The sequence below is a fragment of the Pseudolysinimonas sp. genome (genome assembly GCF_051954455.1).
Taxonomy (GTDB): domain Bacteria; phylum Actinomycetota; class Actinomycetes; order Actinomycetales; family Microbacteriaceae; genus Pseudolysinimonas.
Window position 1 is genome coordinate 1 of sequence record NZ_JBQCHS010000030.1, and the last position, 57,482, is coordinate 57,482.

47 protein-coding genes, 1 tRNA gene and 2 pseudogenes (1 of these 50 running past the window's edge) are annotated in these 57,482 nt (G+C 72.1%); 29 read left to right on the forward strand and 21 right to left on the reverse strand.

Annotated elements, in window-relative coordinates:
• Positions 1-148 precede the first annotated feature (148 nt).
• Positions 149-1,258: a tRNA 2-thiouridine(34) synthase MnmA gene (gene mnmA, locus ACTHM3_RS12715; protein WP_440406479.1), complete on the forward strand. Its 1,110-nt coding sequence runs from the start codon at positions 149-151 to the stop codon at positions 1,256-1,258.
• Between the two features lie 68 nt (positions 1,259-1,326).
• Here mnmA and ACTHM3_RS12720 read toward each other — a convergent pair whose 3' ends face one another.
• A complete protein-coding gene (locus ACTHM3_RS12720) occupies positions 1,327-2,166 on the reverse strand; it encodes a LysR substrate-binding domain-containing protein (RefSeq protein ID WP_440406636.1) in 840 nt (279 codons plus the stop codon).
• Positions 2,167-2,251: 85 nt separating this feature from the next.
• Here ACTHM3_RS12720 and ACTHM3_RS12725 point away from each other — a divergent pair, with 85 nt between their 5' ends.
• The gene (locus ACTHM3_RS12725) at positions 2,252-3,598 is read left to right on the forward strand and encodes an MFS transporter (RefSeq protein WP_440406480.1); all 1,347 of its coding nucleotides are present in this window, start codon (positions 2,252-2,254) and stop codon (positions 3,596-3,598) included.
• A 49-nt stretch (positions 3,599-3,647) separates the two neighbouring features.
• Complete coding sequence (locus ACTHM3_RS12730; protein ID WP_440406481.1) at positions 3,648-4,082, forward strand: hypothetical protein; 435 nt, start codon at positions 3,648-3,650, stop codon at positions 4,080-4,082.
• Positions 4,083-4,188: 106 nt separating this feature from the next.
• On the opposite strand, the gene ACTHM3_RS12735 is transcribed toward ACTHM3_RS12730, so the two are convergent.
• Entirely contained in the window at positions 4,189-5,187 is a 999-nt protein-coding gene (locus ACTHM3_RS12735; protein WP_440406482.1) for a phosphotransferase, read from the reverse strand.
• An 82-nt stretch (positions 5,188-5,269) separates the two neighbouring features.
• On the opposite strand from ACTHM3_RS12735, the gene nudC reads away from it, so the two are divergent.
• Together nudC and ACTHM3_RS12745 are read left to right on the forward strand one after the other, a co-directional pair.
• Positions 5,270-6,205, forward strand: a complete 936-nt coding sequence (gene nudC, locus ACTHM3_RS12740) for an NAD(+) diphosphatase (RefSeq protein WP_440406483.1) — start codon at positions 5,270-5,272, stop codon at positions 6,203-6,205.
• The gene (locus tag ACTHM3_RS12745; RefSeq protein ID WP_440406484.1) at positions 6,199-7,914 is read left to right on the forward strand and encodes an ATP-dependent helicase; all 1,716 of its coding nucleotides are present in this window, start codon (positions 6,199-6,201) and stop codon (positions 7,912-7,914) included. Before nudC ends, ACTHM3_RS12745 begins: the two co-directional genes overlap by 7 nt.
• Positions 7,915-8,649: 735 nt before the next feature.
• On the opposite strand, the gene ACTHM3_RS12750 is transcribed toward ACTHM3_RS12745, so the two are convergent.
• Positions 8,650-10,005 carry a zinc-dependent metalloprotease gene (locus ACTHM3_RS12750; protein ID WP_440406485.1) on the reverse strand — a complete coding sequence of 452 codons (1,356 nt, stop codon included), beginning with the start codon at positions 10,003-10,005 and terminating at the stop codon, positions 8,650-8,652.
• A 124-nt stretch (positions 10,006-10,129) separates the two neighbouring features.
• Here ACTHM3_RS12750 and ACTHM3_RS12755 point away from each other — a divergent pair, with 124 nt between their 5' ends.
• The 3 genes from ACTHM3_RS12755 (at position 10,130) to ACTHM3_RS12765 (ending at position 14,336) form a co-directional block, all read left to right on the forward strand.
• Positions 10,130-11,248 carry a YlbL family protein gene (locus ACTHM3_RS12755; protein WP_440406486.1) on the forward strand — a complete coding sequence of 373 codons (1,119 nt, stop codon included), beginning with the start codon at positions 10,130-10,132 and terminating at the stop codon, positions 11,246-11,248.
• A 46-nt stretch (positions 11,249-11,294) separates the two neighbouring features.
• Positions 11,295-14,213: a UPF0182 family membrane protein gene (locus ACTHM3_RS12760; RefSeq protein WP_440406487.1), complete on the forward strand. Its 2,919-nt coding sequence runs from the start codon at positions 11,295-11,297 to the stop codon at positions 14,211-14,213.
• Between the two features lie 49 nt (positions 14,214-14,262).
• A tRNA-Met gene (locus ACTHM3_RS12765) sits at positions 14,263-14,336 on the forward strand.
• 87 nt (positions 14,337-14,423) lie between these two features.
• Here ACTHM3_RS12765 and ACTHM3_RS12770 read toward each other — a convergent pair.
• A complete protein-coding gene (locus ACTHM3_RS12770) occupies positions 14,424-15,662 on the reverse strand; it encodes a hypothetical protein (RefSeq protein ID WP_440406488.1) in 1,239 nt (412 codons plus the stop codon).
• A gap of 84 nt (positions 15,663-15,746) precedes the next feature.
• A complete protein-coding gene (locus tag ACTHM3_RS12775; protein WP_440406489.1) occupies positions 15,747-17,435 on the reverse strand; it encodes an FAD-dependent oxidoreductase in 1,689 nt (562 codons plus the stop codon).
• 65 nt (positions 17,436-17,500) lie between these two features.
• On the opposite strand from ACTHM3_RS12775, the gene ACTHM3_RS12780 reads away from it, so the two are divergent.
• Positions 17,501-18,442, forward strand: a complete 942-nt coding sequence (locus ACTHM3_RS12780) for a sugar-binding transcriptional regulator (protein ID WP_440406490.1) — start codon at positions 17,501-17,503, stop codon at positions 18,440-18,442.
• 64 nt (positions 18,443-18,506) lie between these two features.
• Here the strand turns inward: ACTHM3_RS12780 and ACTHM3_RS12785 are convergent, their stop codons facing one another.
• The 4 genes from ACTHM3_RS12785 to ACTHM3_RS12800 all read right to left on the reverse strand — a co-directional run bounded on the left by ACTHM3_RS12785 (position 18,507) and on the right by ACTHM3_RS12800 (position 23,739).
• The gene (locus tag ACTHM3_RS12785) at positions 18,507-20,435 is read right to left on the reverse strand and encodes an alpha/beta fold hydrolase (protein WP_440406491.1); all 1,929 of its coding nucleotides are present in this window, start codon (positions 20,433-20,435) and stop codon (positions 18,507-18,509) included.
• Between the two features lie 108 nt (positions 20,436-20,543).
• Positions 20,544-22,064, reverse strand: a complete 1,521-nt coding sequence (gene glpK / locus ACTHM3_RS12790) for a glycerol kinase GlpK (RefSeq protein ID WP_440406492.1) — start codon at positions 22,062-22,064, stop codon at positions 20,544-20,546.
• Between the two features lie 97 nt (positions 22,065-22,161).
• A complete protein-coding gene (locus tag ACTHM3_RS12795) occupies positions 22,162-22,926 on the reverse strand; it encodes an IclR family transcriptional regulator (protein WP_440406493.1) in 765 nt (254 codons plus the stop codon).
• A gap of 51 nt (positions 22,927-22,977) precedes the next feature.
• On the reverse strand, positions 22,978-23,739 hold the full coding sequence (locus ACTHM3_RS12800; RefSeq protein ID WP_440406494.1) for an alkaline phosphatase family protein: 762 nt from the start codon (positions 23,737-23,739) through the stop codon (positions 22,978-22,980).
• A gap of 44 nt (positions 23,740-23,783) precedes the next feature.
• Here ACTHM3_RS12800 and ACTHM3_RS12805 point away from each other — a divergent pair, with 44 nt between their 5' ends.
• Positions 23,784-24,626 carry a carbon-nitrogen hydrolase family protein gene (locus ACTHM3_RS12805; RefSeq protein WP_440406495.1) on the forward strand — a complete coding sequence of 281 codons (843 nt, stop codon included), beginning with the start codon at positions 23,784-23,786 and terminating at the stop codon, positions 24,624-24,626.
• Here ACTHM3_RS12805 and ACTHM3_RS12810 read toward each other — a convergent pair.
• The 3 genes from ACTHM3_RS12810 to ACTHM3_RS12820 form a co-directional block, all read right to left on the reverse strand.
• Complete coding sequence (locus ACTHM3_RS12810) at positions 24,565-25,203, reverse strand: DUF308 domain-containing protein (protein WP_440406496.1); 639 nt, start codon at positions 25,201-25,203, stop codon at positions 24,565-24,567. The two genes, ACTHM3_RS12805 and ACTHM3_RS12810, sit on opposite strands and share 62 nt — an antisense overlap.
• A gap of 76 nt (positions 25,204-25,279) precedes the next feature.
• Positions 25,280-25,906, reverse strand: a complete 627-nt coding sequence (locus ACTHM3_RS12815; protein ID WP_440406497.1) for a TetR/AcrR family transcriptional regulator — start codon at positions 25,904-25,906, stop codon at positions 25,280-25,282.
• 94 nt (positions 25,907-26,000) lie between these two features.
• Positions 26,001-27,215, reverse strand: a complete 1,215-nt coding sequence (locus tag ACTHM3_RS12820; RefSeq protein WP_440406498.1) for a pyridoxal phosphate-dependent aminotransferase — start codon at positions 27,213-27,215, stop codon at positions 26,001-26,003.
• Positions 27,216-27,433: 218 nt separating this feature from the next.
• Here ACTHM3_RS12820 and ACTHM3_RS12825 point away from each other — a divergent pair, with 218 nt between their 5' ends.
• The 4 genes from ACTHM3_RS12825 to ACTHM3_RS12840 all read left to right on the forward strand — a co-directional run bounded on the left by ACTHM3_RS12825 (position 27,434) and on the right by ACTHM3_RS12840 (position 31,709).
• Positions 27,434-27,976: a hypothetical protein gene (locus ACTHM3_RS12825; protein ID WP_440406499.1), complete on the forward strand. Its 543-nt coding sequence runs from the start codon at positions 27,434-27,436 to the stop codon at positions 27,974-27,976.
• 359 nt (positions 27,977-28,335) lie between these two features.
• Complete coding sequence (locus ACTHM3_RS12830; protein ID WP_440406500.1) at positions 28,336-28,764, forward strand: PKD domain-containing protein; 429 nt, start codon at positions 28,336-28,338, stop codon at positions 28,762-28,764.
• Between the two features lie 103 nt (positions 28,765-28,867).
• Entirely contained in the window at positions 28,868-30,556 is a 1,689-nt protein-coding gene (locus tag ACTHM3_RS12835; RefSeq protein ID WP_440406501.1) for a trypsin-like peptidase domain-containing protein, read from the forward strand.
• A gap of 106 nt (positions 30,557-30,662) precedes the next feature.
• Positions 30,663-31,709 (forward strand): glycosyltransferase family 2 protein, encoded by a 1,047-nt coding sequence (locus ACTHM3_RS12840; RefSeq protein ID WP_440406502.1) that lies wholly within the window; start codon positions 30,663-30,665, stop codon positions 31,707-31,709.
• A 55-nt stretch (positions 31,710-31,764) separates the two neighbouring features.
• On the opposite strand, the gene ACTHM3_RS12845 is transcribed toward ACTHM3_RS12840, so the two are convergent.
• A complete protein-coding gene (locus ACTHM3_RS12845) occupies positions 31,765-34,512 on the reverse strand; it encodes a CDP-glycerol glycerophosphotransferase family protein (protein WP_440406503.1) in 2,748 nt (915 codons plus the stop codon).
• A 66-nt stretch (positions 34,513-34,578) separates the two neighbouring features.
• Here ACTHM3_RS12845 and ACTHM3_RS12850 point away from each other — a divergent pair, with 66 nt between their 5' ends.
• The 5 genes and pseudogenes from ACTHM3_RS12850 to ACTHM3_RS12870 form a co-directional block, all read left to right on the forward strand.
• Positions 34,579-35,874, forward strand: coding sequence for a CDP-glycerol glycerophosphotransferase family protein (locus ACTHM3_RS12850; protein WP_440406504.1), 1,296 nt, complete (start codon positions 34,579-34,581; stop codon positions 35,872-35,874).
• Positions 35,875-36,038: 164 nt separating this feature from the next.
• A complete protein-coding gene (locus tag ACTHM3_RS12855) occupies positions 36,039-36,959 on the forward strand; it encodes a hypothetical protein (RefSeq protein WP_440406505.1) in 921 nt (306 codons plus the stop codon).
• The gene (locus ACTHM3_RS12860) at positions 36,956-38,128 is read left to right on the forward strand and encodes a cytidylyltransferase domain-containing protein (RefSeq protein ID WP_440406506.1); all 1,173 of its coding nucleotides are present in this window, start codon (positions 36,956-36,958) and stop codon (positions 38,126-38,128) included. The genes ACTHM3_RS12855 and ACTHM3_RS12860 overlap by 4 nt, the downstream gene beginning before the upstream one ends.
• Positions 38,125-38,997, forward strand: a complete 873-nt coding sequence (locus ACTHM3_RS12865; RefSeq protein ID WP_440406507.1) for an N-acetylneuraminate synthase family protein — start codon at positions 38,125-38,127, stop codon at positions 38,995-38,997. Before ACTHM3_RS12860 ends, ACTHM3_RS12865 begins: the two co-directional genes overlap by 4 nt.
• A 6-nt stretch (positions 38,998-39,003) precedes the next feature.
• Positions 39,004-40,002 (forward strand): annotated as a pseudogene (locus tag ACTHM3_RS12870) (DUF6716 putative glycosyltransferase); the annotation flags it as partial.
• 202 nt (positions 40,003-40,204) lie between these two features.
• Here ACTHM3_RS12870 and ACTHM3_RS12875 read toward each other — a convergent pair.
• The 4 genes from ACTHM3_RS12875 to ACTHM3_RS12890 are packed head-to-tail and all read right to left on the reverse strand — an operon-like array spanning position 40,205 to position 43,370.
• Positions 40,205-41,062 carry a hypothetical protein gene (locus ACTHM3_RS12875; RefSeq protein WP_440406508.1) on the reverse strand — a complete coding sequence of 286 codons (858 nt, stop codon included), beginning with the start codon at positions 41,060-41,062 and terminating at the stop codon, positions 40,205-40,207.
• A complete protein-coding gene (locus ACTHM3_RS12880) occupies positions 41,055-41,813 on the reverse strand; it encodes an ABC transporter ATP-binding protein (RefSeq protein ID WP_440406509.1) in 759 nt (252 codons plus the stop codon). Before ACTHM3_RS12880 ends, ACTHM3_RS12875 begins: the two co-directional genes overlap by 8 nt.
• Entirely contained in the window at positions 41,813-42,622 is an 810-nt protein-coding gene (locus ACTHM3_RS12885) for an ABC transporter permease (protein WP_440406510.1), read from the reverse strand. The genes ACTHM3_RS12880 and ACTHM3_RS12885 overlap by 1 nt, the downstream gene beginning before the upstream one ends.
• Positions 42,623-42,677: 55 nt before the next feature.
• Positions 42,678-43,370, reverse strand: coding sequence for an NTP transferase domain-containing protein (locus tag ACTHM3_RS12890; protein WP_440406511.1), 693 nt, complete (start codon positions 43,368-43,370; stop codon positions 42,678-42,680).
• A gap of 202 nt (positions 43,371-43,572) precedes the next feature.
• Here ACTHM3_RS12890 and ACTHM3_RS12895 point away from each other — a divergent pair, with 202 nt between their 5' ends.
• From ACTHM3_RS12895 to ACTHM3_RS12910, 4 genes are all read left to right on the forward strand, one after another.
• Positions 43,573-44,841: an ATP-binding cassette domain-containing protein gene (locus ACTHM3_RS12895; protein WP_440406512.1), complete on the forward strand. Its 1,269-nt coding sequence runs from the start codon at positions 43,573-43,575 to the stop codon at positions 44,839-44,841.
• Positions 44,817-46,439 (forward strand): hypothetical protein, encoded by a 1,623-nt coding sequence (locus tag ACTHM3_RS12900; protein ID WP_440406513.1) that lies wholly within the window; start codon positions 44,817-44,819, stop codon positions 46,437-46,439. The genes ACTHM3_RS12895 and ACTHM3_RS12900 overlap by 25 nt, the downstream gene beginning before the upstream one ends.
• Before the next feature lie 5 nt (positions 46,440-46,444).
• The gene (locus ACTHM3_RS12905; RefSeq protein ID WP_440406514.1) at positions 46,445-46,711 is read left to right on the forward strand and encodes a DUF3039 domain-containing protein; all 267 of its coding nucleotides are present in this window, start codon (positions 46,445-46,447) and stop codon (positions 46,709-46,711) included.
• A gap of 495 nt (positions 46,712-47,206) precedes the next feature.
• Positions 47,207-47,800 (forward strand): hypothetical protein, encoded by a 594-nt coding sequence (locus ACTHM3_RS12910; RefSeq protein WP_440406515.1) that lies wholly within the window; start codon positions 47,207-47,209, stop codon positions 47,798-47,800.
• A gap of 105 nt (positions 47,801-47,905) precedes the next feature.
• Here the strand turns inward: ACTHM3_RS12910 and ACTHM3_RS12915 are convergent, their stop codons facing one another.
• Positions 47,906-49,198, reverse strand: coding sequence for a nicotinate phosphoribosyltransferase (locus ACTHM3_RS12915; protein WP_440406516.1), 1,293 nt, complete (start codon positions 49,196-49,198; stop codon positions 47,906-47,908).
• 67 nt (positions 49,199-49,265) lie between these two features.
• Here ACTHM3_RS12915 and murI point away from each other — a divergent pair, with 67 nt between their 5' ends.
• Genes murI through ACTHM3_RS12940 form a run of 5 tightly spaced genes read left to right on the forward strand, consistent with a single transcriptional unit; the run spans position 49,266 to position 53,554 of the window.
• On the forward strand, positions 49,266-50,099 hold the full coding sequence (gene murI, locus ACTHM3_RS12920; protein ID WP_440406517.1) for a glutamate racemase: 834 nt from the start codon (positions 49,266-49,268) through the stop codon (positions 50,097-50,099).
• A 10-nt stretch (positions 50,100-50,109) separates the two neighbouring features.
• Positions 50,110-50,835, forward strand: a complete 726-nt coding sequence (gene rph / locus ACTHM3_RS12925) for a ribonuclease PH (protein ID WP_440406518.1) — start codon at positions 50,110-50,112, stop codon at positions 50,833-50,835.
• Entirely contained in the window at positions 50,832-51,410 is a 579-nt protein-coding gene (rdgB, locus tag ACTHM3_RS12930; protein WP_440406519.1) for an RdgB/HAM1 family non-canonical purine NTP pyrophosphatase, read from the forward strand. Before rph ends, rdgB begins: the two co-directional genes overlap by 4 nt.
• Positions 51,411-51,429: 19 nt before the next feature.
• On the forward strand, positions 51,430-52,341 hold the full coding sequence (locus ACTHM3_RS12935) for a cation diffusion facilitator family transporter (protein WP_440406520.1): 912 nt from the start codon (positions 51,430-51,432) through the stop codon (positions 52,339-52,341).
• On the forward strand, positions 52,310-53,554 hold the full coding sequence (locus ACTHM3_RS12940) for an Nramp family divalent metal transporter (RefSeq protein WP_440406521.1): 1,245 nt from the start codon (positions 52,310-52,312) through the stop codon (positions 53,552-53,554). The genes ACTHM3_RS12935 and ACTHM3_RS12940 overlap by 32 nt, the downstream gene beginning before the upstream one ends.
• Positions 53,555-53,765: 211 nt before the next feature.
• Here ACTHM3_RS12940 and ACTHM3_RS12945 read toward each other — a convergent pair whose 3' ends face one another.
• The 3 genes and pseudogenes from ACTHM3_RS12945 to ACTHM3_RS12955 form a co-directional block, all read right to left on the reverse strand.
• Complete coding sequence (locus ACTHM3_RS12945) at positions 53,766-54,530, reverse strand: DedA family protein (protein WP_440406522.1); 765 nt, start codon at positions 54,528-54,530, stop codon at positions 53,766-53,768.
• 30 nt (positions 54,531-54,560) lie between these two features.
• Positions 54,561-56,381: pseudogene (locus tag ACTHM3_RS12950) on the reverse strand (glycoside hydrolase family 15 protein); the annotation flags it as partial.
• A gap of 15 nt (positions 56,382-56,396) precedes the next feature.
• Positions 56,397-57,056 carry a DedA family protein gene (locus tag ACTHM3_RS12955; RefSeq protein ID WP_440406523.1) on the reverse strand — a complete coding sequence of 220 codons (660 nt, stop codon included), beginning with the start codon at positions 57,054-57,056 and terminating at the stop codon, positions 56,397-56,399.
• A gap of 114 nt (positions 57,057-57,170) precedes the next feature.
• Here ACTHM3_RS12955 and ACTHM3_RS12960 point away from each other — a divergent pair, with 114 nt between their 5' ends.
• Positions 57,171-57,482, forward strand: the 5' portion of a protein-coding gene (locus tag ACTHM3_RS12960; RefSeq protein ID WP_440406524.1) for a hypothetical protein. It continues 222 nt past the right edge of the window; the window shows 312 of its 534 coding nt (coding positions 1-312); the start codon lies at positions 57,171-57,173; its stop codon lies off the right edge, out of view.

A 57,482-nucleotide genomic window follows, 5' to 3' on the forward strand; every position in this document is an offset into this window, starting at 1 on the left:
CGCTCGCCCCCCCCCCCCGGGGCCGCGTGGGGCTAACGCGCCGTTTCGCGCCGCGCGGGGGCGGGGTTGCCCACGCCTCGACGGGGTCGGTCGGCGACGACGCCGACGGACGCGGGGGTCGGCGCGCGGGGCCGCGTAGCCTGGGGGGATGCGGGTTCTCGCGGCGATGAGCGGCGGCGTCGACAGTGCGGTCGCCGCGGCGCGCGCGGTGGAGGCCGGGCACGACGTCGTGGGCGTGCACCTGGCGCTGAGCCGGCAGCCGGGGACGGTGCGGACCGGCGCCCGCGGCTGCTGCACGATCGAGGATGCGATGGACGCCCGACGCGCGGCGACGATGCTCGGCATCCCGTTCTACGTGTGGGACTTCAGCGAGCGGTTCCAGCTCGACGTCGTCGACGACGTCGTCGCCGAGTACGCCGCGGGTCGCACCCCGAACCCGTGCCTGCGCTGCAACGAGCGGATCAAGTTCGCCGCACTCCTCGAGCGCGCCCTCGCGCTCGGCTTCGACGCCGTCGCGACCGGCCACTACGCCTCGATCGTCACGGATGCGGCGGGCAATCGCGAGCTCCATCGTGCCGCTGCCTGGGCCAAGGACCAGTCGTACGTGCTGGGCGTGCTCACGGCCGAGCAGCTCGCGCACGCGATGTTCCCGCTCGGCGCGACCCCGTCGAAGGACGAGGTGCGCGCGGAGGCGGCGCGCCGCGGCCTGACCGTCGCGGCGAAGCCCGACTCGCACGACATCTGCTTCATCCCGGACGGCGACACGCGCGGCTGGCTCGCCGAGCGCGTCGGCGCGGAGGAGGGCGCGATCCTCGACCAGTCGGGCGCGCGGATCGGCACCCACCGCGGAGCGCACGCGTTCACGGTGGGGCAGCGCCGCGGCCTCGACGTGAGGGTGCCCGCGCCCGACGGCCGTCCGCGCTTCGTGCTCGAGGTCCGGCCGCGCACCAACGAGGTCGTCGTCGGCCCGAAGGCGGCGCTCGCCGTCGCCGAGCTGGCGGGATCGCGGATCAGCTGGGCGGGGCTCCCGCTGGTCGATGCCGCCGAGGGCTTCGACTGCGACGTGCAGGTACGCGCGCACGGCGATCCGGTTCCGGCGACCGCGGCGGTGCGCGACGGGGAGCTCGTGATCCGGCCCGACGCACCGCTCGACGGCGTCGCGCCGGGGCAGAGCGCGGTGCTCTACCGGGGCACACGCGTGCTCGGGCAGTGCACGATCGACCGCACAATCTCCGCCGTCCCCGCGCGGGTCGAGTAGCCGCGGAGTGGCGTATCGAGGCCTCGCCGAGGGGGTCTCGGGCAGGCCTTCGGCGCTCCTCGACCCGCTCAGGCACGCAGCCCGCGACCGACGATCGCCGACACGAGCGCCTCGACCGGCTCGCGGGGCGCGCGGGGGTTGTCGAGCAGCGCGAAGTCGACCTCGCCGAGCATCGGCAGCCCGGGCACCGCGACCAGGTCGCCCGGCATCATGTTCTGCGGCAGCACGGCGATCCCGATGCCGGCCCGCACGGCCGCGAGCGCGCCGTTCACCTCGCGCACGTTGCAGGTGATCCGCCAGCTGCGGCCGGATCCCTCGAGCGCGTCGATCGCCGCGGCGCGGGTGATCGACGGCGCGGGATACGTGACGAGCGGCACCGGCGCGGCCGCGTCGATCGCGAAGGTCTTGTGCCCCGCCCAGACGAGCCGCTCGCGCCGCACGAGGCGCCCGTCGGGCAGGTCCGGCTCCTGCTTGATGAAGACCAGGTCGAGCTGCCCGGCGCGCAGCCGCCGGGCGAGCACCCCCGACTGCCCGACGGTCAGCTCGAGGTTGATCTGCGGATAGAGCTGCCGGAAGTCGCGGAGGATCTGCGGCAGCTGGGTGAGCGCGAGGTCGTCGGCCGAGCCGAAGCGGAGCCGGCCCCGCATCGCCGACCCCGTGAAGTAGGCGGCCGCCTCGTCGTGGGCGGCCAGGATGCTGCGCGCGAATCCCAGCATCGCCTCCCCGTTGTCGGTCAGCGCGACGGCCCGGGTGTCGCGGGCGATGAGCTGCCGCCCCGCCGCCGCCTCGAGCTTGCGCACCTGCTGGCTGACGGTCGGCGGGCTGAGCTGCAGCAGCTCGCCGGCCCTCGTGAAGCTCGACGTCTCGGCGACCGCGACGAAGGTGCGGAGCAGGGCGGGATCGAACACGGCGTCGCCTCTCATTCGAGAATCCAATGCTACTTATAGCCTCGATTCGCGCGCGCAATGACCGGGATGCTTCTAGCCTGAAACGGTGACGACGGCGGCCGAACTCGATCCCGCGACCGTCACCGCCCCCATCCCCGTCGTCACGTCGCGGCCGCGCTTCCGCGACTCCTTCGCCGCGCTCCGCGAGCACAACTACCGGCTCTACCTCGTCGGCCAGTTCTTCGCCAACACCGGCGGCTGGATGAACCGCGTCGCGATGGACTGGCTGGTGCTCCAGCTCACCCACAACGTCGCCCTGGTCGGGCTCACGGTGACGCTGCAGTTCGCGCCGGCGCTGATCCTCGGACCCTGGGCCGGCGTCATCGCCGACCGCGTCACGCGGCGCCACCTCCTGAAGATCACGCAGGGCGTGTCGGTGCTCGTCAACGGGATCCTCGCGGCGCTCGTGCTGACCGACGTCGTGCAGGTGTGGGAGGTGTACGTGGCCGCCGTCATCGTCGGCTGCGCGATCACGATCGACGGGCCGTCGCGGTCGGCGTTCGTGAGCGAGATGGTGGGCACCCACCGGCTGCCGCAGGCGATCAGCATGAATGCGTCGATGTTCCACCTCGGCGGGTTCCTCGGGCCCGCGATCTCCGGGGTGCTGATCGCGGCGTTCGGATCCGGCTGGTCGATCGGGATCTGCGCGATCACCGCGCTCATCCCGATCGTCGCGCTCTTCCTCATGCACCCCGAGCGGCTGACCCCACCGCCTCGCCGCCCGGTACAGAAGGGCCAGATCGTCGAGGCGCTGCGATACATCCGCTCGAAGCCGACCATCGTCTGGCCGATGGTGCTCGTCGCGTTCGTCGCGGTCTTCGGCATGAACCTCCCGGTTCTATTCACCGCCTCCGCCGACCACACCTGGCGGACCGGCTCCGCCGGGTACGGCCTCTACACGTCGCTCGCCGCGGCCGGTGCGTTCGCGGGGGCACTCCTCTCGACCCGACGGCGGTCGCTCCGGCTGCGCATCATCGTCCCGCTGATCGGGGTGTACGGCGTCGTGACCGCGTTCGCCGGGTCCGCCCCGGTCTACGCGCTCTTCCTGCCCGCGCTCGTCGGCATCGGCATCACCCGCATCAGCTTCATGACCGCGGGGGAGTCGCTGACCCAGCTCTCGACGAACCTCTCGATCCGCGGGCGCGTCATGTCGTTCTGGATCATGATCATCACCGGCGGGCAGGCCCTCGGCGGCATCGTCATGGGCTGGATCGCGGAGTCGCTCGGCGCGCAGGTCGCCTTCGCGGTCGCCGGGCTCGTGCCCGCGGCGGCGGGGATCGTGGTGGCGCTCATCCTCGCCCGGCGCCACCAGCTCGCGATCAAGGTCAACGTGCGGACCCCGCGGCGACTGGTGCGGATCGTGTCGCGCGGTCAGGTCATCATCGAGCACTGACTCCGAGCGGAGTACCCCGGGTCGCGCCGCTCGCGCTACCGTCGGGCGCATGAGCACCACGACCTCCTCCGCTCCGGCCGGCATCCGCGTCTTCAACGCGCTCGCCGGCGTCACGACCCTGGCGATCTTCCTGCAGGCGATCAGCGCCGGCGTCTTCATGTCCTTCCACGGCAGCGACGCGGGCGAGCCGTGGGTGACGACGCACCAGATCGTCGGCTACGTCGCGATCCTGCTCGCGGTCGTCACCGCGATCGTCGCGATCGTCGCGCTCCGGAAGTCGGCGACCGGGCTCATGGGCGCCGCGATCGCGCTCGCGGTCCTCCTGGTGGCCCAGGTCGGGATCGGGCAGGCGATCGAGAACGCCCGCGGTCTCGTCGCGGTGCACGTGCCGCTCGCGTTCATCGTCTTCGGTCTGACCATCTGGCTCTCGGTGCGCGGCGCCGTGGTGCGCCGTCGCCTCGCGGGAGCCCCCGCCGCCGCCTGAGCGCCGCGCCGCATCACAACGCATCGCATCACAATGCGAAGAAGCCCTGTCGCCGGATCGGCGCACAGGGCTTCTTCGCAAAAAGGGAGCGAGCGGATGCCGCGGGTCAGCCCGCGGCTCGGCGCTGCTCGGTGCGCTCCAGCAGGTCCTTCACCTCGTCGAGGCCGAGGATCGGCGCCGTGTGCGGGGTGATCGGGTGCATGACGTCGGCGTGCACGTCGTCGACGAGCCGTGACATCATCTCGACCGCGTCGTCCACGATGTCGGTCGAGCGGACCTCGGCCCCGTGCAGCAGCCAGCGCGCGACCTCGAGCTCCGCGACGAGGGCGGCGCGCTGCCGCAGCCGGAGGTCGAGCGGGCCACGTGCGGCGGCATAGGCCGAGAACGCGGCGTCGACGGTGTCCTCCGATGCGCCGAGCAGCCACTGCAGATCGATGGCCGGATCGCCGACGCGCAGCCCGTGCCAGTCGAGCACGCCCGTCACCTCGTCGCCCGACGAGAGGATCGCGTCCGAGCCGAGCGAGCCGTTGATGACGCACGGGGTGTACTGCCACAACCCCGTGTCGGTGCCGGCCTCGCGCCAGCGCTGCAGGAGCGCGGCGGGGACGAGACCCGTCGCCGCGGCGCGGTCGATGAGCGCGAGCGCGGCGCGGTGTCCATCGCCGGCCGAGTGCTGCGGAAGCCCGGCATCGGCGACGACGCTCGTCGGAAGGGCGTGGATCGCGGCGATCGCCCGGCCGCTCGCCGCGCCGAGGGCGGGCCCGATCGCGCCGAGCGGCACCTTGGTGCCGTAGACGAACTCCGAGACCACCGCGCGGGTGCCGGCGACCGGCGCCTGACCCGCGAAGCTCGACACGGAGAAGGGGAGCCGGGCCCGGACGCCCGGGCTCAGCGCCCGCAGCGCGACGAGGTCGGCCGACTGCTCCGCCTCGGCGCGCTCGCTGCGCGGCACCCGCACGATCCAGTGCCGGCCGTCGCGGCCCGTGAGCAGGGCGGCGTCGTAGTCGCCCCCGCTCGCGGAGCCGAAGCCCTGCACGCCGACGAGGTCGAGGCCGGCCACGGCCGAGGTCGCCAGCGCGGCTAGAGTGAGAGCGGATCTGGCCATGCCGACAGGGTAGGTCGGGCACCGCCGATTGCCGCCCAGCGCCACGCCTCTCCGCCGTTCCCGCCAACCCTCGTGAGGTGTCGTGTCCGAGTCCTTCCGCGACCGTCTTCCGCTGTCCCGCGCCACGGTCGACCGCGACCACGTCTCGCGCTCGCTCGGCATCGACGCGCTGCTCGCCGAGCCCGGCGCCCGCGCGCTCGTGCTGCGCAAGGGGGAGGCGCTCCTGGCCGGACCGGAGCGGCTCGCGCTGGTGCCCGCGGGCGAGCTCCCGCCGCATGCGCTCGCGCTCTACCTCGGCCGCGCGGTGGAGGCCGACGACGACCTCGCGATCGGCACCCCCGTCCTCGCGGTCGTGCTCGACGACGAGTCGGTCGACGACCCGGGCGATCAGCGCCACTGGGGCAATCTCCGCGACCTGGGCGCGAAGCTCGGCGATCGCGACGCGGGCCTCTTCACCGAGGCGCTCGCGCTCGCCAACTGGCACCGCACCTACGGATTCTCCCCGCGCACCGGTCACCCGAGCGTGCCGGCTGCCGGCGGCTGGACCCGTCGCGACGCCGAGACCGAGCAGGAGCTCTTCCCGCGCACCGACGCGGCCGTCATCATGGGCATCACCGACCACGACGACCGGATGCTGCTCGGCTCGAACGCCATGTGGGCTTCCAACCGCTTCTCGGTGCTCGCCGGATTCGTGGAGCCGGGGGAGTCGCTCGAGGCCGCCGTCATCCGCGAGGTGTTCGAGGAGTCGGGCCTGCGTGTCGTCGACCCCGTCTACCTCGGCAGCCAGCCGTGGCCGTTCCCCGCGTCGCTCATGGTCGGCTTCCGCGCGCGGCTGGCGCCCGGCGAGAGCCCCGAGCCGAAGGCCGACGGCGAGGAGATCCTCGAGCTCCGCTGGTTCAGCCGCGAGGAGCTGACGGCCTCGCTCGGCGAGATCGGCCTGCCCGGTCGCGCGTCGATCGCCCGCGCGATCCTCGAGGACTGGTACGGCGGCCCCATCGACGACGGCATCGCGTGGTAGATCTCCTCGCGGATCTCGACGCCGAGCAGCGCACGGCCGCCGAGACGCTGCTCGGGCCGGTCTGCATCCTCGCGGGCGCCGGCACCGGCAAGACCCGCGCGCTCACGCACCGCATCGCCCACGGCGTGCAGACCGGCGCTTACGACCCGGCCCGCGTCATGGCGCTCACTTTCACGACCCGTGCCGCGGGCGAGCTGCGCACGCGGCTCCGCCAGCTCGGCGCGGCGGGCGTGAACGCGCGCACGTTCCACGCCGCCGCGCTCGCGCAGCTCTCGCACTTCTGGCCGCAGGCGGTCGGCGGGCAGCTGCCGCGCATCCTCGAGTCCAAGGGACGCCTGCTCGGGCAGGCGGCGGAGCAGCTGCGGTTCAGCGTCGACACCGCCGCGCTGCGCGACGCCGCCGCCGAGATCGAGTGGCGCAAGGTCTCGCGGATGCCGCTCGCGCAGTACGCGCGCGCGGCGGAGTCGCGCTCGCTGCCGCAGACCCTCCCGGCCGGGAGGATGACGGCGCTGCAGGAGCGGTACGAGCGGCTGAAGGACGAGGCCCGGCGCATCGACTTCGAGGACGTGCTCCTCGCGACCGCGGGAATGCTCGACTCGGAGCCCTGGATCGCCGAGCAGGTGCGCGCCCAGTACCGCTTCTTCGTCGTCGACGAGTACCAGGACGTCTCCCCCCTGCAGCAGCAGCTGCTCGAGCTGTGGCTCGGGAGCCGGCGCGAGCTCTGCGTCGTCGGCGACGCCAACCAGACCATCTACTCGTTCACGGGCGCGACGAGCGACTACCTGCTGAACTTCGCGACGCGGTGGGAGGGGGCGCAGGTCGTGCGCCTCGAGCGCAACTACCGCTCCGCCCCGCCCGTGCTCGCCCTCGCCAACCGCCTCATGCGCGGGCGCCCGGGTGCGCTCGAGCTCACTCCCGCGGGCGAGCCGGCGCGCAGGTCGGCCGAGATCGACCCCCCGGTCGCCTACGACACCGACCTCGAGGAGGCCCGCGCGGTCGCCTCGGCGGTCGCGGCGGAGATCGCCGCCGGCACTCGGCCCGAGCGCATCGCGGTGCTCTACCGCGTCAACGCGCAGGCGGCACTCCTCGAGCAGGCGCTCGCGGCCGTGGGCGTCGGCGCCCGCCAGCAGGGGGCGACCAAGTTCTTCGACCTCCCCGACGTGAAGCTCGCCATCGTCGCGCTCGCCCAGCTCGCCCGCGACGCGAAGGCGGCCGAGGCGCCGCTCTTCCAGTCCGTGAGCGATGTCGTCCGCGACCTCGGCTGGACGACGCGGCGGCCGGAGGGCGGCGGCGCGACCCAGGAGAAGTGGGAGGCGCTCAACGCCATCGTCGAGCTCGCCGACAGTGCTCCCGAGGGCACGACGCTCGCGCGATTCGCGGAGGAGCTGCAGCACCGCCAGGCGGCGCAGCACGAGCCGACGATCGCCGCCGTCGTGCTCTCGACACTGCACGGCTCCAAGGGTCTGGAGTGGGACTCGGTGCACCTCGTCGGCCTGAGCGAGGGCCTCCTGCCGATCAGCCACGCGAGCGGCCTCGCCGCGATCGACGAGGAGCGCCGGCTGCTCTACGTCGGCATCACGCGGGCACGGCGGCGGCTCGCGCTGAGCTGGGCACGGGAGGGGATGCGCGGTCGGCCCCGGGAGCCCAGTCGCTTCCTGGCGGAGCTGCGCACGAGCACTCGGGATGCGGCTCCCACCCGGCGACGCTGACCGTCCCGTCGTGCGGGTCGAGCTCCCAGCTCGTGCCGGGTGCGGCCTCCAGGTGCCGGGCGACGAACGCCGCCGCCTCCGCGACCGCGGTGCGCGAAAGCGTCGGCGCCGGCCGCTCGTGCAGCTGGGTCGCGAGCGCCGGCCATGCCGGGTCGAGGTCGCGGCGCGCGAGGTGGACGCAGTGCAAGCACGCGCTCGCGCCCGGCACGACGAGCGGGCCGACCGTCACCGTCTCGCCGACCGTCACCGGCAGGTGCGGGACGTCCCGGCGCAGCCAGGGCCCGTGCTCGGCCGGAGCGAGGACCCACGGCGCGACGAGCACGACCAGCTCCGGCTCGTCGTTGCGGCCGAGCTGGCGCACGAGCTCCTCGGCGAGCTCGCCCGCACCGTAGACCGCCACCCGCGGGGGCGCCGGCGGCGGCCCGACGAGAGCGGGGGCGAGACGGCGGCGCAGCGCCTCCGGATCCTCGCCGGCGGCGCGCGACATCATCGCGAACCCGGTCTCCGAGATCCCGGTCGTGAGCGCGGCGAGCAGATGCTCGTGCGCGGCCGTCACGGCCTCGAGCACGACCAGCGGACGTCGACCGCCGAGCTGGACGGCGGTCGGCGACCGCCAGAGCATCGGCACCCCGTCGGCGAGCTTCAGCACCATGCCGGAAGGATGCCCGAGGCGGCATCGGCGACGGGCGGTTCGTCCACACCCTCAGCCGCGCGACTCCTCGACCCGCGAGGAGGTCACTCCTCGTGCGGGCGGTCGCCGGTGGTGTCGTCGAGGAGGTCCTCGATCGCCTTGTCGATCGCATCCGGCTCCGGCTCCGGCGAGGTCAGCCGCGCGACGAGCGCGGCCGGGTCGTCGATGTCGGCGTCCGTCGGCGTGAGGTCGGGGTGCGCCCAGAGCGCGTCGCGCCCGTCGGCGCCCACGGCCTCCGACACCGCCAGCCACATCGCGGCCGCCTCGCGCAGTCGCCGCGGCCGCAGCTCGAGCCCGACGAGGGTCGCGAACGCCGACTCCGCCGGGCCGCCCGAGGCGCGGCGTCGACGCACCATCTCCGCGATGGAGTCGGCGTGCGGCAGGCGCGCGGTGGCCGCCGCCGTCACGACATCCACCCAGCCCTCGATGAGCGCGAGGGTCGTCTCGAGGCGCCCGAGCGCGACGCGCTGCTCCTCGGTCTTCTCCGGGATGAAGGCGCCGTTCTGCACCGCGGCGCGCAGCTCCTCGGGATTCTGCGGGTCGAAGTCGGCGGCGAGCTCCGCGATGCGGTCGGTGTCGATCCGGATGCCGCGCGCGAAGTCGGTGATCTGGCTGAGGAGCGCCAGCCGCAGCCAGCGCGCGTGCCGGAAGAGGCGGGCGTGGGCGAGCTCCCGCACGGCGAGGTAGAGGCGCACCTCCGAGATGTCGATGTCGAGGCCGGCGCCGAAGGCGTCGACGTTCTGCGGCACGAGCGCGGCCTGACGTTGCTCGCCGTCGAGGAGCGGGATGCCGACGTCGCCGCCCGAGACGACCTCGCCCGCCAGCTGCCCGACGACCTGCCCGAGCTGCATCGCGAACAACGTGCCCCCGATGTTGCGCATCACGCGCCCCGCGTCGCCGAGCATCCCGGAGAGCTCCTCCGGCGCCTGCTCGCGCAGCACCCCGGTCAGCGCGTCGGCGATGGAGAGCGCGACCGGCTCGGCCAGCTGCGTCCAGACCGGCATCGTGGCCTCCGCCCACCCGGAGCGGGTCAGGAGCGCCGGGGTCGTCGTGAGCTCCGCGATCGAGGTGATCTCGTCGAGCCACAGCGCCGCGACGTGGAGCGCCTGCTCGAAGGCCGACACCTCGCCGGGCGTGGAGGTCACCGCGGAGCGCTGCGCGAGGCCCTTCGCCTGTTCGAGGGCGAGACCCCAGTCGATGCCGTCGCCGCTGTTCTGCAGCGCGGACTGCAGCTGCCCGATCAGGCGCTGCACCATCTCCGGGTCGTTCGGCAGACCGGCCGCACTCGCCAGTCGGGCCGGATCGAGCTCCCCGTTGCCGGAGAGGAACTCGCGCAGCATGTCGCGGAACTCGTCCTCGGAGGGACCCTCCTGGTCGCCGCGCGACACGTCGTCAGCCATGCATCCACGCTAGACCGCACCCAGCGAGCGGCACCGGTCGTTCGCCTATGCTGAGGCCCCGCAGCCCTGCGCCCACAGCGAACACACCTCCTCGCCGGTGCCGGCCGCCGACCCGAGGAGCCCCGTGACCCAGCCCGTCCCACCCGGCATCCCGCACGCGCGTCGCGCGCGTCGCCGACCGGCACCCGGGACCGTCGGCTGGGTCCTGCTCCTCCTCGCCATCGCGGGCACCGTCGCGATCGGCCTGTCGCCGTCGCCGTACGTGGTCGAGCGCCCGGGTCCGGTGTACGACGTCCTCGGGTCATCGGGGTCGGGCGCGAAGGCGAAGCCGCTCATCGGCATCCCGTCCGCCGAGCGCACCTACCCGACCACGGGCTCCCTCGACATGCTCACCGTCTACGTCGACGGCACCCCGCAGAGCCCCGTCGACTGGATCGGCGTCGCCACCTCCTGGTTCGACCCGACGCGCTCGGTGGTTCCCCTCGACGAGGTCTACCCGCCCGGCATCACCGACGACCAGGCCAACCAGCAGGACAAGGTCGAGATGTCGACGTCCCAGCAGGATGCGACGGCCGCCGCGCTCACCGCGCTCGGCCGCGACTACACCACCACGGTCGTCGTCGCGGCGGTGCAGAAGGGGAGCGCCGCCGCGGGGGTGCTGAAGCCCGGCGACGAGCTCGTGTCGGTGGGCGGCGCGCCGGTGACCGACCTGGCGCAGCTGCAGTCCGCGATCCGCGACCACGGCACCACGGCGCCGCTCGCGCTGGTCGTGAAGCGCGACGGTGCGGACGTGCCGGTCGAGGTGACCCCGCGGGTCAGCGCCGACTCCGGCAAGCCCGCGATCGGCATCTACACCGGCGCGCGCTACACGTTCCCCTTCGACGTGACGTTCCAGCTGGCCGACGTCGGCGGACCGAGCGCCGGGATGATGCTGGCGCTCGGCATCTACGACAAGCTCACCCCCGGCAGCCTGACCGGCGGCGCGCACATCGCCGGCACCGGCGAGATCTCGGCCGCCGGCGAGGTCGGCGCGATCGGCGGCATCCGGCAGAAGATGTACGGCGCGCGGAACGCGGGAGCGGACTGGTTCCTCGCGCCGGCGTCGAACTGCGACGAGGTCGTCGGTCACGTTCCCGCCGGCCTGCGCGTCGTCAAGGTGACGACCCTCCGTGAGGCGCTGAGGGACGTCACGGCGATCGCGGCGAAGGACGCCGCCGATCTGCCCACCTGCACCTCCCGCTGACCGAGGGACCGGGGGTTCCTCAGGGTCGCGACCCTAAACTCGCAGGGTGAGCACCCCGACCGCGTCGGCGACGGCGCCCCGACCACGGAGCCGCACGCGCGCGGTCGTGGCGATCTCGGCCATCATCCTCGCCGTCCTCGTGATCGCGTTCTTCGCGTTCGCCGGGCTCTACTCGGACGTGCTCTGGTACCAGCAGCTCGGGTTCCTCAACGTCCTGACGACGCAGTGGGCCGCGACGGTCGTGATGTTCCTCGTCGGGTTCGCCGCGATGGCGCTCGGCGTCGGCGCGAGCATCGTGCTGGCCTTCCGGCTCCGGCCGATGTACACGAAGCTGAGCTCACAGCTGGACCGCTACCAGCAGGTGATCGAGCCGCTGCGGCGCGTCACCATGTACGGCATCCCGCTCGTCCTCGGCGTCTTCATGGGCGTCTCGACGGCGACGCGCTGGCAGACGGTGCTGCAGTACCTGAACCGCACCTCGTTCGGCACCAAGGACCCGCAGTTCGGCCTCGACGCCTCGTTCTACGTCTACGAGCTGCCGTTCTGGCACGGCGTGCTCGGCTACGCCTCCGCGGTGATCCTCATCTCGGGCCTCGCGGCGCTCGCGACCACCTACCTCTACGGCGGCATCCGGATCAGCGGGCGCGAGGTGCGCATCTCGCGCGCCGCCCGCATGCAGCTCGCGATCACGGCGTTCGTCTACCTCGCCGTGCAGGCGGTCAGCATCTGGCTCGACCAGTTCTCGACGGTCACGTCGCAGAACTCGATCATCACGGGCGCCGACTACGTCGACGTCAACGCGACCATCCCGGGGCGGCTCATCCTCGCCGGCATCGCCGCGGTCGTCGCGATCCTCTGCCTCATCACCGCGGCGATCGGGCGCTGGCGGCTGCCGCTCATCGGCACGGGACTGCTCATCGTCTCGGCGCTCGTCATCGGCGCGATCTACCCGGCGATCATCCAGAACCTCCAGGTGAACCCGAGCCCGCCGAAGTACGAGGCGAGCTACATCTCGCGCAACATCACCGCGACCCGTGACGCCTACGGCGTCAACGACGTGCGGACGAAGACATACGACGCGACCACCGACGTCGCGCCGGGCCAGCTGCGTTCCGACGCCGACACGACCGCGAGCATCCGCATCCTCGACCCCGCGCTCGTGACACGCACCTTCTCCCAGCTGCAGCAGATCCGGCAGTACTACCAGTTCCCGAAGACGCTCGACGTCGACCGCTACACGATCAACGGTCAGACGCAGGACACGGTGCTCGGCGTGCGGGAGCTCGACATCAAGAGCCAGAGTTCGCCCACCTGGTACAACAACACGCTCGTCTACACGCACGGCTACGGCATCGTCGCGGCGGCCGGCAACCAGCGCACCGACAACGGGCAGCCGGTGTTCCTCGAATCGGGCATCCCGACCACCGGCGACCTCGGCATCACCCAGCCGCGGGTGTACTTCGGCGAGAACTCGCCGCCGTACTCGATCGTGGGAGCGAAGGACAACGGCAAGTCGATCGAGTTCGACTACCCGTCCGGGTCCGGCGGCGACAGCTCGGCCGACGGCAAGACCACGACGTACTCGGCGAACGGCGGGCCGAAGCTCGACGACTTCGTGAAGCGGCTGGTCTACGCGACCAAGTTCCAGTCGAGCGACATCCTGTTCTCGAGCTCGGTGAAGGACCAGTCGCAGATCCTCTACGACCGCTCCCCGAAGCAGCGCGTCAAGAAGGTCGCGCCGTACCTGACCGTCGACTCCGACCCCTATCCGGCGGTCGTGAACGGACGGATCGTGTGGATCGTCGACGCGTACACGACGACGGCCGACTATCCGTACTCCTCGATCAATCAGCTGTCGAACATGATCGCCGACAGCAACACCGCGACCAATGCGCTCGCGGTCGACGACATCAACTACATCCGCAACTCGGTGAAGGCGACCGTCGACGCCTATTCGGGCAAGGTGACCCTTTACGCCTGGGATGCGAAGGATCCGCTGCTGAAGACCTGGCAGAAGATCTTCCCGGCCACGGTGAAGCCGAAGAGCGCCATGTCGACCCAGCTGCTCGCCCACGTGCGGTACCCGCAGGACCTGTTCAAGGCGCAGCGCTCGATCCTCGAGAAGTACCACGTCACCAATCCGACGGCGTTCTACAACAGCGTCGACGCGTGGAGCGTGCCGGATGACCCGGTGAGCACCGAGAACCCGCCGACGCTCCAGCCGCCGTATTACCTGACGATGCAGGTGCCGGGTCAGAGCAAGCCGGGGTTCACGCTGTACTCGACGTACATTCCGAACACCTCGCAGGCGGAGACGCGGAGCACGCTCACCGGCTACCTCGCCGTCGATTCCGACGCAGGGTCGGACTACGGCAAGCTGACTCTCCTGACCCTGCCCAAGGGGAGCAGTGTGCCCGGGCCGGGGCGTGTGCAGAACACCTTCGACACCGACACGACCGTGTCGACGGAGCTCAACCTGCTGCGCCAGGGGCAGACCAAGGTCGTGAGCGGCAACCTGCTCACCCTCCCGGTCGGCGGCGGCCTGCTGTACGTGCAGCCCGTGTACGTCGAGTCGAACACCGGATCGAGCTATCCCGTGCTGCGGAAGGTGCTGGTCGCGTTCGGCGACAAGATCGCCTTCGAGGACACGCTCGACGGGGCCCTCAACACCCTGTTCGGCGGCAACTCCGGAGCCAGCGCGGGCGACCAGGGCAGCGGTGAGGGCGGCACGTCGACCCCGCCGAGTCAGACCGGCGGCGGCACGAGCGGCTCGACCGGGGGAGGCTCCGCGGGCGGCGCGTCGAGCAACGCGGCGCTGCAGAAGGCGCTGCAGGCCTACCAGACGGACCTGCAGGCCCGGCAGGACGCCTACGCGAAGGGCGACCTCGTGGCGGCTGCGGAGGCCGATTCCCGCATGCAGAAGGACGTGCAGGACGCGATCGCCGCGAGCGGCGCCGGCGGCTGACCCCGATTCGGCGAACCCCGCGGCGAGATGCTAAAGTCGGTCTTCGTGCCGCGGGGTGGAGCAGTTCGGTAGCTCGCTGGGCTCATAACCCAGAGGTCGCAGGTTCAAATCCTGTCCCCGCAACAGATGAAGGCCCCGGTCCACTCGGACCGGGGCCTTCTGCATGTCGGGCGGTCGGCTCACCAAGGCCGGGCTGTCGGCCGGCAAGCGTCAGGCGTTGGGAGTGTTCGCGTCGTCGCCCTTGTACTCGCTCGTGAAGACCAGGTGGCCCGAATCGTCGAACGACACGTACCCCTGTACGTCGTAGTCGTCGATGATGCCGTAGATGGCACCGTGGGCCGAGCCCAGGTGGCCTTCGGCATTCATCTCGAAGGAGCCGGCCGTGTCGGTCGTGACCTGCCAGGCACCGTCCTGCCAGGTGCCGAATTCCACGACCGGTCGCTGCTTCATGCTCCACGAGATCCCGTCGATCGAGACGTTGGGCTCGTCGTTGATGATCTCGAACCCGCAGTCGCCGACCGGCGCGAGCACCGTCTGGGCGACGCAGCCGTCGAGGAAGGCGTCGACCGCGGCATGCGCCGCCGTGACGCCGTCGCTCGTCAGATGCGGTTGGAGGGTCACCGACTTTCGCCCCGCGAAGGAGGTGATCGTGACCGAGCGCGCGTCGGCAGTCACGAGCGAGGTGTCGCCGTCGACCGCGAACGCGTAGGTGCCGGGCAGTGCGACGAACTCGTCGAGTTGCGAGCCGTCCTTCTGGATGCCGATGCCGTCCACGGTCGCGTCGAGCCCCTGGGGTCGGGCGTCGGACAGGTGGATGACCGGGAAGGCGGTGCCGTCGACGGTCCAGGTGTCCCAGATCAGCGACTTCCGATGCGTCACGAGATGGAAGGACTGGGTGAACGAACCGCTCGCGGTCGTGAGGCGCGCCGTCACGATGGAGCGGGAGCCGTGCGTCACGGCCGAGATGATCTGGTGCCGGACGATCCGGTTCGTCACGCGCTCATAGACGGCGTCGTCCACGAGCGACTTGTTGGCCGTGGGAGCCGGCGCGAGCTGGGCGATGGCGGCCGTCGCGTGCCCCTTCTCCACGGCGGTGAGGAACCGGTCGACGCTCGCGCTCGGCGCGTGCTGGGCCATGAGGACGGCGGCGACGATGGCGACCGCCGCGATCACGAGCACCCCCGCGCCGCCGAGCGCGAGGCCGAGGATCAACCCCAGCCTGCGGCGCGGGCGCTGCGGTTCGGGCGTCGCGAGAGAGGCCACGGCGTCGGGCGCGGTGGGCGGTGCGGGGGGAACGACGTCGCGGGGCGCACCGGACGGCGGGGGAGGAGCCGTGGTGAACCTCGCCGTCGCCGAGTCCGCGGCGACGGGCACCTCCGACTCCGGAGCGAGAGGGGCGGCGATCTCCTCGGTCGAGGCGGTGTCGTCGGTGGGGCTGTCGGGAGTCATGGGTTCCCCGTTCGTGAGTGAGCGCTCCTCACGCTAGTGGTCGCGCGGGCTCACGTGGTCGAAAAGACGCCCGGGAGCCGTCGCTCAGCCGGCGGTGGCCGGCGCCGGGATCCCGTGGGACGTTGCGAGCTCGCGCTGCGTCCGGGTCAGCTCGGCATCGCGTCGTGCCGCATCCCATCCCGCTGCGTCGGCCAGCGCCGCGGCCACCTGCTCGATCACGTGGCCGCCGATCGCGCCGGTGAAGGCGAGATCGGTGCGGCGGAGCAGCACATCGCTCAGGTGCACGACGCGCTCGCGCTCGACCATCCAGGCGACTTCCCGGCTCGAGAGCCGGTCCCCGACGACCGGGGCGTCGTCGCCGGCCGCGAGGAACTCGGCGACCTCGCGGGCGACCGTGCCGTAGCGCTCGAAGAGCACCGCGGCGCGGGCCGGGGCGATGCCCGGCAGCTCGTGCGAGATCCAGCCGTCGAGATCGGCCGGGAAGTCGCGCCCGCCGCCGATCGCCAGGGTCTCGGTCGAGACGGCGTGCTCGCGGCCGAGCACCTCGAGGGCGCGTGTCGCCAGGTGCTCCCCGAGCGCGCGGAACGTCGTCCACTTGCCGCCGACCAGATCGAGCCGCGTCGAGCCGCCGGGGCCGGGCGCGTCGACGATGCGGTAGTCGCGCGAGACGAAGCCGGGCGCCAGGTCGTCGTGGCGGGGGAGGGGGCGGATGCCGGAGTACCGGAACACGATCTGCGAGCGGTCGACGGGGATCGCGGGGAAGACCTGCCTCACGAGGTCGAAGAAGTAGTCGACCTCCTCCTCGGTGCAGACCGCGGGCTCACCCGGGTCGGCCTCGAGGTCGGTCGTGCCGACGAGGACCTTGCCCTTGAACGGGTAGACCAGCACGATGCGGCCGTCGTCGTGCTCGAAAAAGATCTCGCGCCCGCCCGTCGCGGCGAGCAGCCGCTCGTTCTCGAGCACGATGTGCGAGCCCTTGGTGCCGCCCATCAGCCGCGTCGGCGCGCCGATCGCCGCGTTCGTGAGGTCGGTCCACGGGCCGGATGCGTTGATCACCACGCGGGCGGCGATCGTCTGCTCCGTACCGGTCTCGCGATCTCGCACGATCACGCCGCGATCGTCGGATCCGACCGCCTCGACGTAGGTGAGCGCCATCGCGCGCCCCTCGCCGGCGGACTCGCCGTCGAGCATGACGTCGAGCGCGAGCCGCTCGGGGTCGCGGAGCGAGGCGTCGTAGTAGGTCGCGGTGTAGCGGAACCCCGGGGCCAGCTCGGGCAGCTGCTCGTGCGACCGGCGCCGGGCGTGGAACCGGTGCTGCGGCACGCTGCCGCCGTCGCGGGAGAAGGTGTCGTAGAGGGTCAGGCCGATCTTGATGAGGAGCGCGCCGCGCGCTTTCGGCTTCAGCTGCCGGTGCAGCAGGAACCGCGCCGGCGCCGCGAGGAGGCCCGAGAAGAACGTCGTGATGGGGATGGTGGTCGGCAGCGGGCGCACGTGATGAGCGGCGTTGCGGATGAGGCGGTTGCGCTCCTGCACCGACTCGCGCACGAGTCGGAACTCGCCGTTCTCGAGGTAGCGCACCCCGCCGTGGATCATGTGGCTCGACGCGGCGCTGGCACCCGACCCGAGGTCGTTGCGCTCGACGAGGAGCACCCGCACCCCCTGCAGTGCGAGGTCGCGGAACGTGGCGAGGCCGTTGATCCCGCCGCCGATGATGAGCACGTCGTACTCGGGCGTCTCGAACGCCCGCGCCACCTCGGGTCGCAGCTGTGTCATACGACTAGGGTGGCACGGTCGGCACATGCGCGCAGCGCACGTGCACATATGTGCAAGGAGGGTCGATGGCCGACGATGAGACCGTGCTGCGAGCGGCGCGGCTGTATTACCTGCAGGACCAGACCATGGAGGCGATCGCCCGGGAGCTCGGCACGTCGCGGTCGTCGATCTCGCGGATGCTCGCGCAGGCGCGCGCGACCGGGCTGGTCGAGATCCGGCTCAATCCGCCCGCCGAAGCGGCCTCGCTGCTGGAGCGCGAGATCGCCGAGCGGTTCGGCGTCGCCGCGCACGTCGTCCCGATCACCGGCCCGATCAGCGACATCGATCGCCTGGAGCGGGTGGCGACGACGGCGGGGCGTCTCCTCACGCGGTTCTTCGACTCCAACATGACGATGGGCGTCGCGTGGGGCTCGACGATCGGCGCGGTCAGCCGGCACCTCGTGCCGCGGGAGACCCACAACTCCGTCGTGGTGCAGCTGAACGGCGCCGGCAACATGCTGACGACGGGCATCGACTACGCGAGCGAGATCCTCCAGCGCTACGGCGCGGCGTTCGGCGCGGAGGCGCAGCAGTTCCCGGTCCCGGCCTTCTTCGACGACCCGGCGACACGGGAGGCCATGTGGCGCGAGCGCAGCACGCGCCGGGTGCTCGTCATCCAGGCGCGGATGGATGTCGCGCTCTTCGGCCTCGGTTCACCGTTCTCGGAGGTGCCGAGCCAGGTGTACTCGGGCGGCTACCTCGACGAGCGCGACTACCGGCAGCTCGAAGCCGACGGGGCGGTGGGGGATGTGGCGACCGTGTTCTACCGGCTCGACGGCGATCATCGGGAGATCCGCCTGAACGCCCGCGGCACGGGCCCCGACTTCGCCCGGCTGCGGCGCGTCGCCCGTCGGATCGCGGTGGTGTCCGGCGTGCAGAAGCTCGACAGCCTCCGCGGGGCGCTCGCCGCGCGACTCATCACCGACCTCGTGCTCGACGAGGGGCTCGCGCGACAGCTGATGGCCTGAGGACTCCGGCCCGGGCCCGGACACGCCGCGGGGGCGACGCCGCAGCGCCGCCCCCGCGGAGCGATCACCGGGAGACCGCCTCCTCGCGCGCGGGCTCCGCGTCCCCGAGGTAGGTGCCGGCTCGACGGGCGCGCGAGCGCCACACGAGCGCCCCGACGATGAAGACCAGCCCCACGATCACCGGCAGGATCACGCGGAAGAACTGCTGGATCCCGCCCCACTCGGTGAAGTCGAACTGCTCCGCCTGACCGCCGACGATGTTCCACGTCACGAGCAGCGCCGCGATGAACGCGCCCACGTAGACCATCCCCGTCTTGTGGAAGAAGTAGGTCATGAGCAGGCCGACGATCGCGAGCACCGGCACGAACGGGTAGGCGACGATGACGAGCAGCGACTGCCCCGAGAGGAGCGAGCCGCCCGCCATGAGCGGGATCATGTCGACCAGGATCATCACCAGGATGCCGATGGGCAGCACGATCGCGTTCGCCACCATCTCGCGACGCCGGCCGCCCCGCATGCCCGTCCAGCGCCCCGTGTTGTGCAGGCTCGCCGCGAGCATGAGGAAGAACACCGTGAACGGCAGCAGGTAGACCAGGAACATCACGAAGTGCGTCCCGTTGAGGATGTGCAGCTGCAGGATGTAGAGCCGGAAGTCGGTGTCGAACAGCCAGTCGGACATCACGAGCAGCAGGTAGGCGAACCCGACGCTCGCGATCGCGACCAGCGCCGACTTGCCGACCGCGCTCCACCGGAAGCCCTCGGTCGTGGTGAACCCGTATTCGCGCACCGACTTCTGCGTCCGCTTGCGGGTCACCAGATGCGTCACGACGAGGATCGCCAGGCCGATCAGGCCGTTGAACAGCGCCCAGATCATGATCCCGGAGGTCAGATTCTGCGGGAACAGCGCGCTCGCCGGCACGTACTGCGCCCCGAAGTTGTTGAACCAGTAGAACGTGAGCGCCGGGATCCCGGCCGTCAGGATCGCGCCGACCCACCAGGCGCCCCGGAAGCGCGCGCCCGTGGAGACGGGGACCGCCTGTCGCAGCGACGCGAAGAACCGGGTGCGCAGGAGCAGCGCGCCGACCGCGAAGATCGACAGGATCCCGCCGAGGAACGCGACGAAGGTGCCGGCCTCCTTGAGCCACCAGATCTGCCCGGCGGCGCTGTGCCCGCCGTCGAGGGTCTTGGCGAACCAGTCGGTCGCCTGCCCGACCGCGTCGAAGTCGAACGTCAGCCCCGGGTGGTCGGTGACGGGGCGCACGACCTCGCGGGCGGTGCCGTCGGCGATGCTGCCGTAGACCGTGCCGGCCTTGACCGGCGTGTCGGTGCCGAAGAACTTCTCGAGCTTCTGGCCCGACTGCATCTGCGACGGACTGGGCACGTTCCACATCAGCTGCGAGAACTGCTCCCAGGTGCCGTAGACGACCTTGACGTTCTTCGGGAACTTCGTCGTGCCGTCGGGGGCGACGCCGCCGCCGACGGACGAGCCCTCGAGCACCATCGACTTGTAGCCGTCCGGGATCGCGGCGGCCGCGCTCACGACCGTCCAGCCGCCCATCGAGTGGCCCTCCAGGCCGATGTTGTCCTTGTCGATGAAGTCGAAGGTGCGCAGGTAGGCGAGTGCGGCGGGTCCGCCGTAGCCGGCGTAGAACGCGGCCGGATCGGAGTTGCCGTGCCCGTACTGGTCGATCGCCAGGACCGCGTAGCCGCGGCGTGAGAGCTCGATCGCGAACGCGTCCTGGGTCTCGTTGGTGTTGATGTACCCGTGCACGGCGAGCACCGCCGGCACCTTGTGCTTGACGTCGGCGCCGTTCGGCACGTACAGCCGCCCCGCGATGATGTGGCCGTCGGTGCCGACGAAGCTGGTGTCGCGCACCTGCACCGTGCCGCCGCCGGTCTGCACCCATGCCGCCACGCCGCCGCCGAGCAGCACGAGGCCGATCGCGATGGCGAGGACGACCCAGCTGCGGACGGATGACTTGATGGTCGTCATCTGCTGATCCTCCATTGGATGTGTTCGCCCGGGGCGGGTCCGCTCCGGTTCAGCGCGCGCAGGCGCGCGCCGCCCGACCGCGGTGCGGCCGGGACGTATAAGGGGGCGTCAGGCGGGCGGCTGGTCCTCCTCGACCCAGCCGAGGGTGCGCTGCACCGCCTTCTTCCAGTTGTGGTACTCGCGTCGTCGCCGATCATCGTCGATCGCCGGGGTCCATTGCGCCGCGCGGTGCCAGTTGGCCCGGAGGCTGTCGAGGTCGGGCCAGAAGCCGACTGCCAACCCGGCCGCGTAGGCGGCGCCGAGACACGTCGTCTCGGCGACCATCGGCCGCACGACCGTCACGTCGAGCGCGTCGGCCAGCATCTGCATGAGCAGGTTGTTGGCGGTCATGCCGCCGTCGACCTTGAGCTCGTGCAGCTCCATGCCGGTGTCGGCGATCATGGCGTCGACGACCTCGCGGGTCTGCCAGGCCGACGCCTCGAGCACCGCGCGCGCGATGTGCGCCTTGGTGATGTAGCCGGTCAGTCCGGCGATGACGCCGCGCGCATCGGACCGCCAGTAGGGGGCGAACAGGCCCGAGAAGGCGGGCACGAAGTAGCAGCCGCCGTTGTCCTCCACCGACCCGGCGAGCGTCTCGATCTCGCTCGCCTTCGAGATGATGCCCATCCGATCGCGCAGCCACTGCACGAGCGCGCCCGTGACGGCGATCGACCCCTCGAGGGCGTAGACGGCCGGCTGGTCGCCGAGCCGGTAGGCGACCGTGGTGATGAGTCCGTGCTTCGACTGGACCGGCTTCTCGCCGGTGTTGAGGAGCAGGAAGCTGCCGGTGCCGTAGGTGCTCTTGATGTCGCCGGTGCGGAATCCGGTCTGCCCGAAGAGCGCCGCGTGCTGGTCGCCGAGCGCCCCCGCGACGGGCACGCCCTCCAGCTCCCCGGTGGCGGTGCCGTAGACCTCGGACGAGGAGGCGATCTCGGGGAGCATCGCGGCCGGGATGCGCATCCGGTCGAGGATCGTGCGATCCCAGTCGAGCGTCTCGAGGTTCATGAGCATGGTGCGACTGGCGTTGGTGACGTCGGTCACGTGGCGCCCTCCGTCGGACCCGCCGGTGAGGTTCCAGATCAGCCAGCTGTCCATGGTGCCGAACAGCACCTCGCCGCGCTCGGCCCGCTCGCGGAGGCCGTCGACGTGCTCGAGCAGCCAGAGCAGCTTCGGCCCGCTGAAGTAGGTGGCGAGCGGCAGCCCGGTGCGCTCGCGGAAGCGCTCCTGGCCGACCACGTCGCCCAGCCGCTTGATGAGCTGGTCGGTGCGCGTGTCCTGCCAGACGATCGCATTGAAGACCGGCTCGCCGGTGGCCTTGTCCCAGACGAGGGTCGTCTCGCGCTGGTTGGTGATGCCGATGGCGGCGAGGTCGGCGCGGGTGAGGCCCTCCTGCGCGAGGGCATCGCGGACGACCTGCTGCGTGTTGGTCCAGATCTCGGTGGCGTCGTGCTCCACCAGTCCCGGTCGCGGGAAGATCTGCGCGTGCTCCTGCTGCGCGACGCTGACGATGCTCCCGGCTGCGTCGAACACGATGCAGCGGGTGGACGTGGTCCCCTGATCGATCGCGGCGATGTAGCGCTGGGAGCTCACGAGGTCCTCTCCGGTGAGGGATGGAAATGCCGTTCGACATTGTCGAACATGCGCCGATTATGACGTCGTCGCGGCGAGGGTGTCAAACGCCACGCCGTCACCATCGGTGCGCCCCGAGGTCGCGGGAGACGGCACGGGCGGCATCGCGGACGAAGCCGACCAGCTCCGAGCGCATCCGATCCCGATCGACGCACAGCCGCTCGACCGCGCCCCGGACGCTCATGGCTCCGACGACCAGGTCGCGGTCGTCGCGGATCGGCGCCGCGATCGCGGCCTCGCCGTCGACGAGCTCGCCGATCTCCTGCGCCCAGCCCTGGGCGCGGACCGTCGCGAGCTCCGCCTCCAGCGCGCCCGGGTCGACGAGCGTGCGCGGGGTCAGGGCGGTCCAGTCCTCGAGCTCCGGCTCCCGGCCGGGATCGTTCGCGAGCAGGACCTTGCCGAGCGCGGTCGCGTGCGAGGGCAGCAGCGCGCCGACCTGAAGGGCCTGGATGCTGTCGTCGGGCCGGAAGACATGGTGGACGACGAGCACCTTGCCGTCGTGCAGGGCGCCGATCTGCACGGCCTCGCGACTGCGCGAGGCGAGGGAGTCGGCCCAGTTGATCGCGCGCGTGCGCAGCTCGTTCACGTCGAGGTAGCTGTTGCCGAGGTGCAGCAGGCCGGCCCCGAGCTGGTACTTGCCGGTCGCGCGATCCTGCTCGACGAAGCCGACGTGCTGCAGCGTCGCGAGGATGCCGTGGACGGTGCCCTTCGGGAGCTCGAGGTACTTGGACAGCTCGACGACGCCCAGGCGGCGGTTCCCGCCCGAGGCGAGCAGGTTGAGGATCGACGCCGCTCGCTCGACCGACTGGATGCGTCCCGGCACGGCTGCATCGTATGACAGCGTTCGACATCGTCGACACCGCCGGGTCGCGCGTCAGGCCGTGGCGGCGAGGAGGTAGTCGGCGATGCCGGTCGGTGCGAGGGCGTCCCAGCCGGGCAGCCGCCGGTCGCCGATCGCCCACACCGCCGTCTCCGCGTCGGTCCGCGTGCCGTGCCCGCCGGCGTCGCGATGACCGTGATCGGTCGTGACGAGCACGGTCCACTCGTCCGCATCCGGGCGGGATCGGACGGCGTCGACGAGGTCGCCGACCAGGGCGTCGCAGGCGGCGATCGCGGAGCGGTAGGCGGAGCCGACGCCGTGCACGTGCGCGGCGATGTCGGCCTGCCCGAGGTAGACGAAGCCGGCCCGGATCCCGGGGTCGGCGAGGCGGGAGATCGCGTGCGCCACGACCGCGGCATCCGCACGCTCCCACGACGGGAGGGTCGTCGGGCGTCGACGCGGAAGATATGCCGGGGTGCGCAGGATCGGGCCGCATCCCGATCGCGCGGCGAGCGGCGGCCAGCTGACCGCGGCGAACACGTCGTCGCCGGTGCGCCCGATGCGCTGCAGCACGTCGGGATGGGCGCACAGCCGCCGCGACGGCCACCAGTTGTAGCGCACGCCGTGCCGATCGGCGCCGACCCCGGTGGGGATCGTCGCCCACATCGCGCCCGACATGACCCGGTTGGTGTCGGGGACGCGGGCCGGGGTCAGGAAGCCGCTCTCGGCGAGGTCGTCGAGCCGCGGCGTCGGCACCTCCCGCAGGGTGTCGAGGCGGACCCCGTCGATCCCGATGAGCAGGGCGCGCGAGGTCACGGCCGCACCCTATCGAGCGCGGGTGACCGCTCTACGCTGGGGACATGTCCACGCCGGCGCCGAACCCCGTCGCGATCGCGGTCGCGCAGTTCGCGCCGACCGACGACGAGACCGACAACCTGGAGCGCATCGCGCGCCTCGCGGGGGACGCCGCGAACCGCGGCGCGCTCCTCGTCGTGTTCCCGGAGTACTCCTCCTACTTCTCCGTCGGGATGGCCGGCGCCGAGGCGGTCGAACACGCGCAGTCGCTGCACGGGCCGTTCGCGCGGGCGCTGGCCGAGCTCGCAGCGGAGCTCGGCATCCACCTCGTCGCGGGGATGATCGAGCGCGTCGACGGCGAATCGGAGCGGGTGGCCAACACGCTCGTCGCACTCGGCCCCGACGGCGACCTCGTCGCGCGCTACCGCAAGCTGCATCTCTACGACGCGTTCGGCGCCCGCGAGAGCGACTGGATCGTGCCGGGCCCGGTCGAGGAGCCCGCGGTGTTCGCGTTCGCCGGCTTCACCGTCGGCCTGCAGACCTGCTACGACCTGCGGTTCCCGGAGGTCACCCGCCGGCTCGTCGACGCGGGCGCCGACCTGGTCGCCGTCCCGAGCGAGTGGGTGCGCGGTCCGCTCAAGGAGCTGCACTGGCAGACGCTCGCGACGGCGCGCGCCATCGAGAACACGATCTACCTCGCGGCGGCCGACCATGCGCCGCCGGTGGGGGTCGGGCGCAGCATGATCGTGGATCCCATGGGCGTCGAGGTCGCCGCGCTCGGCGAGCTGAACGCCGAGGTCGCGGTCGCATGGATCACGCCGGACCGCGTCGCGAGCACCCGCGTCGTCAACCCCGCGCTGCGGCTGCGCCGGTTCCGGACGACGACCGACCGCGAAGCCGCACGCTGATCACGATCGCCCAGGTGCCGACCACCCAGATGACGGCGCCGATGCTCGCGACCGGGTCGACGAGCGTGATGATCGCCAGCACGACGCCGAACACGATCGTCAGCACCGAGACGATGTACCCGAGGGCCTTGCGGCCGCCGTCGGTCATGGCGTGGGCCACCGGGAATCCTGCGATGCCGATCGCGACCGCGTAGAACGCGATCAGCGCGAGGAGGAACGTCCCGGCGAGGAGGCCGGCGATCGCGGGGAAGGCGAAGGCGACGATCGCGGCCAGGATCGCGATGATCCCCATCGCCAGGAGCCAGCCCCAGCGCCGGTCGCGGTCGCGCACCCGGACGGCGTGCACGATCTCCAGCACGCCCTCGACGAGCGCGAACGCTGCGAAGAAGTAGACGGCCGCCAGCGCGGTGAGAACCGGCGCGATGAGGGCGAGGACGCCGAACAGCACGGCGCAGATGCCGCGGATGAGCACCAGGACCCACACGGAGCGCGTGATGCGGCCGACGGGATCGACGAGGTCGCCGAGGACGGACGGGCCGTCGGAGTCATGGGCGGGAGACTGCTCGCTGCTGGTCACGGTGAACCCCCTCGGTGCTGGTCGCGGCCAGCCTAGCGAGACGGCGGGGTCGCGCGGCAGAGGAGATGACGACGATTCAGTGCCCGTCGTTGCGGGCGATCAGATCGAACAGGGCGCGCTTGCCGGGCTCCGTGTCGTCGACGTCGGCGTCGGCGCCGCGCTCGAGGAGCGTGACCAGGGCGGCGGTGGTCGCGTTGACGTCGACGTGCGATGCCGTCACGGCCGCGCCCGCCATATATGCCGAGAGGAACGCCGCCAGCTCGTCCAGACGGATGTCGGGGCGGATCATGCCGACCTCCTGCATGTCCGCGAGGAACCGGGGATCCGCGCCCAGCTGGGGGAAGTACTCGGTGTCGTGCGTGGCGCGCATGATCTGGGTGAGGCTCTCGCCGTCCTCGAGGTACAGGGCCCGGGCGAGCGGGCGCTCGTGCAGGGCGCCGAGGGAGTAGTGGTAGATCCGCGAGAGCAGCCCGCCCGCGGGGTCGCGCTCGATGTTGTCGGCGATGATGCGGCGGATCCCGGCGAACTCGCGGTTCAGCAGGTCCATGAGCAGGTGCTCGCGCGTCGTGTAGGCCTCGTCGATCTCGGCCGGGTCCACACCGGCGTGGTGGGCGATGGCGCGGGTCGATGCCGCGGCGAGTCCGTCGTTGATGACGATGTCGCTCGCGGCGTCCAGGATGCGGTCGCGCAGACTGCCGTTCATGGTCGCGGCGGTGCCCCTTCGGGTCGGGTCCCGGTCAGCATATGCGTTTCCATGGAACCGTCTGTGCACCCCGAGCGGGTGACCCGCGGGTGACTCATCGCATCGTGTCGGCCAGCGCGGCGAGCCGGGCCGTGGCCTCCTCGAGCACCTCGGTGCGCTTGCAGAACGCGAACCGCAGCAACGACCGCGCGGGGCGTCGATGCTCCGGGCGGATGAACGCCGTGACGGGGATCGCGACGACGCCCGCCAGCTCGGGCAGCCGCCGGCAGAGCTCGACGGCGTCGTCGGAGCCCAGGGGTGCGGCGTCGGCGATCACGAAGTAGGAGCCGCGCGGCCGGGCGACCGCGAATCCCGCCGCACGGAGTCCCTCGCTCAGCAGGTCGCGCTTCGACCCGAGTGTCGCCGCCGCCTGCGTGAAGAACGAGGTCGGCATCCGAAGACCGGCCGCGATCGCGGGCTGGAACGGCGCCGCGTTGACGTAGGTGAGGAACTGCTTGACCGCGAGGATCGGCCCGAGCAGAGCGGGCGGGGCGACGACCCAGCCGACCTTCCATCCCGTCGTCGCGAAGGTCTTGCCGCCGCTCGAGATGGTGACCGTGCGCTCCCGAGCGCCGGGGAGCGTGCTGATCGGGATGTGCGCGGCGCCGTCATAGGTGAGGTGCTCGTAGACCTCGTCGGTGACGATGAGCGCGTCGTGTCGGTGCGCGAGCTCCACGATGAGCTCGAGCGTCGCCCGGTCGAGCACCGTGCCGGTCGGATTGTGGGGGCTGTTGACGAGGATCACGCGGGTGCGGTCGGTCACGGCGGCGCGGAGCTCGTCGTGGTCGGGCGCGAAGTCCGGCCAGCGCAGGGCGACGCCGACGTGCCGCCCGCCGGCGAGCGCGATCATGGCGCCGTACGAGTCGTAGAACGGCTCGAACGTGACGACCTCGTCGCCCGGTTCGAGCAGCCCGAGGAGCGCGGCGGCGATCGCCTCCGTCGCGCCGGCCGTGACGAGGACCTCGGTGTCGGGGTCGGCGGCCGCCGCCTCGCCGTAGAAGCGGCGCTGGTGCTCGGCGATCGCCTCGCGGAGCACCGGCATCCCGATGCCCGGCGGGTACTGGTTGAGACCGTCGTCGATCGCCCGCTTGGCGGCGTCGAGGACCTCGCGCGGTCCGTCCTCGTCGGGGAACCCCTGACCGAGGTTGATCGCCCCCTTCGCGACGGCGAGCGCCGACATCTCGGCGAAGATCGTGGAACTCATCCGGCCGGCGTCGTCGAGCAGCATCGCGCCGCGGGCGGCTCGCGACCAGGCTCCGGTGACCGTCACCTCTGTCACGATACGCGCGGGGAAGGACGCGGCGGCGAGGCGAGCCGGGCGGGTGCGCTGCTGCGGCGCGGGCGGCCTCGGCGTGCTGTCGCCGCGTCGAAACGTCGCAAAGTGCTGCCGACGCCGGTTCAGAACAGCATTTCGCGACGTCTCGATGGCGGCACCCGGTCTGTGGACGACTCGGACGCTGAGCCGCGCTCGTGTCGTACCGTCGATGCATGCGGATCGCGGCCATCGCCCTCGTCGCCGCGGCGGCGCTGGTGCTGACCGGCTGCACGCCGGGTGCGCATCCTTCGGCGACGCCGTCACCGAAGGCGACTCCGGTGTTCCGGTCGGATGCGGAAGCGCTGGCGGCAGCAGAGAAGGCGTACAAGTCCTACTTGCGGGTGTCGGACTCCGTCGCGGCCTCAGGTGGCGCCGACCCCAATCGTCTGGCGCCCTACGTGACGACCAGACGACTCAAAGTCGAGAGAGAAGGCGCCAAGCTTCTTCAAGATCGAAAGCTCCATCTGGTCGGCACCACAACCGTTTCTCACTCGCAACTACAACAAGTCGTGGGCGGACCCACTACGCGTGTGACCTTCTACACCTGCTGGGACGTCTCGGCCGTCCGTGTGCTGGACGCGAACGGCACGGATGTGACGCCTACGTCGCGCAAAGACAAGACGACCCTGGAGGTGCAGATGGTCACACGAGGGACCGGCGGCTCACTCCTCCTCGATTCGGATTCTCCGTGGTCAGGTGGATCCCTGTGCTCGTAGTGGCGGCCCTGATAACGAGTGCTTTGATCGGTGCCGCACCTGCATCTACGGCGTGCTCCGACGCGGCGCGAGCGTCTGGACTCTGTGTCGATGGCACGGGAGCAGGAGACCACGTCGAGGTTCGCGTCTCCGACAGTTCAGGTGGTCGAGCTAACGGAAGGAGCAGCAATCGGGGTGGGCCCGGAACTGGAGCTTCGCGTGATTCAGGGCCCACGAGTCCCGGTACACCGCCAGCCCCACCCTGCGCCGCTCTCGGGCTCTGCCGGGAGGACTTCACCGTCACCGTCCCCGGGGACGGCGCCAGCCCCATCACGCTGAACGACATCGCGTCGTTCCGGCCCGCGCCGGGGACGGACCACATGGAGCCAGACGGCTGGGCGGTCGCCGGGCTCGACACCAACTTCTACGCCGTCGCGCCGTCGCAGATCGTGCCCGGCACGTTGCTCGGTCGGCCCGCCGAGGTTCGGTTCACCGCGGTCGGCTTCCACTGGGACTACGGCGACGGCACCTCCGCGAGCCGGCGGACCGCGGGGTGGACCTGGCAGCAGCTCCGGACGCCCGAGTTCGGCCCCACGCCGACCAGCCACGTCTACTCCCGCGTCGGCGAGTACACGATCCGGCTGCAGATCGACTACCGCGCCGAGTACCGCTTCGATGCGCCCGACTTCGTGCCGATCTCCGGCACCATCGCGCTGCCGGCCAACGACCTGCACATCACGGTGGGCGACGCGAAGACGGTGCTCGTCAACCGCGACTGCGCGGCCGACCCGCACGGGCCCGGTTGTTGAGCGCTTGTTATGGCGTGCGGAAGTAGGCTCCCAGCGCCGGCTTATTCAACGTTCAGCTAGGGGATGGATGCTGGCGGAGCTCGCGAAAGGAGCAGCCACACAGATGTCCGACCCCACGCACACGCCCGACGACCACGAGAAGGCCGACCAGCCCGAGGTCCCGGCCGCGGACGGAACTCCGACCTCCGACGCCCCGACGTCGGATGCTCCCGCCGGCGGCAGCGCCGACTCCGCAGGGGCGATGACCGAGAGCGCGACCGGCTCGGCGACCGACTCCGAGCCCCCGGCCTCCACCTACACGGGTCCGACGGCCTCCGCACCCGACGCCTTCGCGGCGCCGCATCCTGACCAGCAGCCGACCGCCCAGTACCCGTCCGCTCCTCTCGCAGGGTCGCACCCGGCTCCCTCCGGTCCGCCGATCTCCACGACTCCCGGCACCGCGCACCCCGGCATCGCCGGCGCTCCGGCTCCGGGTCCGACCGCCGGAGGCACCGGCGCCGCGACGGCCACGAAGGACAAGAAGCGCTCCCTCGCGGTCCCCGTCGTCATCGCGCTCGTCGCCGGTGCGCTCGTCGGCGGCGGCTCCGCGGCCGGTGTCTCGGCCCTCATGAACCACAACGGGTCGACCGGGGCCACGACGAGCTCCGGCTCACCGCAGACCATCACGATCAACGACACCGGTGACGTCAACGCGGTCACCGCGATCGCCAAGAAGGCCGGACCCTCGGTGGTGACGATCAACGTCAGCGCGGGCCAGTCGGCCGGCACGGGGTCGGGCGTCGTCCTCAGCTCCGACGGCTACGTGCTCACCAATACCCACGTCGTCACCCTCGACGGGGAATCCGGCAGCGGATCGGTCGAGGTCACCACCTACGACGGCAAGCTCTACAAGGCGAAGGTCATCGGCACCGACCCCATCGTCGACCTCGCGGTGATCAAGCTGCAGGATGCGAGCGGCCTCACCCCGATCGAGTGGGGCGACTCCGCGAAGCTCAACGTCGGCGACCGGGTCGTCGCGATCGGGGCCCCGCTCGGTCTCTCCAACACCGTGACCGACGGCATCGTCAGTGCGCTCAACCGCAGCATCCAGATCCAGTCGTCCGCGGCGCCCAACAACGGCGGCGACCAGTCGAGCCCGAACGGCAACGGCGGCAACGGCCCGTTCAACTTCTGGAACTTCGGTAACGGCGACGGCAGCAACGGGAACGGCAACGGGAACGGGAACGGGAACGGGAACGGGAACGGCGGCAGCGTCCAGGGCCAGGGGAACCAGATCTCGCTCCCGGTGATCCAGACCGACGCGGCGATCAACCCCGGCAACTCCGGCGGGGCGCTCGTCGACGACGCCGGTCGGCTCGTGGGCATCAACGTCGCCATCGCCAGCACCGGCAGCACCGACACCTCCGGCCAGTCCGGCTCCATCGGCGTGGGCTTCGCCGTGCCGGCGGACCTCGCGCACCGGATCGCCGATGAGATCCGCAAGACCGGCAAGGGCACGCACGGTCTGCTCGGCGCGTCGGTGCAGGACGCCACCGCCGACAACAGCTCGACGGTCGGGGCGATGATCGCGAGTGTCACGGGCAGTGGCGCGGCGGCCTCCGCCGGTCTGCAGAAGGGCGATGTCGTCACGGGCATCGGCGCGCAGGGCGGTCCGACCATCCCCATCACCTCGAGCACCGACCTGACGGCGCAGGTGCGCTACTTCGCCCCGGGCACCAAGGTGACCATCACCTACATGCGCGACGGCAAGGCCGCGACGGCGAACGTGACCCTCGGCACCCTCTCCAGCTGAGGTCGCGCGGCACGACGAACGGGGGCTCGGCGACGGGCCCCCGTTCCGCTGTGCGCGTCCGGGCGGCTGATAGCGTCGGAGTCCGATCCACGAGAGCGAGGCCCTCATGGCGGCGACGCCCGACGACCATCCCGGCGTCTCGTACGTGATGCCCGTGCTGAACGAGGCGGACTACATCGAGGCCGCGGTCGCGAGCATCGTGGCGCAGCAGTACCCGGGCGAGTGGGAGCTGGTGCTCGCCGTCGGCCCGTCGACCGACGGCACCGACGCGGTCGTCGCGCGGATCATGGCCCAGGATGCGCGCATCCGGACCGTGCAGAACCCGGGGATGGACATCCCGATCGGGCTCAACCGCGCGATCGAGGCCAGTCGGCATCCGATCATCGTGCGGGTCGACGCGCACACGCAGCTCGCCGACGGGTACACCGCGCGCGGCGTCGCCGACCTCGCGCGCACCGGCGCCGCCAGCCTCGGCGGGATCATGTACGCGACCGGCAGGCCCGGCTTCCAGGCGGCCGTCGCCCGCGCCTACAACAGCCGGTTCGGTCTCGGTGGCGGCGCCTACCACGGTGATCACGCCGTCGAGGGTCCGGCGGAATCCGCCTACATGGGCATCATGCGCGCCGACGTCCTGCGCGAGGTCGGCGGCTTCGACGAGACGCTCCGCCGCGGCGAGGACTGGGAGCTGAACTTCCGGCTCCGGCAGGCCGGCCACTTAGTCTGGCTCGACCCGCTGCTGCGGGTCACCTACTGGCCGCGCAACACCTGGCGCAAGCTCGCGCGGCAGTTCGTCGCGACCGGGATCTGGCGGGGGGAGCTGGTGCGCCGGCTCGGCGGGCGCAACCCGCTCCGCTTCTTCGCGCCGCCGGTCCTCGTCATCAACGTCGTCCTCGCGTTCGTCGCGATCCCGCTGCACGCCACCGGCCTCCTGCACGACTGGTGGGGCTGGGTGCTCGCGCTCGTCTACGTGCCGCCCGTGCTGTACCTGGGCCTGCTCGCCGTCGCCGCCATTCGTCAGGGCGGCGGTCTGCTCGACTGGCTGCGATTCGCGCTCGCGACGGCGACGATGCACCTGAGCTGGGGCGTCGGGTTCCTGATCGGGGTGACGCGCGGGGCGCGGGATGCGGTGGATCGGTCGCGGACCGAGTCGTAGCGGGAACCGGTTGGTCGAGATCAGGTCTCCGTGGCGCTGATGTCGACACGTTCGATCAGCGGAGCCAGCCCTCCGCGATCAGGCGCTCGACGACGCGCTCCCCGGCGCGTCCGTCGTCGAAGGGGGTGAAGCGGGTCTTCCAGTCGGCGCGTCGATCTGCGAACTCCGGCGCGCCACCCGCGGCGTCGACGAGCGCGCCGTGGAGCTCCTCCCGGGTGGAGATCACCGGTCCGGGCGCCTCGGCGAGCAGGTCGAAGTAGAACCCGCGGAGGTCCTCGCTGTAGTGGGCGAGGTCGGGGGTGAAGAAGATCATCGGCTTGCCGGTCGCGGCGAAGTCGAACATCGACGACGAGTAGTCGGTGACCAGCACGTCGGCGACGAGCAGCAGCTCGGCCATGCTCGGGTAGCTGGTCACGTCCAGCAGCCGGTCACCCACGACGTCCTGCCCGTAGCGCAGCGTGCGCGAGTGGCCCCGGACGAGGAGGACGTGATCCGGCCCGAGCTCGTCGGCGAAGCGCGCGAGGTCGAGATAGTCGACCATCTCGGTGCGGTCGTCGCGCCAGGTGGGCGCGTACAGGACGGCGCGTGCGCCCGCGGGGACGCCGAGCCGGCTCCGCACCTCCCCGGCGCGGCCCGACTGCGCGAACACGTCGTTGCGCGGGTAGCCGGTCTGCCAGATCGGATTCTCGACGGCGTACGCCCGCCGGAAGATCTCGGCGCTGTAGGGGTTCTGAGCGAGCAGCGCGTCCCATCGGCCGCGTTCCCGCAGCACCGCGAGGCGGGTGCGGATTCCGCGCACCCCGCTCCGGGCGCGGTCGAGGGCCAACCGCTTCAGCATGGTCCCGTGCCAGGTCTGCAGCACGTGCTGCCCCTCGCGGCGCCGGTAGCGCTTGCGGAGCCAGTCGTTCACGACGAGCACCCGCGCCGTCGCGCGGACCCTCCACCACTCCCGCGAGCCCTCCACGATCGCGACGCCGCCCTCCGGCACGGCGACCGAACGGTCGACGATGCTCCAGTAGCGGGCGGTCCCGGGCCGGGAGGTCGCCAGCGCGTCGGCGACGCCCCCCGGATTGTCGGCGGTGCTCTGCCCGTAGAAGCTCTCGAGGAACACCGCGTCCTCGAGCGGCCGGCGGTCGCGGCGGTAGGCCCTCTCGAGCGCCCGCTGTGCCGCCGGCCCGCGCTCGTCGTCCTCCAGAGGTGGTGCGATGCGCACCACCAGGCCGCCCCCGGCGACCACGACCCGCGCGCGGAACAGTGGATGCCGCAGCTCGGCGGGCGGCTCCGACTCCACCGCGACGCGCGTGCTGACGGGCGCGCCGTCGGCGGCGGCGAGACCCAGCCGGTAATCGCCCGACGGCAGCGCGAGCGGACCCGAGCCCCACCGCGCGCCGAGCAGCGGGAACGCGCCGTCGTCCTCCGCGACCCGCGAGCGTGCTCCTTCGAGCGAGAGCGGCCCGTCGTGCGCGACGGTCACCCGGAGCCGGTCGCCGTCGAAGGCCAGATCGGTGACGACGGGCCGCGGGGTCGGCGGCTCGCCCCGGTCGATCCCGTCGGCGGTCGCCCCGGGAACGGCGACGCGGGCGAGGATCTCCGCGAGCACCCGCTCGGTCGCGCGGCCGTCGAGCCGGTCGACGTGCTCGTCGCGCAGCCAGCGCACCCGTGTCGTGTCGGCCGGCGCGTCGAGCCGGTCGAGCACGTTCGCCCAGGTGGTCACGTAGTCGCCGCCGGTCAGCTCCCGGTAGTTCTGGTAGAGGCCGCGGCTCTGCGCGTAGAGCTCGACGTCGGGGGCGAAGAACACGACCCGGCCGCGATCGGGGGCGGCGCCGACGGCGTAGTCGTAGGCGATCGAGGAGTAGTCGGTCACGAGCGAGTCGATGGCGGGCAGGGCGGGCGTGATCTCGGGGAGCACGGCGGGCGACAGCATCCGCACCCTGTGCGACACCGCCGGCCCGCGCGCGTAATCGCCGGCGCCGAGCGGATGCGTCCGCACCAGCAGCACGGCATCCGTCCGCTCCAGCCAGGCGGCGATCGCGTCCCAGTCGCGGGCGGAGGGCGCGCCCGGGTCGCTGAGCCCGTCGCGCCAGGTCGGCGCGTAGAGGACCAGACGCGCAGCGCTCGGCACGGGTCCGACGGCGTTGACGATGCGGTCCCGCGCGCTCGCGGCGCGTTCCTCCGCGCTCCCGATCAGCAGCGCGTCGTCGCGCGGGTCGCCCGTCACGACGACGGCGTCGTCGCGCACGCCGAACGCCGAGCGGATGCGGTCGGCGACGAGCTCCGACGCCACGGGGAAGAGCCCGATGCCCCGGCCGGCGAGGCCGTAGGCGCGGCGCATGATCGACCGGATCATCGGATGGTCGGGCAGCACCGGCAGACGCAGCGCCGCGGGGGAGTCGAGGTGCAGTTTCTTCAGCGGGATGCCGTGCCAGAGCTGCACGGTGAAGGCGCCGCGCGTGCCGTAGCGGTTGACGTCGCCGAAGCCGTGCGTGACCACCGCGACCCGCGCTCGGAGGGTGAGGAGGAATCCGCCCCACCCCTTCTTGGGCTCGGCGTCGAAGCCGAGCCCTCGCGCGACCGCGAGCTCGGCGTCGCTCGAGGCGAGCCAGACGAGCCGGACGTCCGCGGGCAGCCGCGTGCGGGCCACCCGGTAGAGGGGGAGCGCTCCCTCGCCGACGCCCGTGCCCGATCCGAACACCCACAGCCGGGGATTCCTCGGCACGACGAACGAGAGCGCGGCGCCGAGCGCATAGAGGGGCAGCCGGATGAGCTTCGTCGCGTTGCCGGCTGCGAACGTGAAGCTCGCCATTTTCAAAGATCGAGTCTGGCACGATGGGGCGCCTGGCCACAGAACCCGTCCAGGAGGGGATCCGGCATGTCGGTGCTCAGCGACCTCAGGGCCGCTCGCAAGCTGATCGGCAACGCCGTCCAGTCGCGGTCGACCCGCCGTGAGCTCGCCGTGAACCCGCCGGCGGCCCCCGCACCCCGCTCCGTCCAGGTCCTGGTGTACTTCGCCGACACCCGCGTGAACCTCTACCAGGTCCGCCAGTGGTACGCGCCGCTCGCCGAGCTGGCCGCCACCCACCCGGTCGCGATCATGACGCGGAGCCCGGGGGCGACCCTCAGCATCGCCGAGGAATCGCCGTTGCCCGTCGTCTACTGCCGGGCGGTGACCGACGTCGAGCAGTTCCTCGCGGCGCAGGACGTGCGGATCGTGCTCTACGTCAACCAGAACCAGAAGAACTTCCAGATGTTCCGGTACGGCCGGATGTGGCACGTGTTCATCAACCACGGCGAGTCCGACAAGATGTACATGACCACGAATCAGTTCAAGGCGTACGACTACGCGTTCGTGGCGGGGGATGCGGCCCTCGACCGGCTGCGCCGCAAGCTCTGGGACTTCGACCTCGAGAAGAGGGCGATCGCGATCGGGCGCCCGCAGACCGATCACCTCACCGGTGTGCTGCCCTACACGCCTGACGAGCGCCTCACCGTGCTCTACGCGCCGACCTGGGAGGGCGACCGGCCCGCCGCCGAATACGGATCGGTGCTCACCCACGGCGTCGCGCTCGCGGAGGCGCTGCTCGCCTCGCCGCGGCATCGCCTGATCTACCGCCCGCACCCGCGTTCCGGGGTCGTGTCGCCGGAGTACGGCGAGGCGAACCAGCGCATCATCCGCGCCATCGCGGCGGCCAACGCGGCCGATCCGCGGGCGCAGCACGTGTACGACGATGGGCCGGCTCTCGGCTGGCAGCTCGCCGCGGCCGACGTCGCGATCACCGACGTCTCGGCGATGGTCTACGACCGCCTCGCGACCGGCAAACCGATCGTGGTCACCCGTCCCGTCTCGCCGGATGCGGAGCTCGACCTCGCCGGCTATCTCGGCTCCGCCGTGTGGCTGGACGCGTCGGCCGCGGGCGATGTCGTCGCGGTCGTGCAGCGCGCCCTCGACGACCCCGAGGCGCGGGCCACCCTCGCACGCTGGGCGGAGCGGCACTTCGGCGACATCACGCCCGGGGCGGCGACGGCCCGCTTCCACGCGGCGATCGAGCGGTTGATGGGCGAGTGGGAGCGGTTCGCGGCCGAGCACGCGGACGATCCCGATGCGAACGACGTCGATTCGGACGAGTTCGACGAGTTCGATCCCGAGGGGATGCCGGCGCGCGAGTGAGCGCTGACCCCCGCCCGGGTCACGCCCGCAGCATCACGTTCCGGTAACGCTGAGGAGGAGTTCACACAGCCGACCCCGGCGGTTCACCTCCACCCGGGTAGCCGCTCAGACGCGGCCGCCAACGTGGCTTCCACGGGGGTCTCCGCCCTCAGGAAGAGGGCTTCGTGACGGATGCAGCGCGCACTCCGGGGGATCTCCCGCTGGCGTGGGTCGAATCCCCCCTGCAGCTGCTCTGCGCGGCCGAGTTCGCCGCCGCTCACGGCCTCCGCATCCGCGTCGCGTTCCGGTTGAGCGGGCCCCAGATGTCCGCGACCGCCGCCGAGCTCCTGCAGCGCGGCGCCCCGTTCGTCCGCGCCGAGCCGTACTACGGCGTGCCGTGGGGCCTGCTGGCCGAGCACCGCGACTGGATCGTCGGGGACGGCTTCTCGGGTCAGTTCCGGTCCGCGATGTCCGCTCTCCATCCGCGCACCGTGACGCTCGTCGACGACGGCACCATGTCGATCCATCTCGCCGATGCCCTCGCCGGCCGCGTCGACTACGCGCGTCCGGGGCAGCACGAGTCGGTCCTCAAGACGGTGCTGGGCGGCCTCGCCCGTGCGCGCATGCGGCGGCTCGCCCGTCGCGGCCGGCTCGGCATGTTCACGGCCTTCTCGGACCACCCGTCGATCGCCGGGCTCACGGAGCTCGGGGTCCAGGTCCGCACCGACGCCTTCGGCTGGGTGCGTGCCCACGCCAAGCCCATCGCCCTGCCCGGGAGCCGCGTCGTCCTCGGCAGCGCCGCGGTGGTCGACGGCGCGCTCGAGCCTGAGGCGTACCTCGACTGGCTGCGTTCGGTGGTCGCGCACAGCGACGACGACCGTCCCGCCGCGTACCTGCCGCATCGCCGCGAGGCCGACGGGATGCTCACCCGCGTCGCGGCACTGCCCGGCGTCGAGATCGTGCGCACGGGCCTCCCCGTCGAGCTCGCGCTCGCCGGGACCGCGGAGCCGCTCGAGATCGTCTCGCTGCGCTCCACGGCCGCGCTCACCCTGCGCCGCGTCCTCGCGGGGAGCGGTTCCCGCGTCCGCATCCAGGTCGCCGCGTGACGGGCGCCCGCGGCGAGGTCGTCGCCCTCATCCCGGCGCGCGGCGGATCGCAGGGCGTGCCGCGCAAGAACCTGCGCCGCGTGGGCGGGGTGCCGCTCCTCGGCCGGGCGATCGGCAGCGCGCTCGCCGCGTCGCACATCGACCGGGTCGTCGTGTCGACCGACGATCCCGAGATCGCGGCCGTCGCGCGGGAGTGGGGGGCCGAGATCGTCGACCGGCCGGCGGCCATCTCCGGCAGCACCGCGAGCTCCGAGAGCGCCCTCCTGCACGGTCTGGACGTGCTCGGGGTCGATCGCGGGGTCCTCGTGTTCATCCAGGCGACCTCGCCGTTCATCGACCCGGTCGACCTGGATGCCGCGGTCCAGCGCGTCATCGACGGCGACGCCGACTCCCTCTTCTCCGCCGTCGAGTCGTGGGGATTCATCTGGCGCGACGGCGTCGACGGGGCGGTCGGGGTGAACCACGACCTCCGGGTCCGCCCGCGCCGCCAGGACCGCGAGATGGAGTACCTCGAGACCGGGGCGTTCTACGTCATGGACGTGGAGGGCTTCCGACGCGCCGAGCACCGCTTCTTCGGCCGCGTCGGCATCGCCGTCGTCCCGGAGCACTCGGCCATCGAGATCGACACGGAGCAGCAGCTCGCCATCTCGTCGGCGCTCGCCCCGCTGGTCTCGCCCGCCGCTCCGCTCGACGTGGAGGCGATCGTCACCGACTTCGACGGCGTCCACACCGACGACCACGCCTACGTCGATCAGGACGGCCACGAGTTCGTCGCGGTGAGCAGGGAGGACGGGATGGGCGTCTCGCTCCTGCGCCGGGCCGGCGTGCCGCTCCTCATCCTCTCGACCGAGACCAACCCGGTTGTGAGAGCGCGCGCCGCCAAGCTCGGCGTGGACGTCATCCAGGGCCTCGACGACAAGGGGGCCGCGCTCGCCGCGTGGGCTGCCCGCACCGGCATCGACCTCGAGCGGGTCGCCTACCTCGGCAACGACGTCAACGACCTCGGCTGCTTCGACCTGGTCGGCTGGCCCGTCGCCGTGCCCGACGCCCACCCGCGCGTGCTGGCATCCGCCCGCATCGTGCTGAGCCGGCCGGGCGGCGACGGCGCCGTCCGCGAGCTGGCCGAACGCGTCCTCCGGTCCCTCGAGAGTAGAAGGAAGGTCTCATGACCGTGCACATCGGATCCACCCCGGTCGGCGCCGGCCACCCGGCCTATGTGATCGCCGAGATCGGCCTCAACCACAACGGCGACGTCGAGCTCGCCAAGCGGCTGATCGACGTCGCCGCGGACGCGGGTGCGCAGGCGGTCAAGTTCCAGAAGCGCACCCCCGAGATCTCCACCCCGGAGCACATGCGCGACGTGCCGCGCGACACCCCTTGGGGCACCATGACCTACCTGGAGTACCGCTACTGGGTCGAGTTCGACCGCGAGCAGTACGTCGAGATCGGCGACTACGCGACCATGCGCGGCCTGCACTGGTTCGCCTCGCCGTGGGATGTGCCGGCGGCCGAGTTCCTCGAGGACCTCAACGTCGTCGCGCACAAGGTCGCCTCCGCGAGCGTCACCGACCACCAGCTCCTGCGCTCCCTCGCCTCGACCGGCAAGCCGATCATCCTCTCGACCGGCATGTCGACGTACGAGCAGATCGACGCGGCCGTCGACATCCTCGGCACCGAGTACCTCGTCATCCTGCACGCGACCTCCACCTACCCGCTCCCGCCGGAGGAGGCCAACCTGCGCATGATCCCGACCCTCCAGGAGCGCTACCCCGGCGTCCCGGTCGGCTACTCGGGCCACGAGCGCGGGCTGCAGATCTCGCTGGCCGCCGTCACGCTCGGTGCCGTCATGGTCGAGCGCCACATCACGCTCGACCGCGCGATGTGGGGCTCCGACCACGCCGCCTCGCTCGAGCCCACCGGCCTCGAGCACCTCGTGCGCGACATCCGCATCATCGAGGAGGCTCTGGGCGACGGGGTGAAGCGCGTCATGCCGGGCGAACTCGCGCCGCAGGCGAAGCTCCGCCGCGTCACCGTCTAGGTGTCCGTGAGGTTCGTCGCGGTCGCGGACTCGGACTCCTACCTGAAGTGGGGCGCGTCGTTCTCGACCGCGCTCCCCGCGGGGTGGACCTTCCGCCAGCTCGTCGTCGAGTCGCCCGTGGTGGTGAGCGACGCGCAGCTCGCCGCGGCGGTCGCGGTGAGCGGGATCGACCCCGCCGCCGTGCCGCGCGTCCGGGCGATCGAGCTCGCCGCGGCGCTCGAGGCGGAGGCGCCGGACGTCGTGCTCGTGGCGATGCGCGGCCCCGGCGCGCAGGTCGCCATCCGGCTGGCGACGGAGATGGCGGACCGCCCGGTCGTCCTCGCGGGGCTGCCGGGGATCTCGGTGCCGGCGACCCGCAAAGCGATCATCTTCCGTCGGCAGGCCGACCTGTTCGTGCTGCACAGCAGGCGAGAGATCCGGGACTTCACCGCGCTCGCGAACGCCCACGGCTGGGACCGCGCCTTCGGGCTCGCGACGCTCCCGTTCGTCGAGCGCCGACCCGCCCCGGGCGGCACCGACCTCGTCTTCGCGGTGCAGGCGATCGTGCCCCGCCTGCACGCCGACCGGACGCGCGTCGCGCGGATGCTCGTGGCGGCCGCGAAGGCCGCTCCCGGTCGGCGCGTGGTCGTCAAGCTCCGTGCGGCATCGGGCGAGCGGCAGACCCACGACGAGGAGGACGGCTACCCCGAGCTGCTCGCGGCCCTCGGGCCGCTGCCGCAGAACCTCGTCCTCTCGACCGCGTCGATGAGTGCCGCGCTCGATACCGCGGAGGGTCTCGTGACCGTGAGCTCGACGGCCGCGATCGAGGCCATCGCGCGCGGTGTGCCGGTGATCGCGCTCGACACGTTCGGCGTGTCCGAGGAGCTCATCAACCCGGTGTTCGAGGGCAGCGGCCTGTTCGGCGACGAGGGCGACGTGATCGCGCGGCGGTTCCGGCATCCCGATCCGGCGTGGCTCGACGACAACTACTTCCATCCCGCGGCCGACGACGACTGGCTGCCCCGGGTCGAGGCGCTGGTCGATGCGCGGCGCCGCGGCGAGCTGGCGCCGGCACCCGCGACGCGTCAGCGCGGAGGCGGCCTGCGGCTCGCCTGGCACCGGCAGCGGGCCTTCGGACCCGACGGCACCTGGGCGGGCCGACTGGCGCTTCTCGTCGGGCACCCCGCGCGACTCGCGGTGCGCGCGCTGCGCGGGGCTCGCCGAGCCGTCAGGCGGGGTCCTGCGCCGGATCGCCCGGCGGATCGATCGGCGGGTCCGACGGTGTCGACGGGAGCGCCCGAGGCCGCCGAGCCGGCAGGGGCAGGCGCCCCGGGAGGCGGCGGACCGGGCCCGGCACGCTGATCCGGCGACCGCCCTCGGACCGCGGACGCGGCGCGAGCTCGGCGGGGAACTCCCGCGGCGCGGGTCCGAACGCCTCACGTGCGGCCTGGACGACCCGGCGGCCCAGCAGATGGTTCCCGGTGCCACCGACGACCGCCCCGATCCCGAACGGCAGAGCGCGACCGACGACGGAACCGCCCTGCGTGACGGCGACGCGGCGCAGGAACGCCGCGCGGATGCGCTCGGCGATCTGATCGACGGCCACCTTCGGCAGCTGCTTCGTGACCATCTCGCCCCAGAACCGGCTTCGCGGGGCACCGCCGGTCGCCTGCGCGGCGAGCTGCTTCACGAGGTCCTGCCCGCCGGCGCCGAGGAGGAGGGCCATCACGAGCGTGCGCGAGCGATCCGGGTCGGAGAGCGCGATCCCGTGCACCTCGGTCACCGACTGCGCGAAGAGCGTCGTCGCCTCGAAGAAGCCCAGGGTCTCGGCGGCGGAGACCGCGAGCGACGCGGCGGTGCCGACGGCGGGGAGGGCCGCGACGACGCCGACGCCGGCTCCGCCGCCCGTCACGGCCAGGAGGTAGCGGCGCTCGAGGGAGCGGATGAGCTCCTCGGGCGTCGCGTTCGGATGCATCGAGCGCAGGACCCGGATGTGCGCGAGCACGGCGGGGCGCTGGATCGACAGCACGCGGTCCACCGCGCGTGCCATGCGCGGGTCGACGTGGGCGGGTTCGAGGTCAGGCATCCCGGACAACGTAGTCCGCGTTGTACGCGTTCACGACGTCCTGGATGGGACCGTCCAGCTTCAGGCTCCCCTTGTCGAGGTAGAGCCCCCGCGTGCAGAAGCGGAGGAGGTCCTTCTCGCTGTGCGAGACGAAGAAAAGGGTGCGCCCACCGGCCAGCATCTCGTCGATCCGGCGGTAGCACTTCTCGCGGAACGCCTTGTCGCCCACCGCGAGCACTTCGTCCACGAGCATGACGGGCTCGTCCAGGCGCGCGATCACCGAGAAGGCGATGCGCACCTTCATGCCGCTCGACAGGTGCTTGTAGGGGGTGTCGACGAAGTCGCCGATCTCGGCGAAGTCGATGATGTCGTCGAACGCGGCGTCGATCTCGCGCTTCGTCATCCCGTGCAGACCCGCCGTCAGGTAGACGTTGTCGCGCACGCTCAGGTCGTTGACGAAGCCGCCCGTGATCTCGATGAGCGGGGCGACGCCGCCGATCACCTCGACGTGCCCCTCGTCGGGCAGCATCACGCGCGCGACGAGCTTGAGCAGGGTCGACTTGCCCTGCCCGTTGCGACCGACGACGCCGATCGCCTCGCCCGGCCGCACCTCGAACGACACGTTGCGCAGGGCCCAGAACTCGCCGGGCCGGGTGCGCCGGGAGCGGTCGCCGAACAGGTCCTTGAAGTTGCGTCGCCCGGAGCGGTTGCGCTTGAACCGGATGCCGACCCGCTCGACGCGGATGGAGCCCTCGGGCAGCGGGGCCGCCATCAGATCTCCTTCAGCACGGTGCGGATGCTGCCGCGGAACACGAAGATGCCGATGACGAGGATGACGACCGACATGACGGCGCTCACGGCGACCGTGAACCAGTCGAGCGCGTGCGGGAAGAATGCCGAGCGGTAGAGCCCCATGATGCCCGTCAGCGGGTTGAACGCCGCGAACGTCCCCAGACCGTGCTTCTCGAGGTCCTGGAAGCTGTAGATCACCGCCGACGCGTAGAACATCACGCGGAGGAGGAGCCGGATCGCCCGCTCCAGGTCGCGGAAGAACACGACGAGCGGCGCCACGATCAGCCCGATGCCGAGCAGCAGCACGGTCTGCAGGATGATCGCGGGGATCCAGTACACCGCCTCCCAGTGCACCCGGGCGCCGGTCGCGACGACGAACACGAGCAGCACGGGGATGCTGATGATGAACTCGATCCCCTTCGACAGCACCATGCGCGCGACCCAGACGGTGCGCGGGATGGTCGTGGATCGGAGCAGCTTCGCCTCGCGCGTGAACGCCTTCGTGCAGTCGGTGACCGCGTTGCTGAACCAGGTCCAGGGCAGGAGTCCGGAGACCAGGAAGACGATGTAGGGCTCCTCGCCCGGCACCTTGCGGTCGAAGATGATCACGAAGACGAAGAAGTAGATCCCCGCCATGAGCAGCGGGTCGATGATCGACCAGAGGTAGCCGAGGAACGACGTCGTGTACCGCACCCGCAGGTCGCGGGCGGTGAGCAGCCAGAGCGAGCGCCAGTAACGCTGCGCGGGGGAACGCCGCGTCGCCGGGGCGAGCGCAGCGGTGGTCGTCACGCGGATTACCCTATGGCCCCGACGCCTCGGGAACCCTCAAGGAGAGGACCGGAGGTCAGACGAAGAGGTTGGCCCGCTCGAGGTCCTCGGCGAAGTCGATCTCGACCGCGTAGAGGTCGGAGATGTCGACCGGCTGGAACTTCAGGCCGTCCTGCTCGATCGCGAGCTCGATCCCGCGCTCGAAGTAGTCCTGCGCACCCACCCGCTGGAGCTGGCGGACGAGCGCCGCCTTGTCGCGGCTGGAGACGAAGTTGATCCCCACGGCCTCGCCGAGACCGCCCTGGACGGTCTTGGAGAGCTCCCGGATCGACCCGGTCGCGTCGACCGTGTACTTGACCTCCTCGTCGGACACCTTCGCGGTGTTGACGGTGACGAGGCTCCGGTCGCGGGCGACGAGGTCGCCGGCGCGCACGAGGGCCTCCGGGTCGAAGACGACGTCGCCGTTCATCCACAGGACGCCGCCGTCCTTGGAGGCGACGAGGGCGCGGAGGAGTGACTTCGAGGTGTTCGTCTCGTCGTACTGCTCGTTGTAGACGAAGTCCGCGTCGGGGAAGGCCTCGACGATGTGCTCGTACTTGTAGCCGACGACGATGGTGACCTTGACGTCGCGACCGAAGGCCTGGTGGATGTTGTCGAACTGCTGGCGCATGATGGTGCGGCCATCGCCGAGCTCGGTGAGCGGTTTCGGCAGGGAGCGGCCGAGGCGGCTGCCCATCCCGGCGGCAAGAATCACGATCTGCGTCGTCATGGGGTTCTCCTCGGCGGTCTGATGTCGTCGGACGCGCGCCCCGGAATCGGTCCATGAGACGGCGGTGACACCCCAGCGTGCCGGGTCGAGTTTACCTTCCGTTCAGCAACGAACTCCTGGGTATTGGCTAAACGTTGCCGATTCGTCACACGGCGTCGCGGCGCCTCTTCCGGGCCCCGAGGTGGCGGCTAGGGTGGACCGCGTGGATGCCGAGCCGGACGATCAGACCCCGGCTCCGCGCGGGCAGACCGGTCGCTCCACCCCGGCCCGCGGCGTGAAGAAACCCGCCGCGAAGAAGCCCGCCACGACGACGGCCCGCAAGCCGGCCGCGTCATCCCGCAAGCCCGCCGAGCCGACGTCCCCCGCCGTGACGTCGACGGCGGCGAAGTCGACCTCCGTAGCGAAGAAGCCGGCCGCCCCGCGCGCCTCACGATCCACCGCCCGGAGCGCCACCGTCGGGCGCGCCGCCGCGGCGGCGGCAGCGGAGGTCGAGGCCGAGCCGATCGTGCTCGACCCCGATGTCGAACCGGAGTCGGCCCCCGCGCCGACGTCCTCCGCCGAACGGGCGGCGGCCACCGAACCCGAGGTGGCGCCCGAGCCGATCCCCGTGCCGGAACCGGCCGTGATCGTCGAGCCGACGCCGACCCCCGAGCCGCAGCCGGAGCGACCCGCCGCCGCTGGGCCGCTCGCGGCTCTCGGCGACCCGGCCGAGGGAACGGCGCTCGCCGTCCGCGGCCTGACGAAGCGCTACGGCGCGACCGTCGCGGTCGACGCGATCGACCTCGACGTCCCCAGCGGCTGCTTCTACGGCTTCGTCGGCCCGAACGGCGCCGGTAAGACGACGACCCTCTCGATGGTGACCGGGCTCCTCCGCCCGGACGCCGGCACGGCCGTCGTGAACGGCGCCGACATCTGGGCCGACCCCGCCACCGCCAAGCGCTCGCTCGGCGTGCTGCCCGACCGCCTCCGACTCTTCGACCGGCTCACCGGCGCCGAGTACCTGCAGCACGCCGGCGCGCTGCACGGGCTCGACCGCGCGACGGTCGCCCGCCGCAGCGCCGACCTCATCCAGGCGTTCGACCTCGAGTCGGCATCCCGGCGATTCGTCTCCGACTTCTCAGCCGGCATGGTCAAGAAGATCGCGATCGCGGCCGCGATGATCCACAGCCCGCGCCTGCTCGTGCTCGACGAGCCGTTCGAGTCGGTCGACCCCGTCTCGGCGCAGCTCGTGATCGAGGTCCTCAAGAAGTTCGCGGCCGCCGGCGGAACGGTGCTGCTCTCGAGCCACAGCATGGAGCTCGTGCAGCGCGTCTGCGACTACGTCGCCGTGATCGCGGACGGGCGCCTGCTCGCCGCCGGGCCCATGGCCGAGGTGCTCGACGGCGCCTCGCTCGAGGATCGCTTCGTGGAACTGGCCGGCGGCGCGACCGCGGTGGAGGGCATGGAGTGGTTGCAGAGCTTCTCCGACTGAGGCTGCGTCTCGTCGTCAACCAGTTCCGTGGCCGGCCGGACGCGGTCGCCGTGCGCGTGCTGTCGCTGGTGGTCGCGCTCGTCCTCATCGTGCTCGCCTACGCAGGCCTCCGTACGCTCGACGGCACCGGACCGATCTTCGCGGTCCGGGCGATCGTCGGCGTCGGGGGGTTCCTCAGCGTCGCCGCCCTTCTGCTGCCGATCGTCATCGTGCGCCGCGAGCTCATGCCGGCGCGCGCGTTCGTGGGCTATCCCGTGCGTGCGCGGCTGCTCATCCCGGTGCTCGCCGTGTTCACGCTGCTCGGCCCGGCGATCCTCGTCGTCCCACTGCTGGTCGCGCCCGCGGCGGCGTGGCGGGGCGCCGACGCGCTGCCGGCGGGCGGCTGCGCCGTGCTGCTCCTCCTGCAGACGCTGTTGAGCCTTCGCATCGGCGCCGCGCTCGGCACCTGGCTGCGGAGGCGCCGCGCCCTCGGGCGCTGGGTGCGGGCGCTCGCCGTCGTCCTGCTGATCGCCGCGGCCGTCCCGCCGACGGCGGTGCTGCTGACGCGCGCGTTCCTCCTGGTGCCGGACCGGATCGCCCCGGCCGTGCGGGTCGTCCTGAGCATCGTGCGGCCGATCGACGCGTCACCGGCCATCGACCTCTCGGCCGGATCGCCCGTCGGGGCGCTGTGGGCCGCTCCCGGTCTCCGCGCGCTCGGCCAGGGCGACCGGGTGGGGGCCGCGCTGCTCGTGGGGCTCGCGACCGTCGTGGTGCTGGCGCTCGTGTGGATCGCGGTGGTGCTGCTGCAGCTCCGGCCGACCTGGCGACGTCGCCGGGTCCCAGCGTCGCGGCGGGTTCCGGGCTGGTTCGGGCGCACCCCCTCGACCGCCGCCGGTGCGATCACGGCGCGCAGCTTCAGCTATTGGATCCGGGATCCGCGCTACCGCAGCGTCATGATCGCGCTGCCGGCCATCCCGATCCTCATGCTCGTCGCGCTCGGGATCGGGGGTGTGCCGTTCGAGTACGGCGTGCTCGTGCCGCTGCCGGTCCTGGTGCTGCTCGTCGCCTGGTCGACGACGCACAACGACGTCGCCTACGACCACACGGCGCTCTGGCAGCACATCGCCGCGGCGACGCCGGGCCGGGCCGACCGAGTCGGCCGGATGTGGCCTCCGCTCGTGTTCGGCGGCGTGCTCGTGCTCGTCGGGTCGCCGCTGACCGCCTGGGGCAACGGCGACTGGGGGATCCTTCCCGCCGTGTTCGGCGTGAACGCGGTCGTGCTGCTGGCGGGCGTCGGTGTCGGAAGCGGGCTGTCGGCACGGTTCCCGTACGCGGCGCCGCGTCCCGGCGACGGGGCGTTCCGGCACCCGCAGGTCGCCGGGAGCACCGGGGGCGGAGCCCAGGCTCTGTCCATCGCCCTCATCGGGCTGGCCGCCCTGCCGGCGATCGGGGCGGCGGGCCTCTACCTCTTCCAGGTACCGGGAGCCCCGTGGAGCTGGATCGCGCTCGCCGCGGGCGTCGTCGTCGGAGGCGCGACGCTCGTGCTCGGCGTCGTCGGCGGCGGACGCGCATTCGATCGGCGGGGGCCGGAACTCCTGGCCTTCACCATGCGAAACTAGGGGCCATGAGCGACCCGCAGTCCCCGGACACCGTCGGCGGGGGCACCGACGTTCTCGATCGTGAGCTCGAGCAGCTGCTGAACGGCGAGCTCGCCGAGGATGGCGACCACGACCGCTTCGCGCACTACGTGCAGAAGGAGAAGATCGTGGAGTCCGCGGTCACCGGCAAACCGGTCCGCGCGCTGTGCGGCAAGGTGTGGGTGCCCGGCCGCGACCCGGAGAAGTTCCCGGTCTGCCCCGACTGCAAGAAGATCTACGAGCGCATGAGCTGAGCGCCCCGCGCGCTCGCCCTTCCTCGGCAGCTCGTGCCTCCGCCCCGCACCGAGCGTTCGACGCGCCATCGCGACGTGCAGTTCCTCGCCGGAGATCACCCGTCCTCCACATCGCAGACCGAGCTTCTCCGGCCACAACCCGGCGTGCGCCTGGCGCGGGGTCGCGTTCGCGGGTGCGACCGTCGGGTGGTGACCGCTCGTCGTGATCTGCCCCAGACCTTTCACGGTCGGCCCTTCCGCACGGACGACGCGCTCGCGAGCGGCGTTCCTCGAGGCCGGCTGGGCGCACTCGACCTCGAATCGCCCTTCCACGTCGTGCGATCTCCCGCGCGCCGCTCGGTCGCGACCGTTGACCGGTGCCGTGCCCTCGCGACGCGGTCCCGGCCGGGCGACGCCTTCATCGGCCCGACGGCCGCGCTCCTCTGGGGCATGCCGGTTCCGCGGCGTCTGGAAGCGGGTCCGCTCCATGTCGGGTCCCGGCCCCCGGCGCACTCGATGCGGCGCGCGGACGTCGTCGGGAGCCTTCGGCCAGCCGACACCGTCGTGCTCCGGCTCCTCGGGGTGCCGGTCGTCTCCGCCCTGGATGCGTGGGCCGGTCTGGCGACTCAGGTGGAGTTCCGGGATCTCGTCGCCGCCGGTGACTGGTTGGTGACGACGCATCGTGCGCCGGCGCTCGTCGATCTGCCCGAGCTGCACGCCTTCGCCGGCTCCCTGCGGGGCCGGCACGGCTCTCCGTCGGTCAGGCGCGCCGCCTCCGCAGTGCGTGCGGGCGCATGGTCGGTGCCCGAGACGCACCTTCGGCTCCTCCTCGCGGCCGCCGGGCTCCCGGCTCCGGTCCTCAACCATCCGGTCGGCACGGGTGTCCACATCCCGGATCTGTCGTGGCCGGTCTGGCGCGTCGCCGTCGAGTACAACGGCGTCTACCACGAGGAGGGTGGGCAGCGGCGGCGGGATCTCCGCCGAGCGGAATCCATGGTCCAGCTCGGGTGGACCACGGTGAACGTCGACCGCGACGACCTGTACCGCGCGCCCTCGTCGGTGGTCTCGCGCGTCGTTCAGCGCCTCCGCTCCCGCGGGTGGCGCGAGTGACTTGTGGCCGCGAATCCCCGGTGCGGAATCCTCCCGACCGGCCGTTTGCGGCCGCAAGCCGGAGGGGCGGGGCGCGGTGCGACGGAGCGGGCGGCGCGGGCCGGGCTATAGGTAGCGGGTCGGGAGCGCGGGCTCGCCCCGGGCGAGCGAGAGCGCCTCGACCGGGAGCTCCGCGATCGCGCTCGCGTGGTGCTCGCGTGCGCGGACCAGGCCCTCCGGGCCGGTGAGGCCGGGCACGGTCGCGCCGTCGACGACCAGGTCGACGAGGAGCGGGCGCCCGGCATCGGCGTCGACCGGCGGATCCTCCACGTGGATGTCCTCGCTGACGGCGACGCCGCCGCGGAGCGCACGCACCGGCTGCTTGCGTCCGCCGACGGTCGCCTTGCCCTCCGACCTCTTGCCGACCGGGAGCCAGCCCCCGTCGTCACCCAGGTGCGCGACGAGCTTGTAGACCATCCCCGCGGCGGGCGATCCGGAGCCGGTGACCAACGAGGTGCCGACCCCGTAGCTGTCGACCGGGGCGGCCCGCAGTCCCGCGATCGCGTACTCGTCGAGGTCGTTGGTGACGACGATGCGGGTGCCGGTCGCTCCGAGGGAGTCGAGCTGCTCCCGCACCTGCCGGACGACGACCCCGAGATCCCCGGAGTCGATCCGCACCGCGCCGAGCGACGTCCCCGCCGCCGCGACCGCGTTCGCGACGCCCGTGGGGATGTCGTACGTGTCGACGAGCAGCGTCGTGCCGACGCCCATCGCGGCGACCTGGGCGCGGAACGCCTCCTGCTCGTCGCGATAGAGCAGCGTGAAGGCGTGCGCGGCCGTGCCCATCGTGGGCACGCCCCAGATCCGCCCGGCCTCGAGGTTCGAGGTGGCGGAGAAGCCCGCGAGCCAGGCCGCCCGCGCCGCGGCGATCGCCGACCGCTCGCCGGTACGTCGGGATCCCATCTCGGAAAGGGGTCGTCCGCCCGCGGCCGACACCATGCGCGCGGCGGCAGAGGCCACGGCCGAGTCGAAGTTGAAGACGGAGAGGGCGAGGGTCTCCAGCATCACCGCCTCGGCGAAGCCGCCCGCGATCACGAGGATCGGCGAGCCCGGGAAGTACAGTTCGCCCTCCGCGTAGCCGCGGATCGTGCCGGAGAAGCGGTACGCCTCCAGCCAGTCGAGCGTGTCGTCGTGCACCACCCGCTCGCGCCGCAGGAAGGCGAGGTCGTCGGGGGAGAAGCGGAAGTCCTCCAGCAGCTCGAGGAACCGCCCGGTACCGGCGACGACGCCGTAGCGCCGGCCGGTGGGGAGTCGGCGCGCGAACAGCTCGAAGACGCTCACCTCGTGGCCGCGTCCGTCGCGCAGTGCGGCGTCGATCATCGTGAGCTCGTAGCGGTCGGTCAGCAGGGAGCTGGTCACGCGTCGAGCCTAGGGTCTCGATACGCGCCCGGAGGGCGCTACTCGACCCGCTCAGTAGGCTGGACGGATGGCCGGGATCGATGCACCCATCGGGGTCTTCGACTCCGGCGTCGGCGGTCTGACCGTCGCGCGCGCCGTGATCGACCAGCTGCCGCACGAGTCGATCCACTACGTCGGCGACCTCGCGCACTCGCCCTACGGCCCGAAACCGATCGCCGACGTGCGCGCCTACGCGCTCGAGGTGCTCGACGACCTCGTCGCGAGCGGGGTGAAGGCCCTCGTGATCGCCTGCAACACCGCGAGCGCGGCGATGCTGCACGACGCGCGTGAGCGCTACGAGACCGGAGCCGGGATCCCGGTCGTCGAGGTGATCCGCCCGGCCGTGCGCGCCGCCGTGACCGCCACGCACCGCAACCGGATCGGCGTCATCGGCACCGAGGGCACGGTCCGCAGCCGCGCCTACGAGGACGCCTTCGCGGCGGCGCGCGGGGTCGCGGTGTTCTCGCGGGCCTGTCCGCGATTCGTCGAGTTCGTCGAGGCGGGCATCACGACCGGCCCCGAGCTGCTCGACGTCGCCCGCGAGTACCTCGAGCCGCTGCGCCGCGAGGAGGTCGACACCCTCGTCCTCGGCTGCACCCACTATCCGCTCATGTCGGCCGCGATCCAGTACGTGATGGGCCCCGAGGTTCGCCTCGTGTCGAGCGCCGAGGAGACCGCGAACGACCTCTACCGGACCCTCGTCGAGCACGGCCTGGCGCGCGCGTCGGGCGGCGTCGCGCACCGCTTCGAGTCGACCGGAGCCGATCGGGCCGGCTTCACCCGGCTCGCCGCGCGCTTCCTCGGCCCCGAGCTCGGGCGCGTGGAGACGTTCGAGACCGGTGCGATCCGCATCCCCAGATAGGAGAAACCCGATGACCCGAGCCGACGGCCGCGCCGCCGACGAACTGCGCCCCGTGACGATCGAGCGCGGCTGGAGCGATCAGGCAGAGGGCAGCGCCCTCATCTCGTTCGGCCGCACCCGTGTGCTCTGCACCGCGAGCTTCACCAACGGCGTGCCCCGTTGGCTGACCGGCAAGGGCACCGGCTGGGTGACCGCCGAGTACGCGATGCTGCCGCGCTCCACCAACGACCGCATGGACCGGGAGTCGGTCAAGGGCCGCGTCGGCGGCCGCACGCACGAGATCTCCCGCCTCGTCGGCCGAAGCCTGCGCGGCATCATCGACACCAAGGCGCTCGGCGAGAACACGCTCGTCATCGACTGCGACGTGCTGCAGGCGGACGGCGGCACCCGCACCGCCGCGATCACCGGCGCCTACGTGGCGCTTCACGACGCCGTCGAGTGGGGCCGCGAGCGCGGATTCATCGGCAAGAAGGCGGTCGCCCTCCGCGACTCCGTGAGCGCCGTGAGCGTCGGCATCATCGACGGGGAGCCGCGCCTCGACCTCCCGTACGAGGAGGACGTGCGCGCCGAGACCGACATGAACGTCGTCGTCACGGGCGCCGGCCACTTCATCGAGGTGCAGGGCACGGCCGAGCACGCGCCGTTCGACCGTACCGAGCTGAACGCGCTGCTCGACCTGGCCGTCTCCGGCACGGCGGAGCTCGCCCGGCTCCAGAAGGCCGCGCTCGGGCTGTGACCACATTCGTGCTCGCGACGCACAACCCCGGCAAGGTCGCGGAGCTGCGCCGGCTCCTCGGCGAGCGTCTCGGGCCGCACGAGCTGATCGGCTACGACGGCCCCGCCCCGGAGGAGGACGGCGCGACCTTCGAGGCCAACGCGCTCATCAAGGCGCGGGCGGCCTTCGCGACGACCGGCCTCCCGTCGATCGCGGACGACTCGGGGATCGCGGTGCGCGCGCTCGGCGGCGCGCCCGGCATCCACTCGGCGTACTACTCCGGCAGCCGCGAGGCGGACGCGAACAACGCGGCGCTCCTGCGCGTCATGGCGGGCGAGGAGGACCGCGCCGCTGAGTTCGTGTGCGTCGCCGCGCTCGTCGACGACGGGCTCGAGCTGACCGAGCGCGGGGCCTGGCCGGGGCGGGTCCTCACGGCGCCGGCCGGCGAGCACGGGCACGGGTACGACCCCGTGTTCCAGGGCGAGGGCGACGCGCGCAGCGCCGCCGAACTGACCCTCGACGAGAAGAACGAGGTCAGCCACCGCGCTCGCGCGTTCGGACGGCTCGTCGTCGAGCTCCGGCGCCGCTACGGCTGAGCGCCCTAGCCTTCTCCTCATGGGTCACGACCACGCGCACGGCGCCGGCGGCAACCGCCGGCGTCTGGGCGTCGCGCTCGCGATCATCGCGGTGGTCCTCGTCGCGGAGGTCGTCGGTGCCGCGGTCTCCGGATCGCTCGCGCTGCTCGCGGACGCCGGCCACGTCGCGAGCGACATCGTCGGCCTCGTCGTCGCTTTGGTCGCGAGCACGATCGCGCTCCGGCCGGCGACCGATCGCCACACCTTCGGCTTCCAGCGGGTGGAGGTGCTCGGCGCGCTCGTGAACGGCGCGATCCTCGTGGTCGTCGCCGTGGGCGTCGCGATCGAGGGCGTGCGTCGGCTGCTCGCGCCGGAGGAGACCCACGTCGCCGGGCTCCCGCTGCTCGTCGTCGCCGCCGGGGGTCTTCTCGCGAACGTCGCGGCGCTGCTCGTGCTCCGGGGCGGCGACCGGCAGTCGCTCAACCTCCGCGGCGCCTACCTCGAGGCGATGGGCGATCTGCTGGGATCGGCGGCCGCCGTGATCGCCGGCGTCGTGATCCTCACCACCGGCTTCGCCCCGGCCGACGCGATCGCGTCGCTCGTCGTCGCCGCACTGATCCTGCCTCGCGCGGCAGCTCTCATCCGCGACGTGGTGCGGGTGCTCACGGAGTCGGCCCCGCGCGACACCGATGTCGAGCAGATCCGCGCGCACCTGCTCGACACCCCCGGCGTCGTCGCCGTCCACGACGTGCACGTGTGGGCCATCACCTCCTCGGCGCCGGTGTTCACGGCGCACGTGGAGTGCGATCCCGAGGTCTTCGAGGAGGGCCGCACGGGCCCGCTGCTCGACGAACTGGGGGAGTGCCTGCAGGGGCACTTCGACGTGACGCACTCGACGTTCCAGCTGGAGCCCGCCGGCCATGTCGACCGCGGCGAGAGCTCGCACCGGTAGCGCCCGCCCGCCCGGCCGGTTCCTCGCCCTCCTCGGGCCGGCGATGGTCGCGGGGGTGGCCTACCTGGATCCCGGCAACGTCGCGAGCAACGCCACCGCGGGTGCGCGCTTCGGCTACCTGCTCGTGTGGGTGGTCCTCCTCGCGAACGCGACGGCGTGGCTCGTGCAGTACCTCTCGGCGAAGCTCGGGCTCGGCACGGGACGCAGCCTGCCTGGCATCCTCGGTGAGCGCCTGCGACGTCCGCTGGCGCGGCGGCTGTTCTGGGCGCAGGCCGAGCTGGTCGCGATGGCGACCGACATCGCGGAGGTCCTGGGCGGGGCCATCGCGCTGCAGCTGCTGTTCGGCCTGCCGCTCGTGGTCGGGGGCGCCCTCACGGGCGTGGTGTCGATGGTGCTGCTCGTGCTCCACAACCGGCGGGGGTCGCGGTCGTTCGAGGCGGTCGTGGTCGGGCTGCTGGTCGTCATCGCGGTCGGCTTCTGCGCGGGGATCGTGGCGGCGCCGCTCGACGGCGCCGAAGCGGTCGGTGGACTCGTCCCGCGCTTCGAGGGCACCGGGTCGGTGCTCCTCGCCGCCTCGATCGTCGGCGCCACGGTCATGCCGCACGCGATCTACGCGCACTCCGCACTGGCCCGCGACCGCTTCGGGCTGGTCGCGCCGGATCAGCGGCGGCGCGTGCTCCTCGCCACCCGCGTCGACGTGACGGTCGCGCTCGCGGTGGCGGGGACAGTCAACGTCGTCATCCTGCTGCTCTCGGCAGCGACGCTCCGCGGCGTCGACGGCACCGACACCCTGCCGGGCGCCTACCGGGCCATCGGCGACGCGCTCGGGCCCGTCGTGGCGACGCTGTTCGCGGTGGGCCTGCTCGCGTCCGGCCTCGCGTCGACGTCGGTCGGCGCCTACGCCGGCGCGGAGATCATGGCCGGGCTGCTGCAGCGCCGCATCCCGTTGCTGCTGCGGCGGGTGATCACGCTCGTCCCTGCGCTCGTGATCCTGCTGCTCGGGGTCGATCCGACCTTCGCGCTCGTGCTCAGCCAGGTCGCGCTGTCGTTCGGGATCCCGTTCGCGCTCGTGCCCCTCGTCTGGCTGACCGCGCAGCGCCGCGTGCTCGGCGAGAGCGCGAACCGATGGTGGACGACGGCGCTCGCCGCGCTCGCGGCGATGCTCCTCATCGGGCTGAACGTCGCCCTGCTCGCACTGACGATCGCGGGGTAGCCGCGGTCAGCCGTCCCCCGCCGGCTCCGTCGGCGGCCCGGATGCGGGACAAATGACGGAGATGGATCGGCCGCGGCGGCGCTCCGGCCCCGGATGACGGGGGGAGTCGGAGGGATCACCGGCATCGTCTCCGTCATTCGTCCCGCGGACACGACGTCCTGCAGCCCGACGTTCCACCGACAGGCGACCCGCGGGACCCGCGGAGGTGTCGCTATTCCGCGGGCTTCTCGCGCTTGCGCTCGAACACCGACGGATCGAGCTGCGACTCGCCGTCCCGCGGCGGCTCAGCGATCCCGGCGCGCTGAGCCTTGCGGTTCTGCAGCCAGGCGCGGACGCCGTGGAAGGTCGCCGGCACGATGGCGATGAGCGCGGCGCAGATCAGCAGCACGTCGATGTACGAGGTGATGAAGTCGCGCAGCGGCGGAATGTAGTTGAGCAGGTACCCGAGGACGGTGAGCCCTCCGCCCCAGAGCAGGGCGCCGATCGCGTTGTACAGGGAGTAGCGCCGCCACGGCATCTTGCCGACGCCTGCGGCGACCGGCGCGAAGGTGCGCACGATCGGCACGAAGCGCGCCAGGATGACCGCCGCGCCGCCGAAGCGCTCGAAGAACGCGTTCGTCCGGTCGACGTTCTTGCGGCTGAAGATGCCGCTGTCCTTTCGCTCGAAGATCGGTGGACCGGCCTTCCGGCCGATCGCGTAGCCGACCTCGCCACCGGCGAAGGCCGCGATGACGATCAGCAGCGCCACGACGACGATGTTGAACGGCATGACCTTGTGCGGTCCGGGGAAGCTGAGGACGCCGGAGATCAGCAGCAGGGTGTCACCCGGGAGGATGAACCCGACGAGCAGCCCGGTCTCGGCGAACACGAACGCGCACACGATGACGAGAGCCCAGGGGCCGACCGTCGTGAGCAGCTGATTCGGGTCGAGCCAGGGGATCAGGGCCGTGGGGAGGTGCGCGACGGTCGAGAGCATGTTGCGCCCAGAGTATCCGCACAGGCTGCGTCAGGAATCAGCCTGCGGATGGAGATCGCCGCGTGCGTTCGCGATCGCGTCCACCGCGCGCAGCAGCGCCAGGTGCGAGAGGGCCTGTGGCGTGTTGCCCGTCTGCGTCCCCGAGCCGACGTCGTACTGCTCGGAGAGGAGTCCGACGTCGTTGCGGAAGGTGAGCAGCCGGTCGAAGAGCGCCACGGCGTCGTCGAGCCGATCGGAGTCGGCGTACTGCTGCACGAGCCAGAACGAGCAGGCGAGGAACGGGTGCTCGTCGCCGCCGACACCGTCCGCCTCCGCCTCGGTGCGGTACCGGCGCACCAGCCCGTCGCGCAGCAGATCGTGCTCGATCGCCGCGACGGTGCCGAGCATTCGCGGGTCGTCCGCCCGGACGTAGCCGATCTGACTCAGGGTCAGCAGCGACGCGTCGACCTCGCGGGTGCCGTAATACTGGGTGTAGGTGCCGCGCTCCGCATCCCAGCCCTTCTCCTCGATCTCGACGCGCAGCCGGTCGCGGAGCCGCTCCCACTTGTCGGCGGGACCGCTGAGCCCGTGCTCGCGCACGCCGGCGACGCCGCGGTCGAAGGCGGCCCACATCATCGCCCGCGACTGGGTGAACATGCGTTGGGGCCCGCGCATCTCCCAGATGCCGTGATCGGGCTGGTCGAGCGCCTTCTCGAGGTAGTCGAGGATCGCGACCTGGAGCGCCCAGGAGAAGCGGTCCTCCGCGATGCCGATCCGTCGCGCCCGGTCGAGGGCCAGCATGACCTCGCCGAAGATATCCCCCTGGAACTGCAGGTAGGCCGCGTTGCCGACCCGCACCGGCGCCGAGCCGCGGTAGCCGGGGAGAGTCGGGACCTCCCACTCCTCCAGGCGCCGCTCGCCGGCGATCCCGTACATGATCTGCACGTCGCCCGGGTCGCCGGCGATCGCGCGGAGCAGCCAGTTGCGCCAGTGGTGCACCTCGTTCTGGAACCCGCCGTGCTCCATGAGCGCGAGGAGGGTGAGCGAGGCGTCGCGCAGCCAGACGTAGCGGTAGTCCCAGTTGCGCTCGCCGCCGACGCGCTCGGGGAGGCTCGTGGTCGCGGCCGCGACGATGCCTCCGGTGTCCTCGTCGGTCAGCGCGCGGAGGACGAGCAGAGAGCGCTCGATCGCGTCGTCGTACTCGGCGATCGCGGGGCGGCTGCCGGGCTCGCCGCGCCACCCCCGCCACCAGGCGTCCGTCTCGGCGATCCGCTCGTCGATCGGGAACGGCGCGGGCGGCTCGCGGTGCGACGGGTACCAGGTGAGGACGATGTCCACCGTCTGGCCCGCGGCGACGTCGAACTCGGCGACGTGGGCGTGGTCCGTCGGCTCCATCGCCGGCCCGCGGACGATGACGGAGTCGGGGCCCGCGACGGCGAGGAGCGCGCGGCCGCCCGCCTCCTCGACCTGGCGCACCCACGGCACCGCGTCGGCGTAGCCGAACCGGATGCGGAGCTCCTCGCGCATCCGGACCGTCCCGCGGACGCCGGTGATGCGGCGGATGACGTCGGGGCGCCGGTGCCCCATCGTCATGAGGTCGGTGACGACGACCTCGCCGTCGTCGGTGCGCCAGCGGGTCTCGAGCGTGAAGGTGCCGTCGCGGTAGGAACGCGACACCATCTCCCCGCCCGTCGCGGGCGCGACGCGCCACATCCCGTGCTCGTCCGTGCCGAGGAGCGCACCGAACATCGACGAGGAGTCGAAGCGGGGCAGGCACAGCCAGTCGATGCACCCGTCGCGCCCGACCAGGGCCCCTGTGTGGCAGTCCCCGATGAGCGCGTAGTCCTCGATGGCCTGGGGCATGTGCACATGCTCCCAGACGCGGCTTCAGGAGGCCTGATGCGGCGCGTCCGTCGGTCCGTTCCCAGCCGGGTCCCGGCGACGGCGGTCGAGCGCCCAGGCGCGGATCCCCGCGACGACCGACGCGACGATCACGATTCCCGCGACCGCATAGGCGATCGGGCGCACCGTCGGATCCGATGCGGCGAAGTAGCCGATCACGGTGATGAGCACGCCCCAGCTGAAGGCGCCGACGACGTTCGCGGTCAGGAAGCGCCAGTACGCCATCCCGCCGATGCCGGCGATCGGCGGGACGAGCACGCGGCCCCACGGGATGTAGCGGCCGATCACGACCGACCACCAGCCGAACAGCTCGTAGAAGCGCTCGGTCCGGCGGATCGCGGTCCGGGTCCATCGGCCCGTCCGCCGGGTGAGGTACGGCCGACCGAGTCGCCGGCCGAGCAGGAAGCCGACCTGATCGCCCGCGATGGCGGCCACCGCGACGCCCGCGGCCAGGACGACGATGCTGATCCGATCGGGGAGGAGCCCGGACACGATCCCGGCGGCGAAGAGGAGGGAGTCACCGGTGACGAACGGCAGCACGATACCGACGAACAGCGCGGTGCCCACGAATACGAGACCCCAGACCGCGAGGTAGAAGAGGATGGGGCCGGCGTGGGCGAGCAGGTCCTCGAGCTGCTGCGTCATCGGACGGGCCGCGCGTCGGGCATGCCTCAGTCTACGAATCGGGGCTGCGGACACACCGTGTCGGAGGGGCCCGAATGACCCCCGTCGGAGGGGCACGGGCCGTAGAATCCGGGTGTGGAGACGGTGCCGAGCGAGAAGCTGCAGCGTCGCGTCGGCATCGCCCCGGCACTCAGCGCGGTCGTGCTGGTGCTGCTCGGAGCCGCGACCTTCGGCATCGGGACCCTCGCGGCTCCCGGGCGTACGGTCTCCGCAGTGCATCCCGTGACGAGTCCGACCGCCGTCCCGACGTCGCCCGCGGAGCCGCGCCCCTCCGCGACTCCGGCCGTCACGCCGACGCCGACGCCGGTCGTCGTCGTCACGCCGACACCCGACCCCGGTCAGGCCGCGGCCGACGCCGCGGCGCAGAAGGCCGCCGAGGAACGCGCC

Excerpts from the sequence above, each read along its gene's own strand:
- ACTHM3_RS12730 (WP_440406481.1), top strand. The coding sequence starts at position 3,648 with ATGAGCACCACGACCTCCTCCGCTCCGGCCGGCATCCGCGTCTTCAAC.
- ACTHM3_RS12805 (WP_440406495.1), top strand. The coding sequence starts at position 23,784 with ATGTCCACGCCGGCGCCGAACCCCGTCGCGATCGCGGTCGCGCAGTTC.
- ACTHM3_RS12815 (WP_440406497.1), bottom strand. The coding sequence starts at position 25,906 with ATGAACGGCAGTCTGCGCGACCGCATCCTGGACGCCGCGAGCGACATC.
- ACTHM3_RS12825 (WP_440406499.1), top strand. The coding sequence starts at position 27,434 with ATGCGGATCGCGGCCATCGCCCTCGTCGCCGCGGCGGCGCTGGTGCTG.
- murI (WP_440406517.1), top strand. The coding sequence starts at position 49,266 with ATGGCCGGGATCGATGCACCCATCGGGGTCTTCGACTCCGGCGTCGGC.
- ACTHM3_RS12785 (WP_440406491.1), bottom strand. The coding sequence starts at position 20,435 with ATGACGACCATCAAGTCATCCGTCCGCAGCTGGGTCGTCCTCGCCATC.
- ACTHM3_RS12955 (WP_440406523.1), bottom strand. The coding sequence starts at position 57,056 with ATGACGCAGCAGCTCGAGGACCTGCTCGCCCACGCCGGCCCCATCCTC.
- ACTHM3_RS12840 (WP_440406502.1), top strand. The coding sequence starts at position 30,663 with ATGGCGGCGACGCCCGACGACCATCCCGGCGTCTCGTACGTGATGCCC.
- ACTHM3_RS12835 (WP_440406501.1), top strand. The coding sequence starts at position 28,868 with ATGTCCGACCCCACGCACACGCCCGACGACCACGAGAAGGCCGACCAG.
- rph (WP_440406518.1), top strand. The coding sequence starts at position 50,110 with ATGACCCGAGCCGACGGCCGCGCCGCCGACGAACTGCGCCCCGTGACG.
- ACTHM3_RS12890 (WP_440406511.1), bottom strand. The coding sequence starts at position 43,370 with ATGACGACGCAGATCGTGATTCTTGCCGCCGGGATGGGCAGCCGCCTC.
- ACTHM3_RS12935 (WP_440406520.1), top strand. The coding sequence starts at position 51,430 with ATGGGTCACGACCACGCGCACGGCGCCGGCGGCAACCGCCGGCGTCTG.
- ACTHM3_RS12830 (WP_440406500.1), top strand. The coding sequence starts at position 28,336 with ATGGAGCCAGACGGCTGGGCGGTCGCCGGGCTCGACACCAACTTCTAC.
- ACTHM3_RS12780 (WP_440406490.1), top strand. The coding sequence starts at position 17,501 with ATGGCCGACGATGAGACCGTGCTGCGAGCGGCGCGGCTGTATTACCTG.
- ACTHM3_RS12735 (WP_440406482.1), bottom strand. The coding sequence starts at position 5,187 with ATGGCCAGATCCGCTCTCACTCTAGCCGCGCTGGCGACCTCGGCCGTG.
- ACTHM3_RS12905 (WP_440406514.1), top strand. The coding sequence starts at position 46,445 with ATGAGCGACCCGCAGTCCCCGGACACCGTCGGCGGGGGCACCGACGTT.
- ACTHM3_RS12850 (WP_440406504.1), top strand. The coding sequence starts at position 34,579 with ATGTCGGTGCTCAGCGACCTCAGGGCCGCTCGCAAGCTGATCGGCAAC.
- ACTHM3_RS12910 (WP_440406515.1), top strand. The coding sequence starts at position 47,207 with ATGCGGCGCGCGGACGTCGTCGGGAGCCTTCGGCCAGCCGACACCGTC.
- ACTHM3_RS12845 (WP_440406503.1), bottom strand. The coding sequence starts at position 34,512 with ATGGCGAGCTTCACGTTCGCAGCCGGCAACGCGACGAAGCTCATCCGG.
- ACTHM3_RS12945 (WP_440406522.1), bottom strand. The coding sequence starts at position 54,530 with ATGCTCTCGACCGTCGCGCACCTCCCCACGGCCCTGATCCCCTGGCTC.
- mnmA (WP_440406479.1), top strand. The coding sequence starts at position 149 with ATGCGGGTTCTCGCGGCGATGAGCGGCGGCGTCGACAGTGCGGTCGCC.
- ACTHM3_RS12880 (WP_440406509.1), bottom strand. The coding sequence starts at position 41,813 with ATGGCGGCCCCGCTGCCCGAGGGCTCCATCCGCGTCGAGCGGGTCGGC.
- ACTHM3_RS12775 (WP_440406489.1), bottom strand. The coding sequence starts at position 17,435 with ATGACACAGCTGCGACCCGAGGTGGCGCGGGCGTTCGAGACGCCCGAG.
- ACTHM3_RS12865 (WP_440406507.1), top strand. The coding sequence starts at position 38,125 with ATGACCGTGCACATCGGATCCACCCCGGTCGGCGCCGGCCACCCGGCC.
- ACTHM3_RS12770 (WP_440406488.1), bottom strand. The coding sequence starts at position 15,662 with ATGACTCCCGACAGCCCCACCGACGACACCGCCTCGACCGAGGAGATC.
- ACTHM3_RS12875 (WP_440406508.1), bottom strand. The coding sequence starts at position 41,062 with ATGCCTGACCTCGAACCCGCCCACGTCGACCCGCGCATGGCACGCGCG.
- ACTHM3_RS12750 (WP_440406485.1), bottom strand. The coding sequence starts at position 10,005 with ATGGCTGACGACGTGTCGCGCGGCGACCAGGAGGGTCCCTCCGAGGAC.
- ACTHM3_RS12940 (WP_440406521.1), top strand. The coding sequence starts at position 52,310 with ATGTCGACCGCGGCGAGAGCTCGCACCGGTAGCGCCCGCCCGCCCGGC.